Here is a 45,770-nt window from a genome sequence, read left to right on the forward strand (position 1 = left end):
TTTTGAGCTATCATCCCCTTTGTAGTTCCAGGTGCCTATAAACATCTGAGATACGCTCTTTAGGACTCTTTCCCCATTAGAAGCAATAAAGTTTTCTTTCTTAGTAGAGTCAGATATAGACGACCATGAGTTTGCTTTATTATGAGCCATTATGCCGTATTTAATAACACTACTTAGGTTATTATCAGTAAAAAAAGTATAACCATTTTCAAAGCGAGCCAAAAGCCTATTTTCCACATCTGCTTTCAAGGAGTCTCCTGAATCTGAAACATAATCGCTTAAGACCAAAGCCCCTTGAAAACCATTAGTAGTTGCCATAACTCCTATTGCCGTGCTGTAAGAACCAGATGCTTTAGTACGATAGCCCATAGCTGTAGAAGAAGTACCTGAGGCAGATGTAGAAGATCCTATAGCTGTAGAAAAATTACCAGAAGCAGATGTATAAGATCCAAGAGCTGTAGAAGAAGTACCAGAAGCAGATGTAGAAGAACCCAGAGCTGCAGAATATGAACCTGAGGCAGAGTTAACATAACCCAGAGCTATGGAATAATTACCTGAGGCAACTGTACGATAACCTAGAGCAGTGGAACTAGAACCTGAGGCAGCTGTATTATAACCCAGAGCTGTAGAAGAAGTTCCTCTAGCTTTAAAATCTGAAAGCTTATGCAAACCTGCCCATAAGGCACCAGACCCGACATCATATACAAGACCCCGTCCAATATATTTTTGAACGGCCGATGAAACACCATCTCGTAAAATTGCCTTCCATTTTAAAACAAACCCCGCTCCTACATTAGCATCATTATCTGTCTTGAATTTAATTCTTATCAAGTTATTATTAACAATTAAACTTAAGGGTAAGGCATTACCAGAATACGCTCCAAGAACCTCAGAAGAATAAAAATCTAAAACATAAACCGTATCTCCATCTGCTTCTGTATCTAACGATTCAAAATCTATATGATAGGCTTGAAAAAGTGGGTCAAATGTATTTAAGCCAAAGGAACAGTTGTAAGACAACCCGCCTATGTAATCTGCATCACCACTTGGGTCTCTTAGGATTCCTGCTAAGGCAGAACTTATATCAATAGAAGCACAACTCATGGTACGCACATTGCTAGCTGGGTCTTCTTTGGTAAATTTAACTTTAGGACCGACTAACAGGCCATTACCAAAAACATTTAACTGGTCTTGGTTGGTGCCGTCATCATTTATGCTATGGGCACCTGGCGTAATGAGAACTGACTGGGCAGTAACTAAGGCTGACACGAAAACTAAGCCTAGAAGAAATAGTATTCTTTTCATATTTCAAGATATATATTCCAAAAATACTTGAAAATCAGATGTTTAAAACCCCAAATCAGTGAGTTTTATTTTACGGCATATTGAAAAACTATTTTGAAAAGACTCGTCCCTTAATTTTCTTAAGGTATGTCATAAACGTCTTTAATAATATACAATGGCATCCACACGAATAAATGCTCAAAACAATTCTAAATAATCCATTGCGTTGGCACTGTACCGGTAGTAATTGATCTTCAATAAAACCTTCCCAAGAAGGGAAATATATTCATTTCCTTCAATCTTATCGCCATCCACTAATTGATTCATAAACAATTTCAAAGAGGAGATTTTGTTCTTATACTGATGCCCTATTCTATGTGGATAAATATTTTAACCGTGCGTTGAGCTACTTCCTTATACTCATTAAAGCAATCATCATAACTACAAAAGGCAATCTCATATACACATAACGTTATTATAACATATAAGCACAACACCCTGCAACGCTACAAAACCTCTTGACAATCAACAATACGCCATTTTGGACTGAATATTGATACAGAGCTTATTGTATATTTTTTAGCTCTATAATAAAACCCCTATGAGACCTGCTAATACCAAATTCATTAATTTGAGTTTCAGCGTTTGCTTTTTTACCCTTTTAGGGTTGTTTTTGATTCCCAACAAAAGTATATGCCAAAAAAATTACCTTAAATTTGAGAATTTTGGTATTTCAGAAGGACTCTCACATAGTTATGTACGAAGTATCTGTCAAGATAAACAAGGCTTTCTTTGGCTGGGAACAAGAAATGGTCTTAATAGATATGATGGATATTCCTTTAAAGTTTATCAAAGTAAGTCCAAAGATCCAACTAGTATAAGTAGTAATCAAGTCACCGATATTCATCAAAGTAAAAACGGAAACTTGTGGATTACCACAACCGGAGGGGGCTTAAACCTTTATGACAACACTAAGGATCACTTTACAAGCTTTAAGCACGAAGCAAAGAACACCAATTCGGTTTCCTCTAATTCCCTAAATACCGTATTCGAAGATCATAAAGGAAATGTATGGATAGGGACTGACGGCAAGGGCGTAGATGTATATTCACCAAAGGACAATTCCTTTTCACATTATACTGCTAATATGACCTCTGGTCTAGAAGATAATTTTATAGAAGCGATATATGAGGACAGCAAAAATCAAATTTGGGTAGGAAGCCAGAATGGACTTTATATTTTTAACCATAAAACAAAGTCATTCGCCCCCTTTGATTTTAGCAAATATACCACCACTAAAGTAAGCGTAAGAACCATATTAGAAGACAGTAAAAACCAATTATGGATAGGCACTAATGGTAATGGTTTATTTAAATACAACACAACCAGCAATTCTATTCAACATTATGTTTATGATGAGAATAAACCCAAAGGCTTAGGTAGTAATGTCATATATGCCTTAGAGGAAGGTCCGAAAGGAAATATATGGATTGGCACCGAAAATGGGGGACTCTCTATCTTCAACCAAAGGGAAAATTCTTTTGAAACTTTTCAAAATGATGAGTTGGACTCCTATAGTCTGAGTAGTAATTCAGTACACTCCTTATTGAAAGATCAAAAAGGAAACATGTGGGTGGGCACCTTCAACTCTGGTATAAATCAAGTAAATATTGATGCTGAAAAGTTTGTCCATTATCGACATAAATCCAAAGTCAATAGCCTTAATAATGATAATATTCTTACAATTTATGAGGACAAGAAAGCCCAAATATGGATTGGGACGGATGGTGGTGGTCTAAATATAATGAATCCTAAAAATGGAAGTTTCAGACATTTCACCCATAACAATAAAGATATTAAGACTATTGCTGGTGACCACGTTTTAAGCGTCCTAGAAATGGAAAACGGAGAAATATGGGTTGGCACTTGGGGAAAAGGAATTACTGTTTTTAATGCTGACGCTAAAATACTCCGGCATTATAAAAACAACCCTTTAAACAAGACATCTCTGAGTAACAATAACATTTGGGTCATGCATCAAGATGTGGATAAAAACATCTGGATTGGTACATACGGCGGAGGCATTAATCTTTACAACCCTTCAAACAATTCTTTTATACAATTTCCCTCCGACCCGCTTCCTGAAAAGAAAGGCACAAATAATAATAAGATACTTTCTATCACAGAAGACACGAAAGGTTTTATCTGGATTGGGACAGATGGGGGCGGCCTGAATAGAATGAAAAAAGCGGATAAGTCTTTTTCATATTTCATGCACCACGATAACAACAACAGTATCAGTAGCAATAGTGTTGATAATGTTTTTGAAGATAAGAATGGTAACCTTTGGATTAGCACTAAGAATGGTTTGGATTTATACAAACCAAAAGAAAAGCTTTTTACTCAGTTCTCAGAAGAAGATGGCTTAGAAGGAAATATCATTCAAGGAGTATTAGAAGACAATAACGAAAACCTCTGGATTAGCACCAATAAAGGCATAAGTAGATATAATCCAACGACGAGGACCTTTCATAATTATTCTGAAGCTGATGGGCTTCAAAAAGGCCAATTTAAAGAATTAGCTTTTTGTAAAACCAAGATGGGTAAAATGTATTTCGGGGGAAATAATGGAATCAACGCTTTCTGGCCTGACAGTGTGAAGCAAGTCAGCTTTGAACCTCCATTGCTCATCACAGGTTTTAAGATTTTCAATAAAAACATTGCCGTAGCAAAGGACGAGAAAGATATCTCACCCTTAAAGAAAAACATTTCAATCGTTGATAAAATAACACTCTCTTATAAAGACCAGGTTTTTTCATTTGATTTTTCTTCTTTGAACTTCGTATCCGATAAAAAGAAAAAATATCAATATAGAATGCTCGGCTTTGACCAAGAATGGCAGCAAGTGGGAAACGAACATTCCGCTACTTATACTAATCTAGACCCTGGCAAATACATATTTCAAGTAAATGGTCTGAATAATGACGGTAATTGGTCTGAACATCCTAAAGAGCTATATCTCACTATTACGCCACCATTTTGGAAAACTTGGTGGTTTAGACTATTAATCATAATGGCCTTCTTTGGAAGCATCTTTGCACTCTATAGATACAGAACGAGAGCAATAAGAAGAAAAAAGGCTTCCCTAGAAAGGGAAATCAGAAAACGCACAAGCGAACTTCAAATATCAACCGAACATGAAATTGCAGCTCGTGAAGAAGCCGAAAAAGCTAGAATAGATGCTGAACTTGCCAACAAAGCCAAAAGTGTTTTTTTGGCTACAATGAGCCATGAGATACGGACACCAATGAATGGCGTCATAGGAATGAGTAATCTCTTATTGGAAACAGAGTTAAACAAAGAACAAAAAAGCTACGCAGAAACAATTGGCATTTCGGCCGACAACCTGCTAACGGTCATTAACGATATTCTAGACTTTTCAAAAATAGAGTCTGGGAAAATGGAACTTGAAGACAGAGATTTTAAACTCAGGACTTGTATTGAAGAAGTGATTGACCTGTTTGCGAAAAAAGCAGTTGAAAAGAACTTAGACCTCATTTATCAGATAGACCCAAAGGTTTCAACACACATTTATGGAGACCCAACTAGGCTTAGACAAGTTCTAATAAATCTCATCGGAAATGCCCTTAAATTCACCCATGAAGGCGAGATTTTCCTAAAAGTAAAACTGGCTGAAAGACATATTCCTGATAAAATCAACCTATCCTTTGAAGTCCGCGATACAGGGATTGGAATCCCTAATGAGAAAAGAGATAAACTATTCCAAGCGTTTTCACAGGTAGACTCCTCGGTAACAAGAAAATACGGAGGAACTGGCTTAGGCTTAATTATCAGTAAGCGATTGGTCAATTTAATGGGTGGAGAAATTGGTATAGAAAGTCAGGAAGGAACTGGCACTACTTTCTATTTTAACATTATAACAATGCCGGGTGAAGCATCTGAGCCCGCCTATATCGCAACAGGCGGACTAGATGCCTTAAGGGGAAAACGTATTTTGGTAATAGATGATAATGAAACAAATAGGAAAATCTTAGAAGCACAACTTAATTTCTGGGAATACAAACCGATCCTTGCATCCTCTGCTTCAGAAGCACTAAAATTGATGGAAAATTCGGAAAGTTTCGATATTATTTTAACGGATATGGAAATGCCTGAAATGAATGGTTTAGAGCTAGCTCATGAAGTGCGTAAAAGGGGTTCGAAGACACCGATCATTTTGCTGAGTTCTCTAGGTGACATATCCTATAAAAACCATGCAGACCTCATTTCAGCAAGCCTTACCAAGCCTGTAAAACAACAGCTGCTCTTTAAAGAAATTCTTACTCAACTCAAAACTCCTGTTAATCTTCAAAAGCCCGATATTCTAGCAGAAAACAAGAAAACAGATGAGTATTTTGCCCAAAAACACCCCGCCAACATCATCGTGGCGGAAGATAACTTAATAAATCAAATGGTTATAACTAAGGTTTTAAAGGGACTTGGCTTTCATCCAACTATAGCTGTGAATGGAGTTCAAGTCATAGAAAAGTTTAAGCAAGGAGATTTCAATATGATTTTGATGGATATTCAAATGCCCGAAATGGACGGTTTAGAAGCTACCCAGCAAATAAGAAAACTCTCGAAAAAACAGCCTATAATAATCGCTATGACAGCAAATGCGATGCAAGGAGATAAAGAAATATGCCTAGAAGCTGGAATGGACGATTATATCAGCAAACCAATAAATAAGGAAGATTTAATGCTCAAAATAAAGAATGGGTTTTCAAAATTGAAGATGGAGGAAGACGCCCTTAAATAGGATTTCTTAATTCAAATTAAGTCCTGTTTTAAGTAAATCAATTAGCCAAAGAGTCTTAAACCAAATGTTATCAATTACGCTTGTTTCTTCATCTTTCGCATAAACTGACTAATTTGCATTTTTAACAGACTCCAAAAAATGAAATACGTTTTCCTATTATTTTTGACCCTCTCTCCATTGCTCAGTACAGCTCAAACTGTGTCAGAAAAAGTAGACAGCCTAGAAACGAAAGTTCTCTTACTCATAGACAACCCCGCCTACAGCATAGAAATACCAGATACTTGGGAGATAAAAACAGGCTGTACAGAAACGCAATGCACCGCCGTTTCTAAAGGTGATACCATTGGTGGTTATGACATCTATTTAGAAAGCATCAATCTTACCGTCAATAAACTTTCATCCGCCAGCTATACGGCAGAAAAATATACCAATTTTTCTATCGGTTATTTACCTAAAGTGGTGAGTGAATTTAAAGTCCTTGAAAAAACTAAGCTCAACTCAAGAAGCTACAGAATTACTTATACGGGAGTAAAAAACAACCTCCGCCAAACTTGGAGACAATACTATCACGTCAAAAATAGCAAGGTCTATATTGTAACATTCTCTGCAGAAGCAAAAAAATATAGATACTACGAAGAAATGATAGAACCTTATTTGGCCAGTTTTAAATTTAAATAAACCATAGAAGTCTGGGCAATTATTCCTAACCATTGCTCTATTTTCCTTGGTGTCGTGGATAGCGAATACTTCTCACGCTTTCTGCTTCCGCATTTATTACGGATGATATTAGCGTAGCGACTGCATTGTCAAAAAACAATATCTTACTTGAGATTTTCGTTTTGAAACCAGACTAAACCATATGATTTTAGTCTAACTGTTACAGTCCGCTTTTAATAATTATCCAAAAAAACACACAATATGTTAAGAATCATAATCTATACAATAGTGACCGCTGCTTTTTTGGGATGTGGCGTAGCTAAAAACCCACCTTACATTACCGAAGATTTTGAGCAGGCCACAGCAGGTCATGAAAAAATTGCCATTCTTCCTTACGAACCCTATTCTACTTGGCAAATGCGAGAAAAAGGGGAACTTGATTTATGGCAAGAACAAATGGAAATATCTGGACCATTTCTTCAGAAAAAAATCTTTACTGCATTTGCAAAGAAAGTCAATAAAGGCAAGCTTGATTTAGTCGTTCAAAGTTTCTTAAAAACGAATGAGATTTTAAAAGATAACAAAATCACATATCCTACTTTGAAAGACATGGATAAGGCGAGTTTAGGAAAACTCTTAGGTCTAGACGCCATATTTTTTTGTCAGTATTTTGATGATTCTGACAAAAGTGTGGATAGGCCTGGAGTAAGAACAGTAGAAGACTTAGGTAAAGACATGCTTTTCACGGCCTCACTTTTTGATGGGCAAACGGGCAACTTACTTTGGAGAAAGAACCTGGTCATGCCGATACAAACAAGAGCGGACACTAAAGACCTTTTGGCTGTGAAGGCCATAAATAGTTTTGTGAAGTTTATTCCCTATAATTTACCCAAGCTTGAAGATGGTTTGATTGAAAAAGAACTGATTCAGTTTCAGCTGCCTTAACTTCGGATCAAAATCACGACTAACAACACGTCATTCGATATTTTTTGAGCATTCATAGTAAATGGCTTTCTTAAGTATAAGATGTATTTTCGTTTTAAACAAAACCCTATTCAGGTATGAAACCGAAAACGTTTCCTATTCTACTTTGCTTCTTTCTTAGTCTAAATACTTGGGCACAATCTTCTGACAACAATTCAAGAGTAATAAGAATACTTACTTTCAATATTCTTCATGGTGCTACCACCAATGGAGATTTTGATTTAGATCATATTGCTAAGGTAATTTCTGATACTCATCCTGATTTTGTAGCCTTACAGGAAGTAGACTATAAAACCAATAGAGCAAGAAAATATGATTTGGTCACGGAACTCGGCTTTAGAACCAAACTTTCACCCCTCTTTGGCAGAGCCATGAAATATGATGGAGGAGAGTATGGCGAAGGGATTTTATCCAAATACACCTTTCTAAATACCAGAAATGTTTCTATGCCCCACAGTATTGGAAGCGAACCCAGAGCAGCCCTAGAGGTCACTTCTGTATTGTCGTCTGGTGATACCATATCTTTTATAGGAACTCATTTAGACCATTTGAAAGATGGAAAAGATAGGCTAGCTCAAACAGAAAGTATAAACATGCACTTCACTTCTAATCCATACCCGACAATTTTGGCAGGCGATTTAAATGATGTGCCTGGAAGTATGGCTATAAATACCTTAGAAAAACTTTGGCTTTCTTCTTATGACAAAGCGAACCCAGAGCCCACGTATCCTTCAGATAAACCCAAAGTCAAAATTGATTATGTTATGTTTTACCCGAAAAACAGATGGAAGGTATTAAGCTCTGAGGTGATTCAAGATACGGTGGCATCAGACCATTGTGCCTATTTAGTGACGGTAGAGCTGCTAGAAAAATAGAAATAAGCCTTTTTCAATTCCTGTAGGTCTATATTTTGCCTTAGCTTTGTCAAAATTCAAACTATGCACTGGGAAACACTTTTTTCTAACAAAAGATACGGCTCTAGAAACCTCCAAAATACAGACGAGACTCGTGGAGAGTATTTGAGAGATTACGACCGACTTATTTTTTCATCCCAGTTCAGAAGGCTTCAGGACAAAACGCAGGTTTTCCCGTTACCAGGCTCTGTTTTTGTACATAATAGGTTAACACATAGCCTTGAAGTGGCATCGGTAGGCCGTTCTCTAGGAAGGCTGGTAGGCGAAAAAATAGCCCAGAAAAATGCCGACGCTTTAAGCACTCCAGCAATAGAATTTTACAAATTTGCTCTAGCAGATGTTATTCAAACGGGCTGCATCGCTCATGATATCGGTAACCCGCCCTTTGGGCATTCAGGAGAAGATGCTATCAGAACCTTCTTTGAAGAACTTTCTGGCAGCCAAAAGGAAACTTTAGAAAACGAGTTGACGCCAAACCAACTAGCAGATTTAAAAAACTTTGAAGGTAATGCCAATGCCTTCCGCGTACTCAGCACCATTTTTCTTCATGCCGGGCTAAAACTCACTTATACCACTTTAGCTTCAATTGTCAAATACCCAATTGACAGTTTACACGGTTTTGATAAATCTACTGGTCTTATTTCTACTAAAAAGTCTGGCTATTTTGACGCTGAACTTCCAGTAGTCAAGCAAATGGTTGATGATTTGAAAATGACTTATATAGACGCGTCTAAGACCCATTTAGCCAGACATCCTTTTGTGTTTTTAGTAGAAGCCGCCGACGACATTTGCTATAGAATTATTGACCTAGAAGACGCCTTTCGTTTACATATACTGTCTTTTGAAGAAGTAAAATCACTGCTACTTCCGTTTTTTGAAGCAGAAAATAATTTCGCTTACATAAAAGAGCAGATGATTACCATGAGAGACGAAAAACAAAAACTCTCGTTGCTCAGAGCCATGCTCATTAGCCTGTTGACCAGAAAGTGTTCAGATGCCTTTATGGCTCACGAGACAGGCCTTTTAAATGGAGATGTTAATAAATCATTGATTGAATTAATCGATAAAAAATCGATTGCGTTGATTGACAAAATTGACCATGTTTCTGTGAGTAAAATCTATAATCACAAATCTGTAGTTGAAATAGAAATTGCTGGTTTTCATGTGATTGGTGGTCTACTTAAAGAATTCCTTGGGGCTATTTTAGAACCCAAATCTGCCAAATCTAAAAAAATGAAAAGACTCATTCCTCAACAGTTTGATATCAATGAGGAGCAGGGGCTCTACTTAAATATACTTTCTGTTTTAGATTTCATTTCAGGTATGACAGACATTTATGCTGTAGATCTTTATAGAAAAATAACGGGGATTCAGATTCCTAGTTTAGGATAAAACAAAAACTCCTTTTTCTTATAATCGGTTAACACAGATATAATTACGCATTTCTACCCTACCTCTAGCAGCTTTGCATCACAGACAGGTGTCTGAACCAAATAGGCAATACGAAATGTTTAATTAGCCTAATGCATTTAGGTCTTAAAACGGAAATGGGCAACTAAGCTTCCCTTTTCTTTTTTTGAGCTTTTATAATTCTATTTTAGCCAAGTTGGCTTTATCCATCTTATTTTTACTTATCTAGAAACATAAATTATTTCTATAGCCAGACAACTACTTTACCAATGAAAAGCCTATTACTCGACGTTTCAAAGGATTCACAGGTTGGATTCAAGGATTTAGAAGCCCATATCTCTGTCGAGCCTCTTATTGCATTTGTGAAGGAGAAAATAAGAAATCCATATTCCGTAAATAACACTTATTTTGAAAATCTACTTCATAAACTGGAGAACGAGTTTGACCTTAAAGGCAATATCCCCATCTCAAGTATTCCGAATCATGAAAATGTCTTTGAAGAAATATATAGACTCTTAGTGCCCCCCGCTTCTGACGAGACTGAAGTCTATCTAGCACTTAGTACTCCTGTAAAACCTATCTTTTTTTACGGAACAGACGCATTCTATAATTTACTATTAAAAGAAGGAAAAGACTATGTAAATCAAGAATCCATAGAAGAGTATGCCCCTTCTCCGAAAAAAGACATCATTCAGGTCTATTCTTTTATTTTGGAAAAACTTTATAGTTTCCCACCGCATCCATTAAGGAGCTTCATCATTAGTGTTAAAGCTTCAGACGGCATATTAAAGAAATATTACAAATTACATATTGATAACACTTTTGTAACCGTCAGTCCAAAAGGGGATCTTCCTGAGTTTGATTTAATGGCCATAAGAGAATCGTGGCAGAAAGACTTCGATCTAAATTCTATTTTAGAATTATTGCCCTTGTCATTATTTAGGTTTGAGGGCTTTTCTATCATGAAACTGGAAGACATTACCGCCGCTCAAACAGTGGAACACATGAAAAGTCTTATCCTAGAAAGAGCTTCTTATCCAGATAGCAGTTATCACGAGGAGATTGTAAACTCTTTAAAAAACTTAACAGGTGACGCTAATCTATTCTTTGACTTAGTTCCGCTTCTAAAAGTAAACGATGAAGTGGTATTAAACCCCGACAACTTGTGCAATAGCCAGTTGTTCAGGCATACTTTTAATGGAGATAAGGAGCAAAATACATACATCAATTTTTGCAAGGAGTTCTTCAAAAATCCTTCCATGGTTTTCAAACCATCCTTGGAAATCGCCTCTTGCGGAGAAAATGAATTCGATCTTAAACTTATTAAAAGCGAATTTAAGTCATTAGCTATAGTTCCAGTGGTTTGCAAAAAAATGGTGATTGGTATTTTGATAAGCTATTCGAAAAGAGAGAACGCGATAAACGAAATTGTGATGGGACAGCTTCACTCCGCTATCTCTGTTATAAGTCAGAGTTTAGAGCATGACATTGAAGCTTTTAATCAAAAACTGGAAAACATAATACGAGAGAAATACACCTTCCTACAAGAAGCTGTGGCATGGAAATTTAAAGAAGCCGCTCTTCACTATATGGAAGAAAGGTTAAACACCTTGTTGGTCAAAAAAGTGGAAACTGTTGGTTTTAAGAATGTATACCCTTTGTATGGAGCCATAGATGTTAGAAACTCTACCATGGAAAGAAATAAAGCACAGCATTTAGATTTTACGTTTCAATTAACTGCTCTCCTAAAAACGCTATACTTAGTAAAGGATGATTTGACCGACAAACTAACAAAGAGATGTGAAAAGTATTTAGATAGCGTAACCCAAAATAATTATGCAGGCAATGAGCTAAAAATTCAAACCTTTTTAGATGCTGAAGTTCCTATCCTCATAAACGAAGTAAAAAACCGTCTTCCCAAATCCGATACCCATACCCTTAAATTTATAGAGGATTATCGGGAATTAAGCAAAGAAGATTCTGGAGAAGCTCATTTACATAGGCGAGGATTTGAAAACGACATGCAAACGATTAACTCCACCGTTAATAGATATCTTGAAAAAAGTAAAGGAGAATTACAGAAAGACTTTCCTACCTATTTTGAAAAATTCAGAACAGATGGTGTAGAATATGACATATACCTTGGTCAATCTATAGAACCTAAAAAGACTTTTAAAACGGTCTATCTAGAAAATATCAGGAAATGGCAAATAAGCTCCATGGCGGAAATTGCGATCTTGAATGATGCTTTGTTGCCTAAACTATCATTGCCATTAAGAACCACCCAGTTAATTTTTATTAACCCTGGCTCCATAGACATTAGTTTTAGAGAAGACGAAAGAAGATTTGACGTGGAAGGCTCTTATAACATTAGGTATGAAGTCATAAAAAAGCGAATTGATAAGGTTAAATTAAAGGGCAAAGACGAAAGACTTACGCAACCAGGGAAAATAGCTTTGGTGTACTTTGATTCCCAAACTGCCAAAGAGTATATTCCGTACATTGAAGAATTACAGGCACAAGGTTTACTTTTGGATGACTTAGAGCTTTTAGAACTCGAACACCTTCAAGGTGTTAATGGTTTAAAGGCTCTGAGGGTTGGCATAAATTTAATTTTTGAAACAAACATAGTTCAATGAATTATCAGCAAATACTAGACGACATTGAAAATTACGTTAGTGAATTAATCAAAACTCATGCTGAGGACCACTTAATTTTCCATGGCCTAAAACACACTCAGCTCGTAGTTACCAATGCCAAAATGCTGGCAAAATACTATGAACTTAATGAGCGAGACACCTTTATTGTTTTAGCCTCCGCTTGGTTTCATGATACAGGTTACTGCAATGGAAACGTGGTGGAACATGAAAAAAGAGGCATAGACTTTACCATCCATTTCCTAAACAAATACAATATTGAAAAAGAGACTTTAGAAGAAATAACTCAATGTATTCAATCTACCACTATACCTCAAAACCCAAGTAATCTCTTACAAGAAATCATTTGCGATGCGGACCTTTTTCACTTCGGAACAGAGGATTTTCAGCAGTTTAATGAAAACATGAAGTTAGAAACAGAGCTCTTTTCTGGTCAAAACATTTCGGATAAAAAGTGGCGAAAAAAAACCATTAAATTATTAGAAGGGCATACTTTTAAAACGTCTTTTGGTAAAGATATATTGGCAAATAAAAAAAATGACAATATCGCAAAGCTCAAAAAAAAGAAAGGTAAAGGGAAAACTAAATCCAAGAATGTGCCATCTAAAAGACCAGATAGGGGAATTGAAACCATGTTTAGGATAAGCTCAAATAACCATCAAAGATTGAGCGACATGGCCGACAACAAGGCACACATTATGGTTACTACTACTTCTATTATTCTGTCTGTAGTGCTTACCATTCTTTTCAGAGAAATGGAACAAAACCAGTACCTACTTATTCCTAATTTGATTCTCTCATCTGTTTGTGTAGTGACCATGGTTTTTTCCATCTTGGCCACAAGACCTACTATACCCAATGGCACTTTTACACCAAGGGACTTGATGGAAAAAAAGGTTAACCTTCTGTTTTTTGGGAATTTTTATAAAATGCCATTTGAAGACTTTTCTAACGGAATGACCATCCTCATGGAGGACAGGGAATTCCTATATGGCTCACTCACAAAAGACATATACTCACAAGGCGTGGTTTTAGGAAGAAAATACAGACTTCTAAGAATAGCCTACAACATTTTTATGTTTGGCGTGATAGTTTCTGTTTTAGCTTTTATTACAATGGCCATCATTCAAGAAAAGTCGGCTCCTCTGATATGAAAAAAAACTTCACTTTAAATACCTTATTATTATTGATAATAGGCCAAGCTTGCTCATCATCTTCTTCAGCCATACGGAGTAGTTCGGACTTTCCATATAATCTTGATAAACCCGAGGTTTATTATTTACCCTTAAGTCTTTTAGAAATATCAGGAATTGCGTTTCATAATGGTGATCCCAAAATCACCTATGCTGTCCAGGACGAAAAAGGAGCTATTTATCAAATAGATAAAGATAAGATAATACAGGAAACCGAGTTTAGAAAAAATGGCGATTATGAAGACCTGAGTATTCTAAAGAACCAAATATACATTTTAGAAAGCAGCGGAAAGATATTCCGTACCCCTTTAATCGAAACCGTAGAACAAAAAACATCCGAAACCGAAGAGATAGATATAAAACTCCCTAAAGGGGAGTATGAATCACTTTATGCCGATTCAGAATCGGAATCACTATTTATTTTGTGCAAAAATTGTGATAAAAAAAATAGTATTCTGGGTTTCCGATATGACTTAAAAAAACAGGACAAGAAACCTGAAACTTTCGAAATAAAAACAAAAAGCTTTTCAAAGAAAGGCTTTGCACCATCTGCCCTAGCCCGAAACCCGATAGATAAAGATTGGTATGTCATTTCTGCCATTAATGAGGTTCTTCTGGTTTTTGATTCCAATTGGGATTTCAAAGAAAGCGTTCCATTAAAAAAAGACAAGTTCTGGCAGCCGGAAGGCATTGCTTTTGACAAAGAAGGACACCTATACATTTCAAGTGAAGGAGATGACTATACCAAAGGAAAAATACTTTTGTTTAATCGAGCCATTGAATAGGGCTTCTATTTATGAAATTTAGCATCAACAAATTACTCCCTCTTTTACTTTTATCATTCTGCTATTCCTGTGCCACATATAAAACGCAGTACACTAAGGAAGCAGAAAATTGGCAAAAAAATCATCCTTCAGATTCTCTTCAAATAAAACACACCATGTATCTTATAGGTGATGCGGGAAACTCTACACCCTCACACCGATCGCCTGTTATTAATTTTCTAGAAAATGAGTTAGAAAAAGAATCGGAAAACAGTTCTATCATTTTTTTAGGAGATAATATCTACCAAGAAGGTATGCCTTCAAACGCAGACAAAAAGGCTAGAGCTGATGCAGAATACCGCTTAAAAGAACAGTTGAAAATGCTAGATAACTTTAAAGGCAGGCCCATTGTTCTCCCTGGAAATCACGATTGGCGAATTGATGGAGTAAAAGGCTTAAAAAGACAAAGCAAGTACGTTCAGAAATACCTTAACAAAGACAAAGATAAAGAGGACTATGAAGATTACTTTTTACCACTAGATGGCTGTTCTGGACCAGAGGTGGTAGAACTAAATGAAGACATCGTGGTGGTAGTGGTGGACTCTCAGTGGTGGCTAGCCGACTGGGACAATGACCCTGAAATTAATGACGAATGTGCCATCAAAAACAGAGAGAACTTTGAATTTGTTTTTGAAAACGTCATAAGAAAATATAGGAATAAGAATATCGTGATTGCCATGCACCACCCTCTTTATACTTATGGGCCACATGGCGGAAGGTTTACAGCTAAAGAGCATCTTTTTCCATTAACAGAATTAAATCCTAATCTTTTTGTCCCAATTCCAGTCCTCGGCAGTTTAAGTGCCATAATAAGAGGAGCCATAGGGTCTAGGCAGGATTTAGCCAACAAAAACTATAAGAACCTACGCTCCACCCTTTTGGCTGGTGTAGGTAAAAATGGCAACTTCATTTTTGCCAGCGGCCATGAGCATACACTACAACATATTGAAAACAATGGACAGCATTTTATTGTAAGTGGTAGCGGTTCTAAAAGCAGCCCTGTGGCGAAGGGAAAAGGTTCCGAATTTGCCACTTCAGGCATGGGTTACAGCAAACTAGACTTTTATGAAAGAGGAGAAACTTGGGTCAATTACTATACCGTAAATATCACCGGAACAGAGGCGACATTGGTTTATCGAAAAAAAATAAAGGATGCCAAAACTTTAGAAGACGAAAGCATCGATGTAGATTTTTCAGAACATGAAAGTCAGCTGGATTCCGCCAAGCATAAACTGACGAAAAACAAAATAGTACCTGTAGGCAAGGCTCACAATTTCTTACTGGGAAAGCATAACAGAGACCTGTATTTAGAAAGTTATTATTTCCCCGTTTTGGATCTTTCTAGTATGAAAGGCGGACTTACACCCGTAAAGTTAGGAGGAGGAAACCAAACCAACTCTTTGCGTTTTGACGCCCCAGACAAAAAACAATATGTCCTTCGAAACTTAACGAAAGACGTCACTCGTTTTTTGCCATTTCCTTTCAATAAAATGAGTGTTGCTAAATTTATTGTAGAAGATAATTTCCTTTCTACAAACCCCTTTGCCCCACTTTCTATGCCTGCATTGGCAGACGCCATAAACGTCTATCATACCAATCCCAAACTGTATTATGTACCTAAACAGCCCAGTTTAGATGCCTACAATAACATTTTCGGTGAGTCCATGAATCTCTTTGAAGAAAGACCTAAAGGCAAACACTGGAAAGATGCGGACTTTTTCGGAAATCCAGATAAAATCATCAACACCCCAGACTTAATGGAGGCCATTCTGGAAGACAATAAAGACCGAGTGGATGAAAAATGGATGGTAAGAACTCGACTTTTTGATTTCCTCATAGGTGACTGGGACAGGCATGACGACCAGTGGGCTTGGGCTGAAATAAAACAAGACAAAGGAGAAACCATTTACAGACCTATACCAAAAGACCGAGATCAAGCTTTCTCATTATATGATGGAGCAGCGGCAAACTTGGCAAGACTAACAGCTCCCTTTTTAAGACAGTTGCAGAGTTTTGACCCAGAGATAAAAAGCATGAAATGGACGACCTGGAGTGCACGGCTGGTAGACAGGACATTTCTAAACGGCCTGAGCTGGGAAGACTGGGAAGAGCAGGTGCTTTTCATTCAAGAAAACTTAACAGACGAGGTTATTGAACGCTCTTTTGACAACTGGCCTCCTAAAGCCAAAGAAATTTCCATAGAAAGAATCTCTCACAGTATTAAAAACAGAAGGGCAGATTTAATGAAGATTGCGAGAGCACATTATGAGTTTGTCAGTAAATCTGTTAATGTAATTGGTTCTGAAAAAGAAGAGTATTTTGAAGTCAAAAAAATAGATGAAAATAACACAGAAGTAACCGTATTTGACCTTGATAAGGAGGGCGAAAAACGAAAGGTGATTTACCACAGAATTTTTGACAACAATATTACGGCGTATGTGAACCTATATGGAAACGGCGATAAAGACGAATTCATTTTTGAAGGCGAAGCAGACAATAAACTTAAAATAAGATTTATAGGTGGAGACGGGAAAGATACCTTTAAAGACCTATCTACTGCCTCAACGGGCAAAAAAAAGGTATCCATTTATGATGACTTCAAAAAAGATAAACTAAAGCGTGCCGCAGCATTTAAGGATAAAAGAACAGACATTTTCAGATATAACGTTTACGACAGAAGAAATAACGACAGCAATTATGACATAGCCATGGTGCTGCCAGTGCTTGGTTTCAACACTGACGACGGTCTGCTTATAGGCGGAAGTGTCAACTTTACAAAATATGGTTTTAAGAAAGAACCTTTCTCCTCTGTGCAGGACTTTAAAACGAGCTATGCCTTTCAGACCAAATCACTAAGTTTAAATTACAAAGGCGACTTTATAGATGCCTTTGGCGAATGGGATTTTTACCTAGAATCATTTTTACATGGACCTAGTTATGCTTTCAATTTTGCAGGAATTGGAAACAATACCCTTAGAACGGAAGATAACGAAAACTACTATCGCGTTAGACAAGGTGCATTACACATTTACCCAGCCATAAAGAAAAGGTTTGCTCATAACAGTGCATACTTCAGCATTGGTCCATTTGCCGAACGCCTAAATTTACAAGCTACTCAAGGAAGATTTTTAGCAGAAAACACGGTTGATAATCAATTGTTTGAAGGCAAGAACTTTGTAGGTTCTAAGTTCTTATTCAGTTTTAATAGTGTTGACAATTTCATCGCCCCTCATAATGGTATCATTTTCAACTCTGAACTAAAATGGTCTCATCAAACCAATAATTCTAAAGATTTCGGTTCTATCAACGCTAGTTTGAGTTTCTTTAGAGCTTTGGATAGCAAAGAAAAACTCATTTTAGCCACCCAATTTGGCACAGGAATAATCCTAGGAGGTAATGGCTTTGAATTTTATCAGATGCCTTTCATTGGCGGCAAACAAGGTTTGCGAGGATATAGATCTGAAAGGTTTTATGGAAAGACTAGTTTCTGGCAATCCACCGATTTAAGATACAAACTAAAGAGTAATTATAACCCATTGGTACCTATCACATATGGCGTTTTCGGGAGTTTTGACCATGGTAGAGTTTGGTTACCGTCAGAACATTCTGACAGCTGGCATTATAGTTATGGCGGCGGCGTTTGGCTGGCTCCTGTAGATGCTTTAACTTTTACTTTTGGGGTGTTTTTGCCGAAGGAAAAAGAAGAAGAGAAACCCCGACTTACATTAAAGGCAGGGTTCTCATTCTAAGGTTAGGTTGAGTATCAATAATTATTTTCAGAACGTGAATAAATCACTTCTCCACTCTGCCGGCTGTAGCATTTAGTTGATCCAAAAATAATCCTTTGGCTGTTTTATCATCTTCCCCTTGTTAAACCCGATTTATGCATTGGAGAATTGCAATTAGTAGCTAAAGTGTAATAAATCAGACAATTAAAGAAAATTAGTTACGGTCCCGATAAAATCGGGAGATTTTCTAATGCATAAAATGGGTTTCATTTTCCACTAAACTCATTTCTCCTCCTTCAGTCTGCTAAAACGAATAGAACTGATGATCTTTCAAAAAATCTGTGTTTTTCTCATAAAACATGACAAAAGTATTCTTAAAAAAACCGAGCAAACTTTATGGTCTTTGTTTTAGACATTCAAATTATTTTGTTATTCCAGTTTTCTTATATTTCGGAAATGAACTAGGATTAGTCATAAGAGATCATCTTTAAGGCAATACTTTCTCTCTGAGTCTACAGACTCAGAGCTAAAATACACTTTAGAAGTATGCTTTAAATTCATATCAAAAGTCATCGATATTGAAAGCAAATTAAGTTTTCAAAGAAATTCATACTAAAGAACATACCTTTGCATTCTTACAAAAGAAGTATATGGACATTCACGTTAGTAATATTCCCTTCAAAATGAAGGAAGAAGAATTAAAAGAGCTTTTTGAAAAACATGGTACAGTTGAGTCAGCAACTATTGTTATTGACCACAAATCCAGACAAAACAAAGGCTTTGGTTTTGTAAAAATGCCAAACCTTCCAGAAGCCAAAACTGCCATTTATAAACTTAACGGCTTTGAGATATTAGATAGAAAGCTAAGGGTGAATGAGTCTACCAAAAAAGCAGAAGAGCCTGTGAAAAAAGCCTACAACTGGAAATCAAACATCAAGAAGAAAGTAAGAACAGTGCGTTTTGATAATGAACCAGAAAAACCTAAAAAAGGATTACATAAAAAAAGGAGAGGACACGGAAGAGGTACCAAATACTAAGCCTCAAATGAATTGTAATTCAAACAGCTCGTCATAGAAATTGGGGTTCTGATAAAATACTGATAAATTCACTTCTTAACGGAACCCTAATTAAATGAAATTACTGAAACGTCTTTTTGCCGCAGTTCTTCTTATTGCCATTTTTATTGCTGCAGGCATTTATTGTTACCTCCATACGCTAGACACTGACTATAATGCTGAAGTAGAAATTCCAGATTTAGAAAACGAGGTAGAAGTTATTTTTGATGCCTACGCCATACCTCATATTTATGCCAAAAATGAGGCGGACTTGTTCCAAACCTTCGGATACATACATGCACAAGACCGTCTTTTTCAAATGGAAATTCTCCGCAGACTGGCGTCTGGCACACTGTCAGAAGTTTTTGGCGAAGAAGCTCTACAAACCGACAAGTTTTTTAGAACCCTAGATTTTAAAGAACATGCCAAAAGAGCCATAGCCGCAAGAGACCCTCAAAGTATGGAAACCAAAGGTATGGCCGCCTATTTAAAAGGGGTTAACACCTATCTTGAAAAAGGAAAAACACCTATAGAATTTACTTTGGCCGGAATTCCCAAAAGAGCGTTTACCGCAGAAGATGTGGAAATGATAGTGGGTTATATGGGATATACCTTTGAGGCGGCATTTCAAACCGACGCCGTGGCTACTTATATTCTTAATGAGTTTGGTGAGGCATACCTTCCAGATGTTTTAAAAACATGGCCAACGGATGCTTACAGAATATCCGTAGACCCAGTGGGCCAAGTAAAAGCAGCTCAAAACCTCGCCATAATGGGCGAACAACTTAGAGGCTTAAGTGCCGAGCTTCCGTTTAAACCCTTTCATGGCTCAAATGGCTGGGTTATTTCTGGCAGTAAAACCCTGTCTGGCAAACCTATACTTTCAAACGATACTCATATAGCTTTCTCTCAACCTTCTGTGTGGTACGAGGCACACTTATCCTGCCCTACTTTTGAGGTTTACGGCAGCTTTTTGGCTGGTGGTCCCTTCCCTGCTCTTGGTCATAATAAAAATGGCGGCTGGGGCATAACCATGTTTGAAAACGACGATGCAGACTTTTACAGGGAAAAGATAAATCCCAAAAATCCAAAACAAGTTTGGTTTAAAGACCATTGGGAAGATATGACCATCAAAAAGGAGGTCATTAAAATTAAAGATAAACCAGATGTTGAAATTGACATAAAGCGTACTCGCCACGGCTATATTCTCAATGGGGCATTTGAAGGTATCAGTCACGAATCTGACCCTATTGCATTCCAATGGGTCTACCACCAGTGGCCCAGTAAAAGTTTAGAAGCCTTTTACCAATTATCTCAATCTAAAAATGCCAGCGATGCTCAAAAAGCCGCGGAACAACTGACTGCTCCTGGCTTAAATATTATGTGGGGAGACACCGAAGGAAATATAGCATGGTGGGCAGCAGGAAAACTTCCTATCAGACCTGCACATGTTAACCCTAATTTAATTCTAGATGGCAGTTCAGGAGAAGATGAATGGAAAGGATATGCAGATTTCAAATACAATCCACAAGTATTAAACCCTGAGAAAGGATATCTTATCACTGCAAACAATCAGCCTGACGACATGGGCAATGGTCTTGTTCCCGGCTATTATGTACCGTCAAATAGAGCCAAAAGAATAGAAGAACTTATAGCCATAAATAAAACCGACTGGACTGAAGAGTTTTTAAGAACTATAATCAATGATGTGGTTTCTAGCACCTATCCAGAAATGATAGATAGTATTTCTACTGCCGTTCGTTTGGGAGATTTAACATCGGAAGCTAAGGAATTGATGGGCATCCTAAAAAAATGGGATGGAGCTCACAATTTGACAAATATTGAGCCTACAATTTTCTACAAACTACTTTATACGATTGAAAAAAACACCTTATTAGACGAGCTAGGTAGTTCTTTTTTCGACCGATTTGAACACAGTCATACTTTAAAAAGAAACGTAAAAGCTTTCTTTGAAAACGACAGTTCTCCGTGGTGGGATAATATAGCTACCTCTGAAAAGGAAACCAGAGCCCAGATATTTGCCAAGTCATTAAACGAAACTTCAGAAGCTTTAATCGCTCAATTAGGCAACAACTCTTCTGAGTGGCACTGGTCAAAAGTTCACACCTTAGAACATGTACATCCTATGGGAATAGTTCAAGGTTTAGATAAGTTTTTCAATGTAAATATCGGCTCCATAGCTGGCGGTAGAGAAACCATCAATAACATGGATTTCACCATGGATTCTACAGGACTATATAAAGTAAGAAGTGGGCCAGCCCTAAGGCGAATCATTGACTTTAACAATCCAGAAGTGGGCTACGGCGTGATTCCGACAGGACAATCAGGCTATTTCAGGAATGCTCATTATAAGGACCAAGCCAAAATGTTTGCCGAAGGCGGCAAACGTCATGAGCTCATGAACAGAGAAATGATAGAAAAAGTAATGATAGGTAGAAGTATTTTTAAACCTTGAATTAAGGTCTAGTTTAACCCTTAATCCTAACATAAATAAGCTTCAATCTTCCCTTCTGATTTTCTCTTTCTTCAATCTCAAAACCTTTGATGGATCTTATAAGAGGTGTCAATTTTTGAAACCCATAATTTCGGGAGTCAAAATTTGGCATCTTTTTTTGAAGCAAATTACCCACATCTCCCAAGAATGCCCAGCCATCATCATCTGCCAAATCTGATATAGTGCCAGCTATAAGGCTTAATTCTTTAGGGGTAATCTTGTCTACTTCATTTTTCTTAGGTTTGATTTGTCCTGGCAAATCACTTTCCTCTGCATCAGGACTCTGTTTAAGAATCTCCAGATATATAAATTTATCACAAGCCACTATAAATGGGCTTGGTGTTTTCTTCTCTCCTATTCCATAAACTTGCATGCCCGCCTCTCTGAGCCTTGTGGCCAACCTGGTGAAATCACTATCACTAGATACTAAACAAAAGCCATCCACTTTTTCAGAGTATAGAATATCCATGGCGTCAATAATCATGGCGGAATCTGTCGCATTTTTTCCTGTCGTATATCCGTATTGCTGAATGGGTGTTATAGCATTTTCCAAAAGGAGATTTTTCCATTTAGAAAGATGTGGTTTAGTCCAGTCGCCGTAAATCCTTTTGATGGTAGGGTTGCCATATTTGGCTATCTCCTCCATCATTTCTTTGATATAAGCTGACGGGATATTATCTCCATCTATAAGCACCGCAAGTTTAATGTCCATTCTTTTCTTATTAATATCGTCAATATACCATATTTAAACCAAACGAAATCAAACAGACTATTCTCAAACTAGAAAAACATATTTCCTTTAACTAAATTGCTAGACATTCAACCCTAAAATAAATGGCATTATCAAAACAATCTTTTAAAACAGAAGTAAAAGAAGAATTTTTCAGCATTCTTGATTTCTGGGCAAAGCATTCTCCAGACCTAAAAAATGGAGGATTTTACGGAACTATAGACGCCAACAATCAACCTAAAGAAACTCAGAAATCTGTGGTGGCTACCGCCCGAATACTTTGGGGTTTTAGCACCGCCGTTCATTTTATAAAAAACACACCAAGTCTGTTACATTACAGTCATTTGATACCCAGTTATGAAAAACTTTCACAAAGAGCTTTTGATAGCCTGAAGGACTACTTCTGGGACTCTAAAAATGGTGGTGTTTTCTGGACTGTAAATGCCCAAGGAAAGAAAGAGGAAGGTAAAAAACTGATGTATGGTCATAGCTTTTATGTGTATGGTATGAGCGAATACTACAGAGCCACGGGATATAAACTTGCTTTAGAAATGGCACAAAAGTGCTTTGCTGCTATTATTGAGCACTCATACGATGCTAAAAAAGGAGGTTATATAGAAGCTTATAATGAAGATTGGTCTGAAACAGACGACTATATACTATCCAAAGGTCCTTCTAGAAAATCCATGAACACACACCTCCATTTATTAGAATGCTTCGCAAATCTGTACCGTGTTGACCAATCAGAGAAGGTTCATTTTCATTTAAAGCATTGTTTAGAAGTAATGCTGGATAAAATCATTGGTGAAGGAAATACTAGAATGACCTTGTTCTTTTCAGAGGATTGGACACCTCAATCTAAAATCATTTCTTATGGGCACGACATTGAAGCCAGTTGGCTCATTTTAGAAGCCGCCGAAATCTTAGGCGACGAACACTTTGTAGAAAGATGTAAAGAAGTTTGTCTTCCTATGGCGAGAGATTCCGCAGACGGAATCCAAGGAGACCATGGCATGATTTACGAAATTGACCCAGAAACGGGTCACGGTAACTTTTCGCGAGACTGGTGGGTAATGGCAGAAGCCATGGTTGGCTTTTATAATGCTTACCAAATGAGTGGTAAAGTGAATTACCTAGAGAAATCGGAGAACTGCTGGACTTTTATTAACGATTACCTTATTGACCATGTAAACGGCGAATGGTATGGCGGCGTTAACGCCAAACATGAAGTAACAAACGGCTCCAAAGGCAACCCATGGAAAGCCCCCTACCATAATGCCCGTGCATGTATGGAGATTTACAAGCGGATTGCGTAAATTTGATTATGCCAGTTACGCCTAAGTCATTGAAAATAATTCTATCTTTCTTCTTCTCCTTATTCCTATTTTCCTGTTCAAAGAAAGACAGTAAACTCTTTTTACAAGTTAGTTCTGAGCACAGTAATATTTACTTTTCTAATAATATTGTTGAAAATGAAAAGTATAATGTTTATGATTATCATAACCTCTATAACGGTGGCGGCATTGCGGCATTCGACATTAATAATGACGGACTTATTGACCTTTATTTTACCGGAAATCAGGTTAACGACAAACTTTATTTAAACAAAGGCAATTTTGTTTTTGAAGACATTACGGAGCAGGCAGGAATTATCCAAAAGGGCTGGTCTACGGGAGTAACCATCACAGATATCAATAATGATGGTTTGCTAGATTTATACGTTTGCAAAGCGGGAAATGAATCTGGTGATTACCTTAAAAACCAGCTGTTTGTAAACCAAGGGAACCTAACATTCAAAGAAGAAGCGGAAGAGCGGGGAATTGCTGATACTTCACTTTCAACCCAATCGGCTTTTTTCGATTATGATAAAGATGGAGATTTGGATCTCTATGTTTTGACCACCTCTAACCTCATCCGCAATCCAAACCTTCTTCGAAAAATAGACCAATATGGGAATTATGCTTTAGATAAACTTTACAAAAATGATGGCACCGGCCATTATCAAGAAGTAGGGCTTGAAAGTGGCATTAACGCCAATAATCATGGTTTGGGTTTAGCCATAGCAGATATTAATAATGACGGGTGGGAAGATATCTTGGCATCCAGCGATTTCCTTCCTAATGATATTTTATACATCAATAACCAAGACGGCACTTTCACTAATATGGCCGCTGACTTTTTACCCTACCAAAGTCGGTTCTCTATGGGAAACGACATAGCAGATATCAATAACGATGGCTTGCTAGATATGGTTACTGTAGATATGCTGCCGCCAGATAACGAACAGCAAAAGAAAATGCTGATGACCTCTTATCATGTTTTTGAAACGGAACAGACCTTAGGCTACCAGAAGGAGTTCACACGAAATATGTTATTTCAAAACGCCGGAAATGATGCCAATGGCAATACCTATTTTAATGAAATTGGTCAATACAGCGATATTCACGCGACAGATTGGTCTTGGGCTCCTTTGATTCTAGATTTCGATAATGACGGACTTAAAGACCTCTATATTTCTAATGGATATCTCAGAGATGTGACCAATTCGGACAACATTTCTTATAACATGAGCTTTGCTCAAAAAACGGAATCTCAGCAAGAAATGAGGGATTTCATGAATTCTAACGCCTTGAATTCACCAAAACTTAAAAGAAAAAATGTGTTTTTCAAAAATGAAGAAAAATTCAAGTTCTCTAACTCTTCAGACCAATGGATTACCCAAACGGAGGGTTTTTCAAACGGAGCCATCTTCGCTGATTTGGACAATGATGGAGATCTCGATTATGTAGTCAATAATATCAATGAAGCTGCCCATATTTTCAGAAATGAGTCTAAGAACAATTTTATAACTGTCCAAATCATAAAAGGAAATCAAGCTATTCTTAATCAGGGAACTAGAATTAAAGCTTTTGCCGGTGGTACTTGCCAAACATATACGAATGCTATTACGAGGGGATACCTTTCTGCTATGCTTACGCCTATAAACATTGGGCTAGGTAAAAACGAAAAATTAGATTCATTAAGGATATTTTGGGCCGACGGACAAAGTCAGCTTTTTAAAGATATGGAGGCAAACCAAACCATCACCGCCGATATTACTAAAGCCAGTCCCTTCAAAATTGGACAAAAAATCACCCCTACTCTTTTTACTGAAAAACCGTTTGACTACAAGCATACAGAATCTAGGTTTATTGATTTTTATAGAGAGAATTTATTATTAAAAAAATATTCTCAAAATGGTCCTGTATTAATCTCTGGAGATATTAATAATGATAAATGGGATGATGTATTTATTGGTGGAAATACCGAGACACCATCCTACTTCTTTTTTCAAAATTCAGATGGTGGTTTTTCTAAAACGTCCTTAAAAATTACACAAACGTGGGAGGACGCATCTGCTCTTTTCATAGACGTCAATCATGACGGATATTTAGACTTATATACCGCTAGCGGCAGCAATGAATTTCCTCTCAACTCAGCAAATTATCAAGACCATCTTTATTTAAACCATGAAGGGAAAAGTTGGAAAGAATCTTTTGACCACCTTCCAAAGGAAAATTTCCCCGCATCTGTTGCTTGCTTGATTGACCTTAACAATGATGGCCAGAAAGATATTTTCAGAGCAGCAGGAGTCCTTCCAGGAGATTTTCCAGAAACAGGAAATTCATATATCCTCAAATCCCACAATTCCGGTTTTCAGAAAATTGACCTCGGTTATTTGGGTCTAGTTTTAGATGCTAAAGCCATTGATTTCAATAAAGATGGCTGGGAAGATTTAGTGATAGTTGGAGAATACATGGCTCCCACGCTATTCTTGAATCAAAAGGGCAAACTGGTAAAAAGCAACCTTCTTGGAAACCACAAAGGTTTATGGAACAGTATAAATGTAACTGATTTAGACAACGACGGTTTCTCTGATTTAATCTTAGGCAATAAGGGCGTCAACTTCCGCTATCCATTCGACAAAAAAAAACCATTAGAATTTCACGAGATTGACTTAAGCCAGTCTGGTAAAAAGGAGAAAATACAGACCTACTTTCAAAATAGGGAAAAGAAAATGATACCTGCACGAGATGAGTTAATTAGGGAATACCCCTACTTAAGAACCCTCTTCCCAGATTACAAGGCCTACGCCATCTTCAAAACAGAGGCTCTTTCTTCAAATACACCAAAACTTTCTGCCGATTTCATGCAAAGTGTTATCATCTGGAATAAAAAAGGAAAAGAAATAGAAATACTAGAACTACCAATGGAAGCTCAATTAGTTACTGTCAAGTCTATTTTAACCATGGACGCGAATGGGGATGAGAAAACGGATGTCTTGCTTGCAGGAAATGATTTTGAGTCAGAGCCCATCAATTCCGGTTATACAGAAGGCAGTAAAAGCTGCCTTCTCTTAAATCAAGGTAATGGTAGTTTTAAATTTGTGCCAAACACTCTTTCTGGACTTTGGATGAAGGGTTCCGTATCCAAACTATTATTCCTTAAAACAAAAAATAGCAGCCAAATATGGGCTGCTATTAATAATGATAACTTAAAAACTTTTACGCTTAATAAATAGACTGGCTCTTAACAAAAGTGCCATCACTTAAATATAGACCAGCGTTAAACCCTTCAAAACCTAGTTCCTTGGTGTCTACCACCACGCTTCCGTGGTTACCTGTTAGCGTTATGGTTTTCAGCTCCTCATCCTTTTTAGGATGAAACAAAACCAATTTACCACCAGATTTGCCAAAAGGCAAAGAGTATTCCACTGTAATACCAGAAGAAGTGGTCTTTGCTGTACCCTTTCTTAAATAGATATCTGATTCTTCCGATGATACCACCAAAGCAGGTTTACTACCCACGGGGCGTCCGTTTTCATCTGTAGCTTGCTGAGCAAAAGAAACCATTCCCGCCAAGCAAAAAATTATTGTAAAAATATATTTCATGATATTAACGTTTTGCGTTTTTGTTTTTCGAATTCAACTGTGCCTCTAAAGCATTTAATCTATTCTCTAGAGAAGCATAGTTCGACACTTGATTTTCTAATTCATCTATCCTTACCTTCTGCTCTTTAAGGGCTTGAACAAGAACCGGAATTAAGGCATTATAGTTAACACTTTTAAATTTATTACCAGACTTAGTCTCAAATTCCTTTACAAGATTCGGAAGGAACCTCTCTACTTCTTGAGCAATAAGTCCAAACTGCTTAGTTTCAGGTAAACCCAACTCTTCCGTAAATTCTTTCTTATAAAAGAATGTTTTTGGATATAGGTTCATCACTACGGATGTAGCATCCGATAGTGGGTTTATATCATTCTTAATTCTAGCATCAGAAGGGCCATAAATAGAGCCAGGCATTACAGATCCTTTTACATAAATATCTTTACTAAAATAACTCACATCATCGAAATTGCTATTTCCGCTGACATACAATGCGGGAAATGGACTTTCTTCTGAACCAAGAACTTTACCTGAGCCATCCCCTTCAGAGTTTACACCACCTGCTGTAGCTGTTACTGTTCCTGTAACAACAAGGTTCCCTACAATTCTAGTGTTTCCGTTAACTTCAAGTTTATTGCTAGCGTTAGGAATTCCAATTCCTACATTTCCAGATGAATTAATACTTAAAAAAGATGTACCTGCAAAATTTCGGAAATTATGAAAAGCCGCATCATAATAATTATAACCTAACTCATTGTAATCAACAATCAATTGAGCTTTCTTTCCACTTGCCCTCAAATTAGTGCCTCCAGTCGGATTTCCTTTTATTTCTAACCTTGCTGAGGGTGTTGATGTAGCGATACCTACACTTGAATCAGCATTAACTACTAACCTTTTATTCACATCTAACAAGCCGCTTGGGCTTGATGTCCCAATTCCCACACCAGTAGAATGAATATCAATACTACTGGTAGGTGCATTAGGTCTAATCCTAAAAGGTAACTTACTCCCACTACTAACGTCACGAATAAAAAAGTTAGTTTCATTTCCTGCCATATCCCAAGTTTGAGGAGTAAAGCCAGAAGAGCCATCTTGTTCCAACCTTAAGGTAGGTGTATCGCCATCCTTACTATGTATTTCAACTACTGGATTATTTGTACCAAAACCGACCCTGCCACCATCATCCACATAAAGAGAATTTGACCTAGCCCCTGCTTCTATTGTAAATGGCGTTCTACCATGATCAATGTCATCAATAGCAAATTTATTAGCTCCTCCATTACTGGAATCATTAAACGTGATCTGCCAATCATTGGTAGGGAAGCTTGCGGAAGTACTGGTATCTTGAGCCCTAATTCTTAAATTATTCTCTTTTATTCTGATGGTATCAAAACCAAAACTTTCTCCGTTTACACAATCCTGACCTACACAGGCACTTCCATCCACTATTAAATCATCAAGAATGACTTGATCTGTAACGGATTTAGCTTCCGTTACCATACTATTTATCTGTTTGAGCTCTACATCATCTCTTTTTTTGCTAATTTGAGCCTGCATAAAGAAGCTAGCAAAGAGCAGTGAGAAAAGAATTTTTATTCTTGCTTTCATGTCATCTGTGTTTTATGTTAAAATTATTATTCGTATTTAATTTATCAAAATTCAAAAAATGTTTTCAAAAATAGCAAGCCTTATACCTATAGCTCTTTTTCTTGTTTCCTGCAATTCAGACATTGCCAATGAACAGATTGGATTGTATGTAAAAAAAACGGGTCTAAATCCAACTGCCATCAAAGTATATGATAACCAAGCAGTTAAGTTAAGTAAAAATATAGACTTTGGCAACGAACTCACCATTGAGATTCTTGGAGTGGACGACTTCTCACCTGGTAAAAATGGCCAAGTTTTTATCGGCGGAGAGAATTCATTGGTAGATAAGGATAATAATGTCATTTACTATATTGAAGATTATTTTAAAAAATATGATGTTACTGGTGTCTCTGCTTCTGATGCCGAAAATCTAAAATTTAATATCCGAATGGGTAAACCCGTGATAAAAGGCGAAACCTATCATTTCCTTTTTAAACTTTGGGACAAAAAAAGCGACAAAGAACTTAAAGGAAACATTGAACTCCATGTTATTTAGTTCTGGCATACCGACTTCATTTCTGCTTTAAATACAGAGCCAGCCTCTGCTTTAAAACCTGGTTCTAATACTATTTTCTTACCCGAATTAAGGGTAAGGTTTCCGCTACCATTAATTTTGTTGGTAGCTTTAATGTTATTTATGGCACTATAACTCACTACCCCACCAGCCACATCATCTATAGGTGAGGCTAGCACTAAATCCGCAGAAATAATCCTTAATGGCTGGGTCGAAATCATGGAGGACACTACCGGTGCCGTAGAAACTACCATTAACTTATATCCTGAGCCTCCTTTCATATAATTAGGAATGGTACAGCTTATCTGGCTTGGATTTGTGGAACTCCCAATTAGTGTACGCGAAGAGAAATGACCATTGGCATCAGAAAGGTAAACTTGATATAAGTTACCCACCATAAACGCACCTGTTGATGAAGTATTTACATTAAAACTAGTGCCAATACAGATTTCAGAAATTGAATAAGTAGGCTTGGTCACTACCCTTGGAGTTCCAGAGCTAGGCAATGGAGGAATAATATCAAATTGAACTTCATCAGGCCCAACTAAAACTTGCCCTCCAGCATCATCCTCGGAATACCCTCTAGAAATAAACGTATATCTATTGTTGGGTAAAACATCTCCATTAGAGACATTCCCTAATTCATGCAAATTGAATGGCATATCATTGTCAATATAATACTGCAGATTACTTGTACCAGAGAGTTGGAATTTGACAGATTCTATTTTTGGTGAAGTACATGTGCTATACGCAATAACGGTCATGGGTCTGGAGGATTGCTGCACTTGCATACCTGCCCGCAGTGGCGTTATAAGCTCAGGAATGGCTCCTCCGTAAGCTAAATAATAAGACATGCTTGGTGTGCTACAGGATATACCAACCACCGTAGCTAACTGGATGGAACAACCATTTTCTCCCATTACGGTCACAGAATAAGTCCCAGCGTTCACTGCCTTAGCATCTGGAATACTTGGATTCTGTAAGGAACTATGAAATCCAATAGGCCCAGTCCATTCGAAAGAAACACCATTGGAAGCAAATAATTGAACCAAATCACCTTCTTCATATGGCCCTAAATTTGACGCCGATGCACTATAAGTGGGATCACTTATCGAAATCACAGCATTACTGAGGGCAGAACAACCTAAATAGGATATAGAGAAGTTACTATAGGAACCCGACGTCAAACCTCCCAAAGTAAAGCTATTGGCACTAACGGTCACACTCTTCGGACTAGCCGTCCCTGTACTTGTGAAACTCAAAGAGTAAGTACCATTTGGAAGATTCGTACTGGTAAATGGAATAGAACCATCAACACCCGCACAGGTACTTGGATTTACTGCTGTACCAGCTGCTATCGTCGGTTTTGGTGGATCGGTCAATGTTTTTGAAGTCGCATCTGTTCCTGTACAATTCAAATTTGTTACAGAGAAATTACTGTATGCTCCTGCTGCCAGACCTCCCAATGTAAAGCTATTGGCACTAACGGTCACACTCTTTGGACTAGCCGTCCCTGTACTTGTGAAACTCAAGGAGTAAGTACCATTTGGTAGATTCGTACTGGTAAATGGAATAGAACCATCAACACCCGCACAGGTACTTGGATTGACTGCTGTGCCTGCTGCTATCGTTGGTTTTGGTGGATCGGTCAATGTCTTTGAACTCGCATCTGTTCCCGTACAATTTAAATACGTTACAGAGAAATTACTATAGGCTCCTGCTGACAGACCTCCCAAAGTAAAGCTATTGGCACTAACGGTTACATTCTTTGGACTAGCCGACCCTGTACTTGTGAAACTTAAGGAGTAAGTACCGTTTGGTAGATTCGTACTGGTAAATGGAATAGAACCATCAACTCCCGAACAGGTACTTGGATTGACCAAGGTGCCTGCCGTTAAAACAGGTGTCAAAGGTGCTCTTAAAAGTGCGGTGTCAGAAATAGAAACACCACAAGTTCCTGTTATCACACATCTATAAAAAGTGCTGTCATCAGAAAAAGAAGTCGCATTTAATGTCAAAGTATCATCCACTGCAGAGGCAATATCAACAAAGGCCGCTGAACCTACTCTTTTTTGCCATTGATAAGTCAAATTCGGCCCAGATGCCGCAACGTAAAATTTAAAATCACTGCCTGCACAGTTACTTGAATCTTTCGGGTTTAATGTAATCACTGGATTACTGTAAACATTTAATTCAAATTCATTGGTAGTGTCTTTATCACATTTACTTGAAATAAGACATCTGTAAATCTTATTATGCTCATTTAAAGAAACCGAACTAAGTAATAAGGTTGATGAATCCACTTTGGAATACAGGGAAGAGGTGGCTATATCTGCAAATGTTCCTCCAGGAGATTTCATCTGCCATTTATAGGTCACATTTTCTAAAACCGGTGTCACCGACAGCTTAGGGTTGGTTCCAACACATACTACGGATGCCGATGGAACAACGTCAAAAGCCTGAGTCGGGTTAACGCAGGTTGTATCATGACCTGTCAATCCTATGTTTGAATACAAATGGTAACCTAAAGACCAAACTTTGTAATAATAAACTGTAGATTGATTTAAACCTGTGTGATTTGGCAAGTTTGCGGCTAAGCCTTTAAACAGAACTTCACCTCCTCCACTTATAGAAGCTCCAGTATTCAAAAAACCAGAAGGTACACCGAAAACACCGTCTGTAGAAAAGGCTACTAAGATAGAATCTGAATTATTAGTATTAGGGCTTACATTAAGTGAAATAACTTGATGTGAAAGCGTATTTACCGTAAAAGAACTTGGCTGAGGCATCCTTACATAAATACTATCCTTTGCGACCCCACTAGTTCCAGCGTTTGATGTCAGAACCTGCGAAGTATTAACATTCATCTTAGATTTTGAGACCTTAACATCTACAGAAAAGGTACAAATAGATGCACTCGGTACAGACCCTCCACTCACAGAAAACGAGGCCGAACCCGCTACTCCGGTTACCGTACCCACACCACAGGAATTTACAATATTAGGTGTATTAGCAATAAACATTCCTTCAGGCAAATTATCGGAAAAGCTAATAGAGCCAACGGCATCAGCATTATTGGAATTATCGACTTTAAAGGTCAGTGTCGTGATTTGGCCAGTAAGAATAGTATCCTGAGCAAAGCTTTTTGAAAAAGTAGGTCTTCTGTCGTTATTAACCACCAAGTTTGCTGAAGCGGCTTTATGCGTTAGACTATTCGAATTTAAATCAAAGTTAATCTCGCTAGTGATATTATTAAAAGTGCCCGAATAAATATCCTCAGGTACTTTTACTTTAACATTAAAGGTAATTTCTGCTCCTGCAGCTAAAGAACCTCCGCTTAAAGTAATTACGGAATCTCCACCGGCTTCTGTTGACAATACAGAACCAGCACCCACCACATTATTTTGGGGTAGTTCTACCGTAGTAAAGCCTGAATACATAGCACTTAAATTATCCGAAAAAGCTATATTTGAAAGGGTTGCTGTAGGGTGAAAATTTTTAATTTTAAATTGCAATAAAACGGTATCCTTAGGAATAGCACCGCTCAAAAAGGTTTTACTGAATTCAATAGCATCTATAACATCAAAAGAGCCATTAACAAGTTTGATATTGCTCGAATTACCGTTGAAAGTAGTACCATCTTGATAAAAGAAGGAAGGTGGCGTCAATTCAGTCTGATACTCTTGTAAGACTGTACCCGGCGGTATGCTAACTTTTAATACCAGTTTGCAAGTGTCTCCAGGATTAAGACTAATTTCTTTAAAGCTTAACAGCCCAGAACCTGTTAAACTAGAAGACGAACCACAGAAACCAGCCAAATTTCCATGATCATATAGTAAGCCCGATAACTCCGAATCTAAATCATCCTTAAGATCTATATTCGAAAACATACTCACATCAAATGAACTATTTGGATTAATGAATGAATAAATCATACTCAAACTATCCCCTACAAAGGCTGGCTGGCTATATTCTTTTTTTATGACAAAGCCAATCACCTTAAAGCTTGCCTTGGCCGTGGATCCTGTAAAACTTCCATTCGTTGGGGCAGTTGTTTCACTCGTGTAGGTTCCTAATGGAGCACTGTTTGGTATTTTAATCTTAACAATAAACTGACAAGTATCACCTGGAGACAAAGAAATACCATTCACAGATAACACATCTGTAAATAAACCTGCTGTCGAAGCACCGGAACAAAAACCATCCGCTGGCGTTTCTGTCACCTGAAAACTTACAGCGTTAAGGCTAGAAAAATCATCAGAAAATGAAAGGTTACTGAAAGTTTCTGTAGCCGCTTGATCTAAAGTAAACAAATATGCTAATGTCAGTGTGTCCCCTGGTAATCCAGAACCCGAAATCGATTTATACAGTTGTGGGACAGGGCTTACTTTTAAGGTATCATCGATGGACTTTCCAGACAAAGCAAAACCATTAGACTCACCTGTAAACTTTGTTATTTCACCATAATAATCTCCACCTAACACGGAGGTGGGTAAGTCTATTGAAACATCAAAAAAACATGTCCCACCTGCCGCTAAAGTTCCTCCACTGAATAGAAGACCATCAAAAGCTGGAGCAGTTGCAGAACTAATGGATACCTTTGCCACATTCGAGCCAGAACCACAAATATCACTGGCAGGGGGGAAATAAACAATTCCTCCTAAGTTGTTAATATTATCCCGAAATGTAATACTAGAAATTGGATGTGTTAAATCTGTGTTTGTCAAAGTATACCTTATCGTCACCGTTCCTCCAATTGCCACGGGTTTATTTAAAATCTCTTTAGTTAATTGAGGAATTCCATAAACACCCAAAGTTGCTTTGGCTTTGGGACCAACAACTGGACTCCCTCCCCTTGTCCCTGAAATATTTGAGGTCTCACTGTTATAAGTTTCTGAAGGAGCACTGGAAGGAACAAAAACAGGTACAGAAAAAGTACAACTCCCTTCTGGGGGTATATTTCCTCCGGTGAAAGAAATCACTCCAGTTCCACTTAAGTTAGAACCTAAACCGCAGATGTTACTAATTGGAGTAGTAGAAGCCTCGAAACCCGGAATCAGACTTCCTAGATCATCCGTAAAGGAAATACCAGTCAGCGAGTTACTCCTATCCAGATTATATATCGTATACATTATGGCAGTTGATCCTCCTGGAGGAACTGCCTTATCTTCAAATTTTTTCTCAAAACGAACACCACTAGCTGTATTTGTAATTACGTTTAATAGTGAAATTCCAAGACCATTCATATTATCTCCAGATAAAGTACTAACCAATGGTTCATTCCCTAAACCTACGGCTTCCACATCGATAGAAATGGTACAAGTAGATTCTGCAGGCACATTAAAAAAAGAAGACTGAAAGAAAGCAGACAAACTTCGTTCTCCTGAACTTGCAGTTACTTGCTGTGATAATGCTGGGTGAACATAACAAGAGTTTGTTATGTTTAGAGGGCTAGCCCACACAAGATAATCGGGTAAATTTGTAGAAAAGCTGCCATTACCTGCACTGCTAGCGTTCTGACTATTATCAAAAGTGAATGTTAAGGTTGACTTCTGTCCAACAAAAATTGAAGCATCACTAAAAGCAGTAGAAAGACCCGTGTTACTAGCATTTACCACCAAATCATCCGATGCAGTTCCACTATTTCCAGCACTGGAAGTGAGGTCGTCCGTTACATTAGTATGAGTCCCAGAAGTACCAGCAGTTACATAAAGCTGAATAGTCATGGTAGCTCCTGCTCCTAGTTTCCCTCCTGTAAAGCTGATGAAGTCATCACCGTCAGGTGCGGTTACAGTACCATCAGTTTCATTAAAAATCAAACCTGAAGGACTTGCAATGGTTACCCCAGCAGGAAGCGTATTTGTAAAGGCGATATCCGTTACTGCCCCACCTTCACTATTATTAATAGTATAGGTTAATAGCGAACTTGAGCTAGGCCCAACTGGGGTAGGAGAAAAGTTGGTACTGAAACTTGGTGGAACTGGTGAATATTGGGCAAATAAAGAGAATTTGACAAAAAACAAAATGACAAGCGTGAGGGTAAGGGTTCTTTTCATTGTAATTACAGGCTAAATAGATGTTTGGAACAACTGCTTTATCGTTAAACGGCTATGGATAAAGCTACAAATATTTAGCACAATAAAACAAAATGGAGGTATCCCTGCTATAACTCATAACGAGCTTTTACCATTTTTTTATGGAAATACCCCTATACCTGAAAACAATACTGCTTTACGCAACCAAACCTACTACCCTAATAAATAGGACCTTATATATACTACCCTAAAAATTCCTGAAAAGAAATACAAGCAAGATTACCATTCAATAAAATTTTACAAAAAAATACAATAATAGTACTATCCCAAAGAGCTCTATTACTTAAAGTTCATTCAAAACTCCTTAGCCAGATAAAAACCCGTATGGCTTCCCTTTACTCTAGCTACCTTTTCAGGCGTGCCTTCTGCTATAATATATCCGCCTCGGGTACCACCCTCAGGCCCTACATCGATCACATGGTCAGCCACTTTTATAACATCCATATTATGCTCTATAATAAGAACTGTATTTCCTTTATCTGCCAGCTTCTGAAGTACATCTAACAGTTTCTGAATATCCTGAAAATGTAATCCCGTGGTTGGTTCATCAAGAATGTATATCGTTTTTCCAGTATCCCTTTTAGAAAGTTCTTCAGAAAGTTTTACTCGCTGAGCTTCTCCCCCAGAAAGTGTCGTGGCGTGCTGGCCAAGCGTAATGTATCCCAAACCCACATCAAAAAGTGTTTGAACCTTTCTATTTATACGTGGCTGTTTCTCAAAAAACATTAAGGCCTCTTCCACGGTCATATCTAACACATCAGATATGGATTTTCCCTTAAAACGAACCTCCAAAGTCTCTCTGTTAAACCTTTTGCCTTTACACGTTTCGCATTCCACATGCACATCAGGTAAGAAATCCATCTCAATCTTCTTCATTCCTCCACCTTGACAAGTTTCGCATCTTCCACCTTTTACATTGAAAGAAAAACGCCCTGGTTTATAGCCCCTAATTTTAGATTCTGGTAAATCTGAAAATAGGGAACGAATATCTGTAAACATACCAGTGTATGTGGCCGGATTACTCCTTGGTGTTCTCCCAATAGGAGACTGGTCTACCTCTATCACTTTATCCAGATACTCTAAACCCGTTACCTTTTTATGCTCTAAAGGCTCCCGTTTTGCTCTAAAAAAATGCTTATTCAAAACAGGAAACAACGTGTCATGAATTAATGATGACTTTCCACTTCCACTCACACCCGTTACACACACCATCTTACCTAAAGGAATTTTCAGGTCTACATTTTTAAGGTTATTACCTACCGCTCCTTTTAGAATTAATGTATCTCCGTTTCCTTCTCTTCTTTCCTTAGGTATCTCAATATTTATTCTTCCACTCAGGTATTCCGCGGTTTTACTTCCATTTTTCAAGAACTCCTCTGGCACTCCACTACCCACTATTCTACCTCCATGCCTTCCTGCTCCAGGCCCCACATCTATGATATAATCCGACTCCAGCATCATATCCTTATCATGCTCCACTATAAGCACCGTGTTTCCTAAGTCCCTTAAATCTTTGAGTGCAGTTATTAGTTTTACGTTATCACGCTGATGCAAACCTATACTAGGCTCATCCATGATATATAAAACACCTACCAACTGGGTACCTATTTGTGTAGCCAATCTAATTCTCTGAGCTTCTCCACCAGAAAGCGACCTAATAGGGCGGTTTAAAGTCAAATAGTCAAGACCAATACCGTTCAAAAAACCAATTCTCTTTCTAATTTCCTTTAAAATCTCTACGGCTATAAGATTCTGTTTATCTGTTAGCTTCTCTTCTATATTTTCAAACCAGGCGGCCAAATCAGATACGTCCATTGAGGATAGTTCTGAAATATTTTTATCGTGGATTCTAAAGTGTCTTGATTCTATTTTCAATCTTGCCCCTTCACAATCTGGACAGGTCTTGATTAACATAAAATCTTTTAACCAATCCCCTATCTTATCATTATCAGATTCCTGTTGTCTTTTCAAGAAATTAATGATTCCTTCAAAATTCGTATTCCAGTCTTCTCCTGGATATTTTTTAGAAGGTACCGCCACAGGATCTTCGCTTCCATAAAGAATCACCTGCATAGCTTCCTCAGGAATTTTTTCAATCGGCGTACTTATATTGGCTTTGTATTTCTTTAAAATGACAGAAATTTGCTTAAAAATCCATAGTTCCCTATATTCTCCAAGAGCTACAATTCCTCCTCTACTTATACTTAGTGACCTATTTGGAATAATAGATTCTTCTGTAATTTCTTGCACCTCTCCCATGCCATTACATGTAGGGCACGAACCATAAGGAGAGTTAAAAGAAAACGAATTAGGAGACGGCTGCTCATAACTGATACCAGCTTCTGGATCCATCAGGTTTTGAGACAAATATTGAACATCACCCTCCTCGTTTAGCAGTAGCATACTGCCCTTCCCTACTTTTAAAGCCGTTCCAACAGATTGGCTTATCCTATATCTATCTTCTATTTTCGGAACAATCCTGTCTACTACTATTTCTATGTCGTGAATCTTATATCTATCTACCTGCATCTTGGGTGTAAGATCCTGTACTTCTCCATCAATTCTGACCTTGGAGTAGCCCATTTTTCTTATCTGAACAAAAAGCTCACGATAATGTCCTTTTCTACCTTTAACCACAGGAGCCAAAAGATTCAATTTTTGACCCGAATATTCACCCAAAATCTTCTCAACAATCTGATCTTGCGACTGCTTGATCATAGGCTTGCCGGTTACATAACTATATGCAATTCCGGCACGGGCGTACAAAAGACGAAGAAAATCGTATATCTCAGTAGTCGTACCCACGGTAGAGCGTGGATTCTTTGAGGTTGTTTTTTGCTCAATACTGATTACGGGAGAAAGGCCGTTGATTTTGTCAACATCCGGACGTTCCATATCTCCAATAAAGCTTCTGGCATAAGCCGAAAAGCTCTCCATATACCTTCTCTGCCCTTCTGCATAGATGGTATCAAAGGCTAATGACGACTTGCCAGAGCCACTAATTCCAGTAATTGTAACGAGTTTATTCCTAGGAATAGTGACGTCAATATTTTTAAGATTGTGTTCACGAGCTCCAAAAACTTCTATTTGCTCATGTCCTGTTAATGCTACATCTGATAATGCCACGAAATATAGTTTGGGTTCTGATAATTCGCAAAGGTAACCAAATTGAAAACAAACCGCTTAGCCATGTTTTAAAAAGCTAAAATATTAATCAATCAGTCATTTCTTCTCGCCGTAACCTCCAAATAAAGGTCTTCCACTTTCTTTCTGGCCCAGTCTGTCTTTCTTAAAAACTTCAAAGACGATTTAACGGTAGGGTTTATATTAAAACAATTGATCTTAATAATTCTGCCTAAACCACTCCAGCCAAATTCATCTAGCAGCGTATCCAACATAAAATCCAGCCTTACGCCATGTAGCGGATTGTTCGGCTGTGATTCCAATTCTTTATTTTCCATAACCCTTAAGATTTCGTCTCGAAATATTTCTGCCTCAAAATTACGTTTTCTAATACTAAAGCCAATTCATGAGCCTCGCATTTCCAGCCAATCTGAAAAAATGCTTTGGAAGCTATACCTTTCCATAAACTAGTGGACAAAGGAGCAAATGGTGCCCCTATGAAAGCGTAAAACTGTTCCGATTTAAGTTTGTTCTTCCAATTTCCTTCAAAGGGGTTCCATTTTAAAATCCCCTGTTCTCCCTCGTTTCCATATAATTTAAGGAAAGATGTTTGCAGCAAAACTTTGTTTAGCCAACCAGTCTCTTTCTCAAAAAAAACAGGAATGAGGTCTCGCAGTTTTTCTTTAGCCTCCTTCAATTCATCAATCTCAAATCTGCCAAGTAGTCGTCCATAATGATAAACAATTAACGGAAGCGTACCATAATGTCTAGAAACCCAAAAAGTTTCACTCAAAAATTCTTTAGAAATTATAACTTGATTTAGATAGTTTAGCGTCGCAAAATCATATTCATTAAAATCAGTTTTTGACTCAAAAAGCAGATACATAAGATTACACAGAGCACAAACATCCTTTTCTGCCGGCATATTAACACCAAACCAAGTATTATAAACCAAGTGAGCTGGAGTATGCTTTTTCAACTTTTCCTTCAGCCATAAAACTTCTTCCGTTTTATAATCACTGGTTAAATAAACCAAAGCCGTATCGTCAATATCATCGGGTAATTTGAAATGCTTGAACCTTTTCATCAAATATCCATTGGGAAAATGATTCGTGGGTTTGGTCTGCCAAAAATTAAAAGTCTTTAAACCCTCCTTATTTTGGTATAATGGATAGTTAACCTTTATGCCTTCCAAAACCCCTTCTATGACACTCTGATACTCCTTTGAAACATCTTCTTTGATACATCTCAAAATGAAAGCCACAGAGCTTGAGGCAAAGATATTTGAATCTAATCTTTGGTAAAACCAACAACTATTTAACCTGTAGGACACAAAAAGACCATCCGGAAATTTTTCATTACCATGGAGCTGTAAGTCGGCTATTTGATGGACTAATTCAGAAAGCACTTAAAGAATGATTCGGTTTTAGATTGGTATTTTTTTAGATTTGCATCGAAATTAGTTAAAAATCTATACTATTAATTCGAAATGGAAATTAGCGGAAATATTATTCAAGTTTTACCTTTACAGTCAGGTGAAGGAAAAAATGGTACTTGGAAAAAACAAGATTTTGTAATTGAAACGGAAGGAACATACCCTAAAAAGGTTTGTTTATCGATGTGGGGAGACAAAATTGATGAAAACCTGATTAAAATGGGAGCCACGGTTACCGCTTCTATTGAAATAGAAAGTAGAGAGTATAACGGAAGATGGTACACAGACATAAAAGCCTGGAGACTAGAAGGACAGCAAACTTCAGCGGCACCAACCTCTGTTCCTAAAACAGCTACAGCTCCAGCAGAAATACCTGCAGCTTTAGAAGGAGAAGATGACCTTCCATTTTAAAAAATAAATTTAACGCTGTATAAGCTATTACTACAATGGGCTAGAGATAAGATGTCTGTAGAATGTCTAATAATTCTACAGAATATTTTTAAAGTTAATTTGTCCAAGTAGAAAATATAGTTATCTTTGCAGCCCTGTTTGAGGGCAAGATATTTTTAATCAGATAAAGCGATGGCTAAAAAAGGAAATAGAGTTCAGGTGATTTTACAGTGTACAGAACACAAAGAATCTGGCCTAGCGGGAATGTCGAGATACATTACCACTAAAAACCGTAAGAATACTACTACTAGATTGGAATTGAAAAAATACAATCCAGTAATGAGAAAATATACAGTTCATAAAGAAATTAAATAACACCATTTAAAATAGAAAAATCATGGCAAAGAAAGTAGTTGCAACGCTGCAAGATAAATCTAAGCTTAGAAGTTTTGCAAAGGTGGTGAAAGCTGTAAGATCTCCAAAAACCGGAGCCTACACTTTCAAAGAAGAAATGGTTCCTGCAGAACAAGTAACTGAATTTTTGAAAGCGTAATAGCTTAAAAAAAAGATTTTATAAGAGCCCTTCCATAATTGGAAAGGGCTTTTCTCATTTAACCTATGTCTACCCCAATAATATATCAGCACGCCATAAAAGTTAAACCTGAAGATCTTGACGAGCTTGAGCATGTTAATAATGTGGTTTATTTCAAATATCTACAGGAGGCTGCTATAAGTCATTGGTACGCTAAGGCTCCCAAAGAAATATCCGACGCCATAAGATGGGTGGTAAGAAAACATGAGATAGAATATTTCAAATCCGCTTATGAAAACGACGAACTTATTGTGGAAACTTGGGTTCAAAATTTCACTCAAATTACTTCAGAAAGACACTACATCATTAAAAGAGGTGAAGAAATCTTGGTAAAAGCATCCACTTTATGGATTGCTCTAGATGCTATAAAAATGAAACCAACTAGAGTTCCATTATACGTAACCGAATCTTTTTTCATATCTTCTGTGTTATAAGGAAAATCTAAAGAACAAAAGCTTATACATTTGTAATTAGACCTCTTTGCCACTTAAACCATTATTAACCTACATGGGTATTTTTAGCTTTTTTAATAAGGAGAAGAAAGAAACTTTAGACAAAGGATTAGAAAAGTCTAAATCGGGCATTTTTGACAAAATCAGCAGGGCCGTTGTTGGTAAATCTACCGTTGACGAAGAAGTTTTAGACGAGCTAGAAGAGATTTTAATTTCTTCAGATGTAGGTTTAGACACCACTATAAAAATCATCAAGAGGATTGAAAAAAGAGTATCTGAGGACAAGTATACCTCGGTTAATGAATTAGATAAAATCCTCAGAGAAGAAACAGCCGCTCTTTTAGAAGAGAACAACTCCCAAGATGTTCAGAATAGCTTTGAAACCGACAATCTACCCAAACCTTATATCCTTATGGTGGTAGGTGTAAATGGTGTTGGTAAAACCACAACCATTGGTAAGCTAGCCTATAATTTTCAGAAAAATGGAAAGAAAGTAGTACTGGGTGCTGCAGATACGTTCCGAGCCGCAGCCGTAGATCAACTTAAACTATGGGGTGAGCGTGTAGGTGTTTCTGTTATTGATCATGGCATGAACACAGACCCCTCTTCTGTAGCCTATGACGCCGTGAAAATAGGAATGGAGCAAGGTGCCGACGTTATCATAATAGACACGGCAGGAAGGCTTCACACCAAGGTAAACCTGATGAAAGAGCTTGGAAAGATAAAACGGGTGATGCAAAAAGTATTGCCAGAAGCTCCTCATGAAATCATGCTGGTTCTGGACGGCAGTACCGGACAAAACGCCATTATTCAGGCAAGAGAATTCACCAAGGTTACCGAAATTAATTCATTAGCCATTACTAAGTTAGATGGAACCGCAAAAGGTGGGGTTGTGATTGGCATATCTGATGAGTTTAAGATTCCAGTAAAATATATTGGTGTTGGTGAAAAAATGGAGGACCTACAAGTTTTTAACAAAACCGAGTTTGTAGATTCCTTATTTAGCAAATCTTAGATAACCGTTTTATTACAATAAAAAAGGGAGCTACTGTGAAGCAACCCCCTCTAAAAATAAAACCCCTTTTATTTTTGCTCTTCTCTAAGTTTACCAAAAAGCAAACTCAGTATATCTTAAAACACCTACTTGGTGACTAATTCAACTATAAAGCACAAAACACCCTAATTATTAAATGATCTATCAGCAATAATAGTTCAATACCTCCATTTAGAAATTGGCATAAACCACTTTAGGACTGTCCATAAAATCACTTTGATTCACAATACAAACACATAAAATTGAGCAGAATTTCACATTACTACTAAAACGACACTCACACTCTCTTGCAAGAGGTTTAAGAAGAAATAACATTTTTAAGCACAGCCTGTTGACAAGACCTTGCCTCTTAATGTTATACAAATTTTAGTATTCATGTGCTATTCTCTATAAATCGCCCAAATATATACCATATACGTATGCAAGATGTTTTCAATCGTTGCATAGGACCCTTTTGATGATAAAAAACTCATATTTGTCGATTTTATAACTTTACGACAATATTCTAGCATATATCTTCGAAATAAATACGATTATCAAAATAACTTGGTTTTATAATTTCTTAGCCTTTTGTTTATGAGTTAGATATGAACCTGAACCTACAATCAAAAAATAACGACAGCCTTTACAAAATACTTTTCCAAGTATTTATGTGGGGAATCTGGATAGGATATCCGCTGATTAATGCAGATTATGACAATCCTGCCGCTGTTATTTTCTTAAAAATGCTTTTTATCGTAAGGTTAGTAGAAATTCCTCTATTCTACCTTATCGTTTTCTATCTCATTCCGAAGGTATTTAAAAAGAAAGGTGTCACCACTTATCTAATCATTTTAACATCTATTTGTTTAATATATATATTATCAGAAAGTTATATTAAAGTATGGGTTAACCCCGACTACAGAAATACTTATACCTTCTTCATATTTTTTCCCGTAATTTTTGTGGCAGCCTTAGGTACTGGCTACGGCCTTGTAACGGCATATATGGAACAAGAGAACCTGAGAGTTGAAGAAAGTCAGGAAAGGCTACGGTCAGAACTATCCTTCTTAAGATCTCAAATTAGCCCACACTTTATTTTTAATGTATTAAACAGCATAGTCTATTTAATTCGTTCTCGATCGGATTTAGCAGAAACGGTCACCATCCAACTATCACAACTCATTAGATACATGCTTTATGAAACAGATACTAAACAAGTGCCTGTTAGTAAAGAATTGGAATATTTAAAAAACTACATAGACCTTCAAAAGATCAGATATGGAGAAGATGTAGATATAAGCGTTCACATATCTGGAAATGACAGTAGCCTCACCATTGAGCCAATGCTCCTTATTCCATTTGTAGAAAATGCTTTTAAACATGGTGTGGGAATGGTAACTCAGCCAATAATTAATATAAATTTGAGTTATGATCAAACAGATCTTACATTTGAAGTAATGAATCTAATTGGTCCGGAAGATACAGATCAGAAAGACTTTAGCTCTGGTATTGGTCTAAAGAATGTTAGAAGAAGATTAGAGTTATTATATCCTGAGAAACATCATCTAGACATTGTGGATGATGGCAATAAGTTTACAGTGAGATTAAAATTGAATTTAAAACGAGAGATAAAGCAATAATATGTCAGTAACAAAATTGAACTGTATCGCGGTTGATGATGAAAACCTTGCCAGAAAACTGCTGCAAGAAAACATTGAGCAAGTTCCATTTTTGAACTTAGTAAAGGTTTGTAAAAACCCTTATGAAGCCATGGAAGCCCTACAAGAAAACAAAATAGATCTCATGTTCTTGGATATACAAATGCCAGGAATGCTAGGAACAAAATTTTTGGCTAGTTTAAAAGACAAGCCTATGGTTATATTGGTTACCGCTTATGATAATTATGCGGTGGAAAGCTACAACCTTGATGTCGTAGATTACCTTATGAAACCTGTAAGCTTCGATAGATTCTCAAAAGCCGCTCATAAGGCCCTTGATCTATTTAAAAAAGATAAGTCTCCTAGTCAATTACCAAGTGGTGTTTCTATTCCAGCCGAACCTGCTTCTTTCTTTGTTAACGTAGAATATTCTTTAGTTAAAATAATATTTGACGAAATCACTCATATAGAAGGTCTAAAGGATTATATCAAAATCTTCATCACTTCTCAGACGAGGCCCATCCTTACAAAGTCTACCTTAAAAGGTATTGAAGAAAGGCTTCCCGGTAATTTTATGAGGGTTCAAAAATCTTATATCGTTAATCTTGATAAAATTCAGAGTATTAGAAACCATAGAATTTCGATAGACAAGTTTGACATTCCTGTAAGCGATAGTAATATGGAGGATTTAATGAGTGCTATAAATTATCAAAAGTCTTAGGCTGGATCAGCCCAAGAATCGTGATTGTAGTTCTGGAGTAGGAATACGACAAGACAAACTCTTTCCGAAAATCCTATATCTATTTCTAGCTATAAAATCATAAATACCATCTCTCAAAAAGAGTGGTAAAAAACAAAAAACAGCTACCCACTTAAAATTGGGTAGCTGTTTTGCTATTTGGAATACTGCTTCAGATTTTCTAAAAAAATCCTTCCCATCGAAAAATATTACAGACTCAAGCTCTTTCGCCTCCGAATCTAAAAGATTTTTTGCATAGTTAGACTGAAGAGAAGCGAACTTAATATCTCCTTTTTTATCCTGATCTATAATAAAATTGACGAACCCATTGCATAAGTTACACACTCCATCAAATAGAACCACACTCATTTAGAATAACTTCTCGAAAGGTAA

Annotated in this window: 30 protein-coding genes (1 of these 30 only partly in view); 21 read left to right on the forward strand and 9 right to left on the reverse strand. The window is 37.2% G+C overall.

Annotated elements, in window-relative coordinates; all coding sequences use genetic code 11:
- Positions 1 to 1,305, reverse strand: partial view of a tail fiber domain-containing protein gene (locus tag ACTBZY_RS13440; RefSeq protein WP_463046852.1) — the 5' portion only. 429 nt of this gene lie to the left of the window's left edge; 1,305 of the gene's 1,734 nt are visible here — the first part of the coding sequence; it begins with the start codon at positions 1,303 to 1,305; the stop codon falls past the left edge of the window.
- Between the two features lie 580 nt (positions 1,306 to 1,885).
- Between ACTBZY_RS13440 and ACTBZY_RS13445 the strand changes: the two genes are divergently transcribed.
- The 11 genes from ACTBZY_RS13445 to ACTBZY_RS13495 all read left to right on the forward strand — a co-directional run bounded on the left by ACTBZY_RS13445 (position 1,886) and on the right by ACTBZY_RS13495 (position 22,001).
- Positions 1,886 to 6,103: a hybrid sensor histidine kinase/response regulator gene (locus ACTBZY_RS13445; RefSeq protein ID WP_463046853.1), complete on the forward strand. Its 4,218-nt coding sequence runs from the start codon at positions 1,886 to 1,888 to the stop codon at positions 6,101 to 6,103.
- 138 nt (positions 6,104 to 6,241) lie between these two features.
- Entirely contained in the window at positions 6,242 to 6,781 is a 540-nt protein-coding gene (locus ACTBZY_RS13450; RefSeq protein WP_463046854.1) for a hypothetical protein, read from the forward strand.
- Between the two features lie 240 nt (positions 6,782 to 7,021).
- Entirely contained in the window at positions 7,022 to 7,705 is a 684-nt protein-coding gene (locus ACTBZY_RS13455) for a hypothetical protein (RefSeq protein WP_463046855.1), read from the forward strand.
- A 116-nt stretch (positions 7,706 to 7,821) separates the two neighbouring features.
- Complete coding sequence (locus tag ACTBZY_RS13460) at positions 7,822 to 8,619, forward strand: endonuclease/exonuclease/phosphatase family protein (protein WP_463046856.1); 798 nt, start codon at positions 7,822 to 7,824, stop codon at positions 8,617 to 8,619.
- A 63-nt stretch (positions 8,620 to 8,682) separates the two neighbouring features.
- Entirely contained in the window at positions 8,683 to 10,050 is a 1,368-nt protein-coding gene (locus ACTBZY_RS13465) for a deoxyguanosinetriphosphate triphosphohydrolase (protein ID WP_463046857.1), read from the forward strand.
- 287 nt (positions 10,051 to 10,337) lie between these two features.
- Entirely contained in the window at positions 10,338 to 12,707 is a 2,370-nt protein-coding gene (locus ACTBZY_RS13470) for a GAF domain-containing protein (RefSeq protein WP_463046858.1), read from the forward strand.
- Positions 12,704 to 13,879: a Pycsar system effector family protein gene (locus ACTBZY_RS13475; protein ID WP_463046859.1), complete on the forward strand. Its 1,176-nt coding sequence runs from the start codon at positions 12,704 to 12,706 to the stop codon at positions 13,877 to 13,879. The genes ACTBZY_RS13470 and ACTBZY_RS13475 overlap by 4 nt, the downstream gene beginning before the upstream one ends.
- Positions 13,876 to 14,703: an SdiA-regulated domain-containing protein gene (locus ACTBZY_RS13480; RefSeq protein WP_463046860.1), complete on the forward strand. Its 828-nt coding sequence runs from the start codon at positions 13,876 to 13,878 to the stop codon at positions 14,701 to 14,703. The genes ACTBZY_RS13475 and ACTBZY_RS13480 overlap by 4 nt, the downstream gene beginning before the upstream one ends.
- 11 nt (positions 14,704 to 14,714) lie before the next feature.
- A complete protein-coding gene (locus ACTBZY_RS13485; RefSeq protein ID WP_463046861.1) occupies positions 14,715 to 18,491 on the forward strand; it encodes a metallophosphoesterase in 3,777 nt (1,258 codons plus the stop codon).
- A gap of 629 nt (positions 18,492 to 19,120) precedes the next feature.
- Positions 19,121 to 19,507, forward strand: coding sequence for an RNA recognition motif domain-containing protein (locus ACTBZY_RS13490; protein ID WP_463046862.1), 387 nt, complete (start codon positions 19,121 to 19,123; stop codon positions 19,505 to 19,507).
- A gap of 94 nt (positions 19,508 to 19,601) precedes the next feature.
- Positions 19,602 to 22,001, forward strand: a complete 2,400-nt coding sequence (locus ACTBZY_RS13495) for a penicillin acylase family protein (protein WP_463046863.1) — start codon at positions 19,602 to 19,604, stop codon at positions 21,999 to 22,001.
- 13 nt (positions 22,002 to 22,014) lie between these two features.
- On the opposite strand, the gene ACTBZY_RS13500 is transcribed toward ACTBZY_RS13495, so the two are convergent.
- Positions 22,015 to 22,752, reverse strand: a complete 738-nt coding sequence (locus tag ACTBZY_RS13500) for an NYN domain-containing protein (protein ID WP_463046864.1) — start codon at positions 22,750 to 22,752, stop codon at positions 22,015 to 22,017.
- Between the two features lie 122 nt (positions 22,753 to 22,874).
- Between ACTBZY_RS13500 and ACTBZY_RS13505 the strand changes: the two genes are divergently transcribed.
- A complete protein-coding gene (locus ACTBZY_RS13505; protein ID WP_463046865.1) occupies positions 22,875 to 24,086 on the forward strand; it encodes an AGE family epimerase/isomerase in 1,212 nt (403 codons plus the stop codon).
- 29 nt (positions 24,087 to 24,115) lie between these two features.
- Entirely contained in the window at positions 24,116 to 27,331 is a 3,216-nt protein-coding gene (locus ACTBZY_RS13510; protein WP_463046866.1) for a VCBS repeat-containing protein, read from the forward strand.
- On the opposite strand, the gene ACTBZY_RS13515 is transcribed toward ACTBZY_RS13510, so the two are convergent.
- On the reverse strand, positions 27,321 to 27,701 hold the full coding sequence (locus tag ACTBZY_RS13515; RefSeq protein ID WP_463046867.1) for a hypothetical protein: 381 nt from the start codon (positions 27,699 to 27,701) through the stop codon (positions 27,321 to 27,323). The genes ACTBZY_RS13510 and ACTBZY_RS13515 overlap by 11 nt on opposite strands.
- Positions 27,702 to 27,705: 4 nt before the next feature.
- Positions 27,706 to 29,304: a tail fiber domain-containing protein gene (locus ACTBZY_RS13520; protein WP_463046868.1), complete on the reverse strand. Its 1,599-nt coding sequence runs from the start codon at positions 29,302 to 29,304 to the stop codon at positions 27,706 to 27,708.
- A gap of 58 nt (positions 29,305 to 29,362) precedes the next feature.
- Here ACTBZY_RS13520 and ACTBZY_RS13525 point away from each other — a divergent pair, with 58 nt between their 5' ends.
- Positions 29,363 to 29,839, forward strand: coding sequence for a hypothetical protein (locus ACTBZY_RS13525; protein ID WP_463046869.1), 477 nt, complete (start codon positions 29,363 to 29,365; stop codon positions 29,837 to 29,839).
- Here the strand turns inward: ACTBZY_RS13525 and ACTBZY_RS13530 are convergent.
- The 4 genes from ACTBZY_RS13530 to ACTBZY_RS13545 all read right to left on the reverse strand — a co-directional run bounded on the left by ACTBZY_RS13530 (position 29,836) and on the right by ACTBZY_RS13545 (position 40,483).
- Positions 29,836 to 35,913, reverse strand: a complete 6,078-nt coding sequence (locus tag ACTBZY_RS13530; protein ID WP_463046870.1) for a DUF7933 domain-containing protein — start codon at positions 35,911 to 35,913, stop codon at positions 29,836 to 29,838. The two genes, ACTBZY_RS13525 and ACTBZY_RS13530, sit on opposite strands and share 4 nt — an antisense overlap.
- Before the next feature lie 333 nt (positions 35,914 to 36,246).
- A complete protein-coding gene (gene uvrA, locus ACTBZY_RS13535) occupies positions 36,247 to 39,078 on the reverse strand; it encodes an excinuclease ABC subunit UvrA (protein WP_463046871.1) in 2,832 nt (943 codons plus the stop codon).
- 92 nt (positions 39,079 to 39,170) lie between these two features.
- Complete coding sequence (locus ACTBZY_RS13540; RefSeq protein WP_463046872.1) at positions 39,171 to 39,413, reverse strand: VF530 family protein; 243 nt, start codon at positions 39,411 to 39,413, stop codon at positions 39,171 to 39,173.
- A gap of 5 nt (positions 39,414 to 39,418) precedes the next feature.
- The gene (locus ACTBZY_RS13545) at positions 39,419 to 40,483 is read right to left on the reverse strand and encodes a hypothetical protein (protein ID WP_463046873.1); all 1,065 of its coding nucleotides are present in this window, start codon (positions 40,481 to 40,483) and stop codon (positions 39,419 to 39,421) included.
- A gap of 81 nt (positions 40,484 to 40,564) precedes the next feature.
- Here ACTBZY_RS13545 and ACTBZY_RS13550 point away from each other — a divergent pair, with 81 nt between their 5' ends.
- The 7 genes from ACTBZY_RS13550 to ACTBZY_RS13580 all read left to right on the forward strand — a co-directional run bounded on the left by ACTBZY_RS13550 (position 40,565) and on the right by ACTBZY_RS13580 (position 45,359).
- Complete coding sequence (locus tag ACTBZY_RS13550; RefSeq protein ID WP_463046874.1) at positions 40,565 to 40,921, forward strand: DUF3127 domain-containing protein; 357 nt, start codon at positions 40,565 to 40,567, stop codon at positions 40,919 to 40,921.
- Positions 40,922 to 41,092: 171 nt separating this feature from the next.
- Positions 41,093 to 41,275 carry a 50S ribosomal protein L33 gene (rpmG, locus tag ACTBZY_RS13555; protein ID WP_463046875.1) on the forward strand — a complete coding sequence of 61 codons (183 nt, stop codon included), beginning with the start codon at positions 41,093 to 41,095 and terminating at the stop codon, positions 41,273 to 41,275.
- Between the two features lie 22 nt (positions 41,276 to 41,297).
- Entirely contained in the window at positions 41,298 to 41,453 is a 156-nt protein-coding gene (locus ACTBZY_RS13560) for a DUF4295 domain-containing protein (RefSeq protein ID WP_463046876.1), read from the forward strand.
- A gap of 65 nt (positions 41,454 to 41,518) precedes the next feature.
- On the forward strand, positions 41,519 to 41,926 hold the full coding sequence (locus ACTBZY_RS13565; protein ID WP_463046877.1) for an acyl-CoA thioesterase: 408 nt from the start codon (positions 41,519 to 41,521) through the stop codon (positions 41,924 to 41,926).
- A gap of 73 nt (positions 41,927 to 41,999) precedes the next feature.
- Positions 42,000 to 42,959, forward strand: a complete 960-nt coding sequence (ftsY, locus tag ACTBZY_RS13570) for a signal recognition particle-docking protein FtsY (RefSeq protein ID WP_463046881.1) — start codon at positions 42,000 to 42,002, stop codon at positions 42,957 to 42,959.
- A gap of 626 nt (positions 42,960 to 43,585) precedes the next feature.
- A complete protein-coding gene (locus ACTBZY_RS13575) occupies positions 43,586 to 44,620 on the forward strand; it encodes a sensor histidine kinase (RefSeq protein WP_463046878.1) in 1,035 nt (344 codons plus the stop codon).
- 1 nt (position 44,621) lies between these two features.
- Positions 44,622 to 45,359: a LytR/AlgR family response regulator transcription factor gene (locus ACTBZY_RS13580; protein WP_463046879.1), complete on the forward strand. Its 738-nt coding sequence runs from the start codon at positions 44,622 to 44,624 to the stop codon at positions 45,357 to 45,359.
- A gap of 6 nt (positions 45,360 to 45,365) precedes the next feature.
- Here the strand turns inward: ACTBZY_RS13580 and ACTBZY_RS13585 are convergent, their stop codons facing one another.
- The gene (locus ACTBZY_RS13585) at positions 45,366 to 45,746 is read right to left on the reverse strand and encodes a thiol-disulfide oxidoreductase DCC family protein (protein ID WP_463046880.1); all 381 of its coding nucleotides are present in this window, start codon (positions 45,744 to 45,746) and stop codon (positions 45,366 to 45,368) included.
- Between the last annotated feature and the right edge of the window lie 24 nt (positions 45,747 to 45,770).

The organism is Arcticibacterium sp. (assembly GCF_055134445.1).

Bases quoted from the DNA above. Each gene is read 5' to 3' on its own strand.
- ACTBZY_RS13445 (WP_463046853.1), top strand. From the start codon at position 1,886: ATGAGACCTGCTAATACCAAATTCATTAATTTGAGTTTCAGCGTTTGC.
- ACTBZY_RS13450 (WP_463046854.1), top strand. From the start codon at position 6,242: ATGAAATACGTTTTCCTATTATTTTTGACCCTCTCTCCATTGCTCAGT.
- ACTBZY_RS13455 (WP_463046855.1), top strand. From the start codon at position 7,022: ATGTTAAGAATCATAATCTATACAATAGTGACCGCTGCTTTTTTGGGA.
- ACTBZY_RS13460 (WP_463046856.1), top strand. From the start codon at position 7,822: ATGAAACCGAAAACGTTTCCTATTCTACTTTGCTTCTTTCTTAGTCTA.
- ACTBZY_RS13465 (WP_463046857.1), top strand. From the start codon at position 8,683: ATGCACTGGGAAACACTTTTTTCTAACAAAAGATACGGCTCTAGAAAC.
- ACTBZY_RS13470 (WP_463046858.1), top strand. From the start codon at position 10,338: ATGAAAAGCCTATTACTCGACGTTTCAAAGGATTCACAGGTTGGATTC.
- ACTBZY_RS13475 (WP_463046859.1), top strand. From the start codon at position 12,704: ATGAATTATCAGCAAATACTAGACGACATTGAAAATTACGTTAGTGAA.
- ACTBZY_RS13480 (WP_463046860.1), top strand. From the start codon at position 13,876: ATGAAAAAAAACTTCACTTTAAATACCTTATTATTATTGATAATAGGC.
- ACTBZY_RS13485 (WP_463046861.1), top strand. From the start codon at position 14,715: ATGAAATTTAGCATCAACAAATTACTCCCTCTTTTACTTTTATCATTC.
- ACTBZY_RS13490 (WP_463046862.1), top strand. From the start codon at position 19,121: ATGGACATTCACGTTAGTAATATTCCCTTCAAAATGAAGGAAGAAGAA.
- ACTBZY_RS13495 (WP_463046863.1), top strand. From the start codon at position 19,602: ATGAAATTACTGAAACGTCTTTTTGCCGCAGTTCTTCTTATTGCCATT.
- ACTBZY_RS13500 (WP_463046864.1), bottom strand. From the start codon at position 22,752: ATGGACATTAAACTTGCGGTGCTTATAGATGGAGATAATATCCCGTCA.
- ACTBZY_RS13505 (WP_463046865.1), top strand. From the start codon at position 22,875: ATGGCATTATCAAAACAATCTTTTAAAACAGAAGTAAAAGAAGAATTT.
- ACTBZY_RS13515 (WP_463046867.1), bottom strand. From the start codon at position 27,701: ATGAAATATATTTTTACAATAATTTTTTGCTTGGCGGGAATGGTTTCT.
- ACTBZY_RS13520 (WP_463046868.1), bottom strand. From the start codon at position 29,304: ATGAAAGCAAGAATAAAAATTCTTTTCTCACTGCTCTTTGCTAGCTTC.
- ACTBZY_RS13525 (WP_463046869.1), top strand. From the start codon at position 29,363: ATGTTTTCAAAAATAGCAAGCCTTATACCTATAGCTCTTTTTCTTGTT.
- ACTBZY_RS13530 (WP_463046870.1), bottom strand. From the start codon at position 35,913: ATGAAAAGAACCCTTACCCTCACGCTTGTCATTTTGTTTTTTGTCAAA.
- ACTBZY_RS13540 (WP_463046872.1), bottom strand. From the start codon at position 39,413: ATGGAAAATAAAGAATTGGAATCACAGCCGAACAATCCGCTACATGGC.
- ACTBZY_RS13550 (WP_463046874.1), top strand. From the start codon at position 40,565: ATGGAAATTAGCGGAAATATTATTCAAGTTTTACCTTTACAGTCAGGT.
- rpmG (WP_463046875.1), top strand. From the start codon at position 41,093: ATGGCTAAAAAAGGAAATAGAGTTCAGGTGATTTTACAGTGTACAGAA.
- ACTBZY_RS13560 (WP_463046876.1), top strand. From the start codon at position 41,298: ATGGCAAAGAAAGTAGTTGCAACGCTGCAAGATAAATCTAAGCTTAGA.
- ACTBZY_RS13565 (WP_463046877.1), top strand. From the start codon at position 41,519: ATGTCTACCCCAATAATATATCAGCACGCCATAAAAGTTAAACCTGAA.
- ftsY (WP_463046881.1), top strand. From the start codon at position 42,000: ATGGGTATTTTTAGCTTTTTTAATAAGGAGAAGAAAGAAACTTTAGAC.
- ACTBZY_RS13575 (WP_463046878.1), top strand. From the start codon at position 43,586: ATGAACCTGAACCTACAATCAAAAAATAACGACAGCCTTTACAAAATA.
- ACTBZY_RS13580 (WP_463046879.1), top strand. From the start codon at position 44,622: ATGTCAGTAACAAAATTGAACTGTATCGCGGTTGATGATGAAAACCTT.
- ACTBZY_RS13585 (WP_463046880.1), bottom strand. From the start codon at position 45,746: ATGAGTGTGGTTCTATTTGATGGAGTGTGTAACTTATGCAATGGGTTC.